40 protein-coding genes are annotated in these 57,189 nt (G+C 64.3%); 17 read left to right on the top strand and 23 right to left on the bottom strand.

All coding sequences use genetic code 11. The annotated features are described in order from the left end of the window. From ABDB81_RS13950 to ABDB81_RS13920, 7 genes are all read right to left on the bottom strand, one after another. A partial coding sequence (locus tag ABDB81_RS13950; protein WP_346811671.1) for a condensation domain-containing protein occupies window positions 1-1,320 on the bottom strand: 1,320 nt, incomplete at its 3' end. 18 nt (window positions 1,321-1,338) lie between these two features. Then, a complete protein-coding gene (locus tag ABDB81_RS13945) occupies window positions 1,339-5,898 on the bottom strand; it encodes an SDR family NAD(P)-dependent oxidoreductase (RefSeq protein WP_346811669.1) in 4,560 nt (1,519 codons plus the stop codon). After that, window positions 5,898-11,168, bottom strand: a complete 5,271-nt coding sequence (locus ABDB81_RS13940) for an amino acid adenylation domain-containing protein (protein ID WP_346811667.1) — start codon at window positions 11,166-11,168, stop codon at window positions 5,898-5,900. The genes ABDB81_RS13945 and ABDB81_RS13940 overlap by 1 nt, the downstream gene beginning before the upstream one ends. Window positions 11,169-11,226: 58 nt before the next feature. Continuing rightward, the gene (locus ABDB81_RS13935) at window positions 11,227-12,210 is read right to left on the bottom strand and encodes a TauD/TfdA family dioxygenase (protein WP_346811665.1); all 984 of its coding nucleotides are present in this window, start codon (window positions 12,208-12,210) and stop codon (window positions 11,227-11,229) included. 83 nt (window positions 12,211-12,293) lie between these two features. Next, window positions 12,294-13,061, bottom strand: coding sequence for an alpha/beta fold hydrolase (locus ABDB81_RS13930; RefSeq protein WP_346811663.1), 768 nt, complete (start codon window positions 13,059-13,061; stop codon window positions 12,294-12,296). Between the two features lie 5 nt (window positions 13,062-13,066). Continuing rightward, complete coding sequence (locus ABDB81_RS13925; protein WP_137925670.1) at window positions 13,067-13,303, bottom strand: MbtH family NRPS accessory protein; 237 nt, start codon at window positions 13,301-13,303, stop codon at window positions 13,067-13,069. Between the two features lie 146 nt (window positions 13,304-13,449). Continuing rightward, the gene (locus ABDB81_RS13920; RefSeq protein ID WP_346811661.1) at window positions 13,450-15,846 is read right to left on the bottom strand and encodes a penicillin acylase family protein; all 2,397 of its coding nucleotides are present in this window, start codon (window positions 15,844-15,846) and stop codon (window positions 13,450-13,452) included. A gap of 221 nt (window positions 15,847-16,067) precedes the next feature. On the opposite strand from ABDB81_RS13920, the gene ABDB81_RS13915 reads away from it, so the two are divergent. Further along, complete coding sequence (locus tag ABDB81_RS13915; protein ID WP_137925672.1) at window positions 16,068-17,033, top strand: alpha/beta hydrolase; 966 nt, start codon at window positions 16,068-16,070, stop codon at window positions 17,031-17,033. 173 nt (window positions 17,034-17,206) lie between these two features. After that, window positions 17,207-19,369 (top strand): TonB-dependent siderophore receptor, encoded by a 2,163-nt coding sequence (locus tag ABDB81_RS13910; protein WP_137925673.1) that lies wholly within the window; start codon window positions 17,207-17,209, stop codon window positions 19,367-19,369. Between the two features lie 124 nt (window positions 19,370-19,493). Here the strand turns inward: ABDB81_RS13910 and ABDB81_RS13905 are convergent, their stop codons facing one another. The 8 genes from ABDB81_RS13905 to ABDB81_RS13870 all read right to left on the bottom strand — a co-directional run bounded on the left by ABDB81_RS13905 (window position 19,494) and on the right by ABDB81_RS13870 (window position 28,269). Further along, window positions 19,494-20,225 (bottom strand): amino acid ABC transporter ATP-binding protein, encoded by a 732-nt coding sequence (locus ABDB81_RS13905; protein WP_346811658.1) that lies wholly within the window; start codon window positions 20,223-20,225, stop codon window positions 19,494-19,496. Beyond that, window positions 20,206-20,862, bottom strand: coding sequence for an amino acid ABC transporter permease (locus ABDB81_RS13900; protein ID WP_137925675.1), 657 nt, complete (start codon window positions 20,860-20,862; stop codon window positions 20,206-20,208). The genes ABDB81_RS13905 and ABDB81_RS13900 overlap by 20 nt, the downstream gene beginning before the upstream one ends. After that, window positions 20,859-21,527: an amino acid ABC transporter permease gene (locus ABDB81_RS13895; protein ID WP_137925676.1), complete on the bottom strand. Its 669-nt coding sequence runs from the start codon at window positions 21,525-21,527 to the stop codon at window positions 20,859-20,861. The genes ABDB81_RS13900 and ABDB81_RS13895 overlap by 4 nt, the downstream gene beginning before the upstream one ends. A gap of 24 nt (window positions 21,528-21,551) precedes the next feature. After that, window positions 21,552-22,319: a transporter substrate-binding domain-containing protein gene (locus ABDB81_RS13890; protein WP_171020421.1), complete on the bottom strand. Its 768-nt coding sequence runs from the start codon at window positions 22,317-22,319 to the stop codon at window positions 21,552-21,554. 56 nt (window positions 22,320-22,375) lie between these two features. Beyond that, window positions 22,376-23,140, bottom strand: a complete 765-nt coding sequence (locus ABDB81_RS13885) for a GntR family transcriptional regulator (protein ID WP_346811656.1) — start codon at window positions 23,138-23,140, stop codon at window positions 22,376-22,378. A gap of 185 nt (window positions 23,141-23,325) precedes the next feature. Next, window positions 23,326-26,025, bottom strand: a complete 2,700-nt coding sequence (mdeB, locus tag ABDB81_RS13880) for an alpha-ketoglutarate dehydrogenase (RefSeq protein WP_346811654.1) — start codon at window positions 26,023-26,025, stop codon at window positions 23,326-23,328. A gap of 113 nt (window positions 26,026-26,138) precedes the next feature. Then, window positions 26,139-27,113, bottom strand: coding sequence for a tripartite tricarboxylate transporter substrate binding protein (locus ABDB81_RS13875; protein ID WP_137925680.1), 975 nt, complete (start codon window positions 27,111-27,113; stop codon window positions 26,139-26,141). Between the two features lie 139 nt (window positions 27,114-27,252). Further along, on the bottom strand, window positions 27,253-28,269 hold the full coding sequence (locus ABDB81_RS13870; protein WP_160471946.1) for a 1-aminocyclopropane-1-carboxylate deaminase: 1,017 nt from the start codon (window positions 28,267-28,269) through the stop codon (window positions 27,253-27,255). A 197-nt stretch (window positions 28,270-28,466) separates the two neighbouring features. On the opposite strand from ABDB81_RS13870, the gene ABDB81_RS13865 reads away from it, so the two are divergent. The 5 genes from ABDB81_RS13865 to ABDB81_RS13845 all read left to right on the top strand — a co-directional run bounded on the left by ABDB81_RS13865 (window position 28,467) and on the right by ABDB81_RS13845 (window position 34,554). Beyond that, a complete protein-coding gene (locus ABDB81_RS13865; protein ID WP_237380065.1) occupies window positions 28,467-29,021 on the top strand; it encodes an Lrp/AsnC family transcriptional regulator in 555 nt (184 codons plus the stop codon). Window positions 29,022-29,429: 408 nt separating this feature from the next. Further along, window positions 29,430-30,008, top strand: coding sequence for a hypothetical protein (locus ABDB81_RS13860; RefSeq protein ID WP_346811652.1), 579 nt, complete (start codon window positions 29,430-29,432; stop codon window positions 30,006-30,008). Then, window positions 30,005-33,202, top strand: a complete 3,198-nt coding sequence (locus tag ABDB81_RS13855; protein ID WP_346811650.1) for an autotransporter outer membrane beta-barrel domain-containing protein — start codon at window positions 30,005-30,007, stop codon at window positions 33,200-33,202. The genes ABDB81_RS13860 and ABDB81_RS13855 overlap by 4 nt, the downstream gene beginning before the upstream one ends. Before the next feature lie 177 nt (window positions 33,203-33,379). Then, window positions 33,380-34,126 (top strand): YoaK family protein, encoded by a 747-nt coding sequence (locus ABDB81_RS13850; protein WP_137925684.1) that lies wholly within the window; start codon window positions 33,380-33,382, stop codon window positions 34,124-34,126. A gap of 257 nt (window positions 34,127-34,383) precedes the next feature. Then, the gene (locus ABDB81_RS13845) at window positions 34,384-34,554 is read left to right on the top strand and encodes a DUF1214 domain-containing protein (RefSeq protein ID WP_346811648.1); all 171 of its coding nucleotides are present in this window, start codon (window positions 34,384-34,386) and stop codon (window positions 34,552-34,554) included. Here the strand turns inward: ABDB81_RS13845 and ABDB81_RS13840 are convergent. Further along, complete coding sequence (locus ABDB81_RS13840; protein ID WP_346811646.1) at window positions 34,535-35,206, bottom strand: cupin domain-containing protein; 672 nt, start codon at window positions 35,204-35,206, stop codon at window positions 34,535-34,537. The genes ABDB81_RS13845 and ABDB81_RS13840 overlap by 20 nt on opposite strands. A 238-nt stretch (window positions 35,207-35,444) precedes the next feature. On the opposite strand from ABDB81_RS13840, the gene gabT reads away from it, so the two are divergent. The 8 genes from gabT (at window position 35,445) to ABDB81_RS13800 (ending at window position 46,056) form a co-directional block, all read left to right on the top strand. Continuing rightward, window positions 35,445-36,734, top strand: coding sequence for a 4-aminobutyrate--2-oxoglutarate transaminase (gene gabT, locus ABDB81_RS13835; protein WP_346811675.1), 1,290 nt, complete (start codon window positions 35,445-35,447; stop codon window positions 36,732-36,734). A 26-nt stretch (window positions 36,735-36,760) separates the two neighbouring features. Further along, the gene (locus ABDB81_RS13830; protein ID WP_346811673.1) at window positions 36,761-38,302 is read left to right on the top strand and encodes an acetolactate synthase large subunit; all 1,542 of its coding nucleotides are present in this window, start codon (window positions 36,761-36,763) and stop codon (window positions 38,300-38,302) included. Window positions 38,303-38,897: 595 nt separating this feature from the next. Then, complete coding sequence (locus tag ABDB81_RS13825; protein ID WP_160471940.1) at window positions 38,898-40,343, top strand: amidase; 1,446 nt, start codon at window positions 38,898-38,900, stop codon at window positions 40,341-40,343. Window positions 40,344-40,413: 70 nt separating this feature from the next. Beyond that, window positions 40,414-42,033, top strand: coding sequence for an ABC transporter substrate-binding protein (locus tag ABDB81_RS13820; protein WP_346811644.1), 1,620 nt, complete (start codon window positions 40,414-40,416; stop codon window positions 42,031-42,033). 48 nt (window positions 42,034-42,081) lie between these two features. Next, entirely contained in the window at window positions 42,082-43,023 is a 942-nt protein-coding gene (locus ABDB81_RS13815; protein ID WP_160471936.1) for an ABC transporter permease, read from the top strand. A gap of 25 nt (window positions 43,024-43,048) precedes the next feature. After that, entirely contained in the window at window positions 43,049-43,939 is an 891-nt protein-coding gene (locus tag ABDB81_RS13810; RefSeq protein ID WP_346811642.1) for an ABC transporter permease, read from the top strand. 31 nt (window positions 43,940-43,970) lie between these two features. Beyond that, window positions 43,971-45,632, top strand: coding sequence for an ABC transporter ATP-binding protein (locus ABDB81_RS13805; protein WP_346811640.1), 1,662 nt, complete (start codon window positions 43,971-43,973; stop codon window positions 45,630-45,632). A gap of 13 nt (window positions 45,633-45,645) precedes the next feature. Continuing rightward, the gene (locus tag ABDB81_RS13800) at window positions 45,646-46,056 is read left to right on the top strand and encodes a hypothetical protein (RefSeq protein ID WP_346811638.1); all 411 of its coding nucleotides are present in this window, start codon (window positions 45,646-45,648) and stop codon (window positions 46,054-46,056) included. Window positions 46,057-46,381: 325 nt separating this feature from the next. On the opposite strand, the gene ABDB81_RS13795 is transcribed toward ABDB81_RS13800, so the two are convergent. After that, a complete protein-coding gene (locus tag ABDB81_RS13795) occupies window positions 46,382-46,669 on the bottom strand; it encodes a barstar family protein (protein WP_346811636.1) in 288 nt (95 codons plus the stop codon). A gap of 267 nt (window positions 46,670-46,936) precedes the next feature. On the opposite strand from ABDB81_RS13795, the gene ABDB81_RS13790 reads away from it, so the two are divergent. Continuing rightward, on the top strand, window positions 46,937-47,377 hold the full coding sequence (locus tag ABDB81_RS13790; protein ID WP_346811634.1) for a DUF2750 domain-containing protein: 441 nt from the start codon (window positions 46,937-46,939) through the stop codon (window positions 47,375-47,377). Window positions 47,378-47,568: 191 nt separating this feature from the next. Here ABDB81_RS13790 and ABDB81_RS13785 read toward each other — a convergent pair whose 3' ends face one another. The 6 genes from ABDB81_RS13785 to ABDB81_RS13760 form a co-directional block, all read right to left on the bottom strand. Continuing rightward, complete coding sequence (locus ABDB81_RS13785) at window positions 47,569-48,927, bottom strand: MFS transporter (RefSeq protein ID WP_346811632.1); 1,359 nt, start codon at window positions 48,925-48,927, stop codon at window positions 47,569-47,571. 126 nt (window positions 48,928-49,053) lie between these two features. Beyond that, a complete protein-coding gene (locus tag ABDB81_RS13780; protein ID WP_346811630.1) occupies window positions 49,054-49,869 on the bottom strand; it encodes an enoyl-CoA hydratase/isomerase family protein in 816 nt (271 codons plus the stop codon). Window positions 49,870-49,873: 4 nt separating this feature from the next. Further along, window positions 49,874-51,427, bottom strand: coding sequence for an AMP-binding protein (locus ABDB81_RS13775; RefSeq protein ID WP_346811628.1), 1,554 nt, complete (start codon window positions 51,425-51,427; stop codon window positions 49,874-49,876). Further along, window positions 51,420-51,998 (bottom strand): (2Fe-2S)-binding protein, encoded by a 579-nt coding sequence (locus ABDB81_RS13770; protein WP_346811626.1) that lies wholly within the window; start codon window positions 51,996-51,998, stop codon window positions 51,420-51,422. The genes ABDB81_RS13775 and ABDB81_RS13770 overlap by 8 nt, the downstream gene beginning before the upstream one ends. Beyond that, window positions 51,995-52,810, bottom strand: coding sequence for an FAD binding domain-containing protein (locus ABDB81_RS13765; RefSeq protein WP_137928488.1), 816 nt, complete (start codon window positions 52,808-52,810; stop codon window positions 51,995-51,997). Before ABDB81_RS13765 ends, ABDB81_RS13770 begins: the two co-directional genes overlap by 4 nt. Beyond that, a complete protein-coding gene (locus tag ABDB81_RS13760; protein WP_346811624.1) occupies window positions 52,807-55,839 on the bottom strand; it encodes a molybdopterin cofactor-binding domain-containing protein in 3,033 nt (1,010 codons plus the stop codon). Before ABDB81_RS13760 ends, ABDB81_RS13765 begins: the two co-directional genes overlap by 4 nt. A 274-nt stretch (window positions 55,840-56,113) precedes the next feature. Here ABDB81_RS13760 and ABDB81_RS13755 point away from each other — a divergent pair, with 274 nt between their 5' ends. Further along, window positions 56,114-57,025 carry a LysR family transcriptional regulator gene (locus ABDB81_RS13755; protein ID WP_137928490.1) on the top strand — a complete coding sequence of 304 codons (912 nt, stop codon included), beginning with the start codon at window positions 56,114-56,116 and terminating at the stop codon, window positions 57,023-57,025. Window positions 57,026-57,189: the final 164 nt, after the last annotated feature.

Raw genomic sequence — 57,189 nt, 5'->3', positions numbered from 1 at the left:
GTAGCGCAGCGTCAGTTGCAGCGTGCCGTCGTCGTGTTCGATGGACTCCAGCATCAGTTCGAACTGGGCATTGCCATGCGGCAGGTCGATGCGCGAAACGGCCAGGCGGGGCCAGCCGGACAACGCGCTGTCATCGCGCCGCACGTGGTTGAACATCGCCTGAAACAGCGGATGGTGGCCGGGCGTGCGTTCCGGCTGCAACGCCTCCACCAGTTGCTCGAACGGCAGGTCCTGGTTTGCCTGGGCGTCGAGCGCTGCGGCGTGGATGTGGTGCAGCACCTGCCCCAGCGTCACGCGCGCGGCCATGCGCGATTGCAGCACCACCGTGTTGATGAAGAAGCCCACGACACCAGCGGTTTCCGCGCGATTGCGGTTGGCAAACGGCACGCCGGTCCGGATCACCGGCAGATCGGCGTAACGGTGCAGCAGCGCGTGAAAGGCAGCGAGCAGCACCGAGAACAACGTGCTGTCGGCCGCCTGCGCGCGCTGGCGCAACTGGGCCAGCAGCGCGGGCGGCACAGCAAAGACATGCGCCGCAGCGTGATAGCCCGCCGATGCCAGACGGGGCCGGTCCGTCTGCAGCGACAGCACCGGATGCGCATCGCCAAGCTGCGTGCGCCAGTAACCGAGTTGACGCGCCTGTTCGCCGTCCTTGAGCCAGTCACGCTGCCACGCGGCGAAATCGGCATAGTCGATGCCGGGCGGCGGCAGTGCCTCGACACGCCCGGCCACGTGAGCGCGATAGGCGCGCGACAGATCCGCCAGGATCACCTGCGTCGAGACGGCGTCCGACACGATGTGGTGCATCACCACCACCAGCTCGGCATCGTTGGCCGCGCGCTGGCACAGCGCCACACGCATGAGCGGGCCACGCTCCAGATCGAACGGCGTATCGCACAGGCGACGGATGGCGCCGTGCGATGCCGCATGGTCCACCACTTCCAGCACGATGTCAGCGGTGGGCTGCACGCATTGTTCGGCCTCGCCAGCTTCATTGGTGCGAAACACCGTGCGCAGTGCCGCGTGCCGCCCCACGAGCACCGCCAGGGCATGCCGCAGGGCAGACACGTCGAGCGTGCCCTGCAGCCGCAAGCCGCCGCAGAGATGATAGGCGGTGCTGGCGGGATCGATCTTCGACAGCACCCACAGCCGTTGCTGCGCAAACGACAACCGTGCCGGGCCATCGGACGCGCGCCGCACGATACGGTCGGTGGCCGCCTGCGTAGCGGCGCCAGCGGCAGCCCCCCCGCGCAGGCGCTGGCGCAGCAGGGCCAGTTGCGCCGGATTGAGGCTGGCGCGGCGAGCAGAAATATCTTGCATCGAACGATTTCGCTAGGGTCAGACGGGGAGCGTGGCGGCGGTGTCCGGGGTGTCGTCCTGCGCGATCTGTTCGATCAGCAGCAGTTCCACCAGCACCGCAAGCGCCTCCACCGTGGGGGTCTTGAAGAAGTCGACGGGTCGCACGGAGACGCCCCAGGCCGCACGCACGCGGGCCAGCAACTGGATGGCCAGCAGGGAATCGCCGCCCAGTTCGAACAGGTTGTCGTGGATACCTACGGGCGCCACACCCACCAGTTCGCCGAACAGCGCCGCCAGCCCCTGCGACAGATCGTCCTCCGCCGCCACGTATGGCACGCCGAGTGCCGGGCGCGGATGCTGCGGCCGGCTGGAGCGGCTGGCGCCGAGGGTGTCGAGCGTGTCGAACATCGCGAGATCGACGCCGCGCAGACGCTGCGTCAGATCGGTGGTGACGACAAGCACCTGCGCACGAGGCGGACCGGACAGCACGCGTTCCAGCGCGGCACCGCCCTGTACTGCCGGGATGCCGACGCCTTCGGGAAGCGCCATGGCCGCCGCCATGCCCACATCGCGCCAGCCGTCCCAGTTGACGGCGATGACAGGAAACGACGCGTCGCGCAGTGCCGCCGTGGCGCGCGCATCGAGCCAGGCATTGGCCGCGGCATAGTCGGCGCGGCCAATGCCACCGGCGATGCTCGCCAGCGACGAACACAGCAATACGAAGTCGGGCTGCTGGCCTTGCAGCGCGGCCAGCAGGTGACGCGCGCCGTCAACCTTTGGCGCCAGCACCCGCGCGGACTGTTCCGCGTTCCACTGCGAAAGGTACGCGTCGGCGGACGCGCCAGCGGCGTGGATCACGCCATGCAGCGTGCCGAACATCTGCCGTGCTTCGGACACCGCGACTCGCATGGCCGTGGCGTCCGTCACATCGGCGGTCAGCGTCATGACCTCGGCGCCGAGCGATGCGAGGGACTGCAGTGCGGCCAGCCGCTCGCGCAGCGCCTGTGGCTGGGAGGCATCGGCGATGCGCGCGGCCCAGTCCGTACGCGGCGGCAATGCCGAGCGCTGCAGCAACACAAGGCGCGCCTGCCAGTGCTCGGCAAGATAACGCGCAAGCGTCAGGCCCACACCGCCAAGCCCACCCGTGATCAGGTACGTCCCGCCCTTCCGCAGACACACCGGGGAATCCGGCGCATGGCGCAGCGCTTCGTAGCCGCGCACCCAACGATGCGGCCCGCGATAGGCGCTCATCGGCAACGGCTCGGCATCGTGCAGCGCGTCGCAAAGCTGCGTGACGAGGCGCGTTTCGGCGAAGCTGCCGGACGCGGGCACCTCGATATCGACGACGCCGCACACCACGTCCTGCAGTTCCTGCGGCATCACCAACGCGGGGCCGAGCAGCAGCGCACGGTCCGGATCGAGGGGCTCGGTGCCCGTGACATCGGCCAGTCCCTGCGTGACGATCTGCAGGACGAGCCGGCCCGGTGCACGGGATGCCGGCGCTGCCTCGATGGCACGCGCAAGGGCGACGAGGCTCGTCATGCCATGGGCGCTATCGAGCGTCCACAAACAGCAAATCCGCGCAATTGCGCCCACCTCGCGGCCAATCGCGCGCAACGCATCGGCCAGTGCCTCGGCATCGGCGGGCGGCGCGACGTGGTGGTGAGCGTCCAGTCGGGCGTAGGTGGCACCCGCCGCGATGCTCGCCACGGTGCCCATACCGGCCAGCCGCTGCAGCACACGATCATCGACACTGCCTGACCCGCCCAGCACCACTGTGCAGCCTTCCTGTGCCGAGGATGCAGCGGGCAACGTCACGCGCTGCCAGGTGGGCACGTGGAACCAGTCATCGATTCCGCACGGACCGGACGCGATCCCGGGCGCCTTGTCCGCCACGGCGGGGGCGTCGACCCAGAACGATCGATGCTCGAACGGATAGCCGGGCAGCGGAATACGGCGGCGTGCCGGACCGATCCGCTCGGCAAGTGCCACATCGATATCGACGCCGGCAGTCCACAGTTGCCCAAGGCAGCGCAGGTGCTGCAGCGCCTGCAGGTCTTCGCGCCGGGCATGGGGCAGCGTGGAGAGCGCCATGCGCCCTTCTGCCAGCGGATGACGCTTGACCAGCGACGTCAGCGTATCGCCAGGACCCACTTCGAGCGCAATGCAATCGGCCCGTTCCAGCAGACGCCCCAGCCCCGCCGCGAAGCGCACCGTGCCGCGCAGATGCTCTGCCCAGTAGCGCGGATCGCATGCCTGCGCGGCGGTGATCCAGTCGCCGGTCACGTTGGACACATAGGGAATCGACGGCGCGCGCAACGTCAGGCGGCCCACGACGGCCTCGAATTCCGCGATCACCGGATCGAGCAGCGCAGAGTGAAACGCGTGCGAGACATGCAGGCGCCGGACTACCGCACCCTGCGCCAGCAATGCCTGTTCAGCCTTGCCGATAGCGTCCACGGTGCCGGCCAGCACACACAGTTCCGGCGCATTGACCGCTGCCAGATCGCAGCCGGCCTCGATCCACGGTGTCAATGCGCTTTCCGGGAGACCCACGGCCAGCATCGCGCCGGGTGGCGTCGACTGCATCAGGCGGCCACGTGCGGCCACCAGCGCCAGTGCGTCGTCGAGCGTGAAGACGCCCGCCAGGCACGCGGCAACGTACTCGCCAATGCTATGCCCGATCATTGCGGCGGGCTGGACGCCCCACGACATCCACAGTTTCGCCAGGGCGTACTCGATGACGAACAGCGCGGGCTGCGTCAGCGCGGTACGCGACAGTTCCGCGCCTGCCTTTGCGCTGGCGTCGGGGCTGGCGCTCGTGTCTTCCGGCCAGATCCATTGCCGCAGATCGGTGCCGAGCGGCTCGCGCAGGCGCTCGCAGCATGCATCCACCGTCGAACGGAATAGCGGCGCTGTGTCGTACAGCGCGCGAGCCATGCCCACGTGTTGCGCCCCTTGCCCCGGGAACAGGAAGGCGACCGAAGGCGGTTCATCGGCAGCCGCGCCGCTGACGAGGTGTGTCGCGCTGCGCGCGTGCAGCGCCTGCGCCGCCTGCGCCAGATCGCTGGCGATCACCACGGCGCGATGGGCAAACGGCTTGCGGCCCATCGCGAGCGTGTGGGCTACATCGGCAAGCTGCAGGTCCGGCTGGTGGTCAAGGTGATGCGCCAGCGCGTGGGTGGCATTCGCCAGTGCGGATTCGCTGCGCGCCGACAGCAGCAGCAGTTGGGCGCCTTCACTCGGCGTGCCGGCAGGACGCAGTGCCGGTGCTTCCTCCAGCACGGCGTGCGCGTTCGTGCCGCCCATGCCGAACGAACTCACGCCCGCGCGGCGCGGCACCGGGCCGGCGCTCCAGTGCGTGGCGCGCGTGTTGACGAAGAAAGGACCGGACGCGAAATCGATGCCCGGATTCGGTGTCTCGAAATGCAGGCTCGGCGGCAAGGTGCGATGGCGCAGCGCCATCACGGCCTTGATAAGGCCCGCCACGCCAGCCGCCGCATCGAGATGGCCGATATTGGTCTTGACCGAGCCAATGGCACAGAAGCCGCGCCGCTGCGTGCCTTCGCGGAACGCCTGGGTCAGTGCCGCGATTTCGATGGGATCGCCAAGCGTGGTGCCCGTGCCATGCGCTTCGACGTAGCCAATGGAGTCAGGCGAGACATCGGCCAGCATCTGGGCCAGCCCGATGGCATCGGCCTGCCCCGCGACGCTCGGCGCGGTATAGCCCACCTTGTTGGCGCCATCGTTGTTGAGCGCCGTGGCCTTGATGATGGCGTGGATCGTGTCGCCATCGTCCAGCGCCTGTTCCAGCCGCTTCAATGCCACGACACCGGCACCGCTGCCCAGTACCGTGCCATCGGCGCGTGCATCGAACGCCCGGCAATGCCCGTCCGAGGACAGGATCGCGCCTGCCTGATAAGCATAGCCCTGCGCTTGCAGCAGGTTCAGCCAGACCCCTCCGGCCAGTGCCATATCGCATTCGCGCGCCAGCAGCGCCTGGCATGCCTGATGCACGGCCACAAGCGACGTCGAGCACGCCGTCTGCACCGTCAGCGCCGGACCGCGCAGATTCAGCTTGTACGCCACGCGCGTGCTCAGGGCATCGCTGGCGTTGCCATTCATGAGTCCGATCAGTTCGGCAATGCCGGCATCCGTACCAAGCGCGCGCTGCGGCAGCAGATGCTTCATGAGATACAGGTTCGCGCCGGCGCCGGCATAGACGCCCACGGCCGCCTGCAACCGCGCCACGTCATAGCCCGCGTGCTCCATCGCATGCCATGCGCACTCCAGGAAAATGCGCTGCTGCGGATCGAGATACTGGGCCTCGCGCGGCGCGTAGCCGAAGAACGCCGCGTCGAAGCGGTCGAACCCTTCGAAGCGGACACCAGCCTTGACGTAGGCGGGGTCGGCGATTCGCTCGGGTGGCACACCGGCTGCCGCAAGTTCCGCGTCGGAAAGCGTCGACACCGACTCGACACCGTTGCAGATATTGCGCCAGAACGCGTCCACGTCCGGCGCATCGGGGAACCGGCCCGCCATGCCCACGATGGCAATCTCGATCCCGGTCAGATGGGTGGGCGTTTCGTACACCGGCATCAGTTCACTCCCGCCTCGGTACGGCCCCGGCGTAGGCGCGCGGCCCGCTGGTCCTGCGCCCGTTGGCGCGTGTCCACCACGGGCGCTGTCGTGCCGGCTTCCAGGTGGCGCCGCAAGGCGTCGATGGTTGGATACTGGAAGAGATCCACCAGCGGCACCCTGGTCGTCAGCCGTTCTTCCATCAGCCGGTGTACGCGGATCAGCAGCAGCGAGTGACCGCCGATATCGAAGAAGTTGTCTTGCTGGCCGACGCGCTCCAGGTGCAGCACCTCGGCCCAGATTGCGGCCAGCGCCTGCGCCAGTTCCCCAACCGGCGCTTCGAACGCGCGCGGACTTGCGGCTTCGGGCGCGGGCAGCGCCTTGCGGTCGATCTTGCCGTTGGCGTTGAGCGGCATACGCGCCAGCATCATCACGAGCGACGGCACCATGTAGTCCGGCAGCGTCTGCGCCAGGGCGGACTTGATGGCAGCCGCATCACCGGTATCCGATGCATCGGCCTGGACGTATGCCACCAGGCGGTGCCCGGCGCCGGTATCCTGCGCCACCACCACGGCCTCGCGCACGGTGGGCAGCGCCAGCAGTGCCGCTTCCACCTCGCCCAGTTCGATGCGGAAGCCACGGATCTTGACCTGATGGTCGATGCGGCCCAGGTATTCGATCTGGCCATCGGCACGCCAGCGCACGAGGTCACCCGTGCGATACAGGCGCCCACCGCTGTCATCCAGCGGATCGGCAACAAATCGCTCGGCCGTCAGGCCCGGCCGGTTCCAGTAGCCACGCGCCAGACTCAAGCCACCGAGGTGAAGCTCGCCGGCCACGCCCTGCGGCACGGGACGCAGCGCGGCATCGAGCACCCACGCCTGCGTGTTGCCAACGGGCTTGCCGATGGGCACGGTCAACGCGCCATCGTCGTGGCAGTCCCAGTACGTGACCTCGATGGCCGCTTCGGTCGGACCATACAGGTTCAGGAGCGTGGCCTGCGGAAATGCCTGCAGCACGCGCGCCTGGAGATCGGCCGGCAGCGCTTCGCCGCTGCACACGATGCGGCGGATGCGCTGGCACGCGGCGGTGGCACCGTGCGCCATGAACGCCTGCAGCATCGACGGCACGAAGTGGATCGTCGTCACGCGATGCAGGTCGATCAGCGCCACGAGCCGGGCCGGATCGCGATGCTCGCCCGGTCCCGCCAAGGCCAGCGTGGCGCCAGCCGTCAGCGGCCAGAAGAACTCCCAGAACGAGATATCGAAGCTGTACGGGGTCTTCTGCAGCACGGTGTCCGTGCCATCCAGCGGTTGATGCTGCTGGCCCCAGGCCAGCCGGTTGCATAGCGCGCGATGCCGGTTGCCGGCACCCTTCGGACGCCCCGTCGAGCCCGATGTGTAGATCAGGTAGACGAGGTTTTCGCCATGCACCGCGATGTCGGGATTGTGTGCAGGCTCGGCGGACAGCGCCGCTGACAAGCCATCCACGTCAATGACCTGCAGGCCATCGACCACCGGCAGACGCTCCCGCAAATGCGCCTGCGTCAGCACCAGTGCCACGGCACTGTCGTCCAGCATATAGGCCACGCGGTCGGCGGGATGGTCGGGATCGATGGGCACATAGGCGCCGCCCGCTTTCATCACGGCCAGCAGGCTGACCACGAGTTCGACGGAGCGCTCCATGGCGATGCCGACGCGGGTCTCGACACCCACACCGTGGCGGCGCAGGTGGTGCGCAAGCTGGTTGGCACGGGCGTTCAGTTCGGCGTAGCTCAACACGGCATCGCCGAAGCGCAGCGCCACGGCCTGCGGCAATCGCTGCACCTGCAGTTCGAACCAGCGATGCACGGTGTCGGGCGACAGGCGCGCGGCGGCGTCGCCGTGGCTCCATTGGGCCAGCGTTTCCTGCTCCACGGCACCGAGCAATGCGGTATCGCCAACGGTGGTGTCCGGCTGGCGGGCCAGCGTGTCGAGCACGCGCAGATAGTGTTCGGCAAAGCGCGCCATGGTGGCGGCTTCGAACACTTCGCGCGCATAGACCAGGCGCAGCGCCGCCGAGCCGTCGCGGTTCTCGCGAATCTCGACGGACAGTTCGAACTGCGCCGCAGTCCCCGGCAGCGCGGCACCGCTCGCCACCAGTCCCGTGATTGCCGAGAAGCGGCTGAAATCCTCGTGCTGGTGGTTGAACAGCACCTGGAACAGCGGCGCGTGGCTGAGGCTGCGTTCCGGCTGCAATGCCTCCACCAGTTGCTCGAAAGGCAAGTCCTGATTGGCCTGCGCGCCGAGTGCAGCCTGCCGTGCGGTGGCCAGCACTGTACCCAGCGGCGTACGGTCATCGAGCACGTTGCGCAGCACCACCGTATTCACGAACAGGCCGATCACCCCCTGCGCAGCGGCGTGATGGCGATTGGCGACGGGCACGCCGACGCGGATATCGGTCTGGCCGGTGTGCCGATGCAACAGTGCCTGCAATGCGGCAAGCATCGCCATGAATGGCGTGGCCTCGCGGGCGGCTGCCGTGGCACGCAGCGCGGTCAGCAGCGACGATGGCAGCGCCATGTCGTAGGTGGCAGCGCGGTATCGCGCCACGGCATCGCGCGGATGATCGACGGGCAGCGCCAGCACGGGATGCGTATCGCCAAGCTGTTCGCGCCAGTAGGCCAGTTGCCGATCCCGCTCGCCGCCCGCGAGCCACTGCGTCTGCCATGCCGCGAAATCGGCGTACTGGCGCGGCGCGGGCAGGTTGTTGTCATTGGTAAGTGCCGCGCGATAGTGCTGCGCGAGTTCGTCGATCCAGATACCCATCGACGTGCCATCGGACACGATGTGGTGCATCACCACCACCAGTTGATGGCGGTCCTCGGCCAGCCGGATCAGCGCGACACGCCACAGCGGACCGGTGGCGAGATCGAACGGCTGGTCGGCCAGATCGCGGGCTGCGGCAGATGCGCTAGTGGCCTGCTGTGCGGCAGACAGACCGGAGACATCGTTGATGGCCAACGGCACCGGCTGATGGGGGCGCACCGTGGCAATGGGTTCGCCCTGCGCATTGGCGACGAAGACGGTTCGCAACACCGCATGACGCCCGACCAGTGCGTCGACCCCGCGCCGCAGGGCGTCGGCATCGAGCGCGCCTTGCAGCGTCAGCACGCCGGCCACGTGGTACGCCGTGCTCGTCGGTTCAAGATGCCAGAGGAACCATTGCCGCTGCTGCGCATACGAGAGCGATGCCACACCGCTATCGGGCAACGGTGCAATGGCCGCAACCGCAGCGTTGCCCGCCGCGATCACGCGTTTCAGCGCCGCGACGGCATCGCGCAGACGCGGATGCTCGAACAGCACGGACACCGGGAACGTCACGTTCCAGCGTGCCGTCACGGCAGCCGCAACCCGCGCCGCCGCCAGCGAATTGCCGCCCTGCAGGAAGAAATGCGCGTCAGCCGGCAGCGGTTCGCCGGACTTGCGATCCAGCACGTCGTCCCAGATGGCGGCGAGTTCCGCCACCAAGGGGTCCGACGTGTCGAGCGGCACCGCCTGCGGCACCACGGAAGCCGCCGCCTCGCCAATGAGTTCGATCCGGCCCTGCTCGACGATCGCATAGGCATCGAGCGTGCGCGTCTGCCAGCCCTGCCGGCACGCGCTGCGCTGCAGCTTGCCGCTCGACGTCTTGGGCAGCGCGCCCGGATTGAGCAATACCACCACGGACAGCGGTTCGCCGCAGGCTTCGCTGACGGCTGCGCTCAGCGCTTCCACCAGCGATTGCGGCGGCACGAGCTTGCGCGTGCTGCGCGAGACCTCCGCAGCCAGGCCAATGCCCTCCCGCCCGTCGACCTGCACCGCGAAGGCTGCCACGCGCCCCTTGCGCACCACATCGACCTCGGCTTCGACTGCCCGCTCCAGATCCTGCGGATAGAGGTTGTGGCCGCGCACGATGATGAGATCCTTGACGCGCCCGCTCACATACAGGTGCCCTTCGTGCACGAAGCCCAGATCGCCGGTGCGCAGCCAGCGTGCGCCATCGTGTTCTACAAACGCCTCGGCCGTGGCAGCCGGATTGCCCCAGTACCCTGCCCCGATGCTCGGGCCGCTGGCCCAGATCTCGCCGATCACGCCATCGGCGGCAGGCTGCAGCGTGGCAGGCGCGACGATGCGAACCGTGTGATCGGCCGTGACCGTGCCGCAGCCAACAAGCGCGGTGCCAGCCTCGCTCGATCGCGCGGTGCCGCTGGCAAGTGCCTGTGCGTCGAACGTCTGCACCGGCATGCCCGCGCCGCGCTGGACGCCCGTCACAAACAGCGTGGCTTCGGCAAGTCCGTAGCACGGGTAGATGCTGTCGGCGCGGAATCCCACCGGGCCGAAGCGCTCGGCAAATGCCTGCATGGTGTCCGCGCGCACCGGCTCCGCGCCCGTATAGGCCACGCGCCAGCACGACAGGTCGAGCCTGGCGAGCTGCGCATCCTTGACCCGGTCCAGGCACAGTCGATAGGCAAAGTCCGGACCGCCGCTCAGCGTGGCACGGTGGTGCGAGATCATCTCCAGCCAGCGGATCGGCCGCTCCAGGAAGAACTGCGGCGACGTCAGCACGCATGGAATCCCGCTATAGAACGGCTGCAGCAGGCCGCCAATCAGGCCCATGTCGTGATACAGCGGCGCCCAGACCGCGAACTTGTCTGCCGGTCCGATGCCGAGTCCTGCGCGAATCGCACGCTCGTTGGCGATCAGGTTGCCATGCGTCACCATCACGCCCTTGGGCGCCGAGGTGGAACCCGAGGTGTACTGCAGGAAGGCCACATCGGTGAGCGCGGGGGTGCATGGTGCCCAGTGGCCGGCTTGCGCTGCATCGATGTCGTCGACCTCGATCACCGCGACCGCAGCGCCGATGGCAGCCCCCACGTCGGCGCCGAGCCCGGCCGTGGTCAGCACGAAGCGGGCTTCGGCATCGGCCGCGATGCCGGTCAGGCGCTCCAGTTGCTGCTGGCGTGCCGCGTCCGGCGCGAACACGGGCACGGCCACGGTGCCGGCGTAGAAGCACGCAAACATCGCCACGGCATAGTGGTCGTCGTTGTCGAGCATGACCAGCGCGCGTTCGCCGCGCGCGCCACGCTGCTGCAGGACGGCGGCCAGCGCCCGCACGCGTGCGGCAAAGGCGTGATACGTCCAGGACGATTCCGCCAGCCCCGTGCCATCGTCGCCGACGGTCACTAGTGCAATGTCATCGGGGCGATGCGTGGCGAGTGCCTCAAGATGGCTGACAAAGTCCACCGGTTCCTGCCAAGTCTGTGTGTTCATCTCTGCTTCCATCGTCCGCTGTGCGGTGGTCACGGGGTTGGCGCGCGGCCGGGGGTCATCACTTGCCGAGGTTGCCGTGCGGCTCGGCCATGGCCACCACCACCTTGCGCGGTCCCTTGAACGGCGCACGGGCGTGAGCCGCCAGCATGTTGTCGAGCATCAGCACATCGCCGGATTCCCAGCGGAACGACACGGTTTCCGCGTCGAGCACGGCGCGCACCTCGTCAAAGATCGCATCGGAGATCGGTGAGCCATCCGCGAAATACGTGTTGCGCGGCAGGTTGTCCTCGCCGAGCAGTTCTTCCAGCGATTCGCGCACTTCGGGTTGCAGGTTCGACACGTGAAACAGGTGCGCCTGGTTGAACCAGACCATTTCGCCGGTCACGGGATGCCGCTCCACGGCCTGGCAAAGCTGCGTGGTACGCAGGTCGCCATCGTCCTTCCATTCCCACCGGATATCGGCCCGCTTGCAGAACGCTTCCACTTCGGCGCGGTTTTCGGTGTTGAACACCTTCTGCCATGGCACATCGAACTCGCCGTAGTTGCGCACGTAGAGCACGCCAGGCGCGAAGCGTTCGCGCAGCGCATCGGGCATGCGGCGGTAAATGGCGCGGCTGTCGGCAATCGGTGTCTCGCCGCCTTCGGGCGACGCCGTGACGCAGTGAAACCAGATCTTCATCGGCCATTCGCGCGTGTACGCCTGCTCGTTGTGCAGGGGGATGTGCTGGTGCGCGGGGTATTCCGTGGACGTGTAGATGCCGGCGCCGGCTGCGTCCACGGCGCTGCGCGGCGTCGACGCGAACTCGTACTTGAGCAGCGGATGGCCAAACGATGCGGCGAACTTCTGGAACACATCGACGGATGGCACATCGAATCCACGCAGCAGCACGCCGCCTGCGCGCTGCACGGCTTCATCGATGGCGGCACGGTGCTGGGCGAGTCCATCGAGCAGCGGCTGGCCCGGCGCATCGGGCACGATCAGCACGGGCAGTTCGGAGCCAACGGGCGCCCGGCGTTCCAGGCGGTTCATGGTTTCGTTCATGCAGACTCCTTGATGGCAGTCCCGCGCGGCGGCATGATCGCCGGGCACGGGCGGCGCGAATGCATTGGAAGTGACGCCTGGGATCAGGCGGCAACGTGCGCGCTATCGTTGGTATCGTCGGCATCGGCGGCATCGGCGGCGCCTGCGCGCAGGCTCTGTGCGAGCCGCCGCTGCACCGTGTCCAGTACCTCGGCCTCCTGATGGCGCACGAAGAAATGATTGCCGTCGAACCAGTCGAGCGTGAAGGTGCCCTGGCCTTCCTCCTGCCAGGCGCCGATGCGTTCCGCCGTGATCGGGTCCTGGCGGCCAGCCAGCACATGCAACGGCATCGGCAGCGCGGCAGGCGTGGTGTGACGGAAGCTCTCGCAGATCCGGTAGTCCGCGCCCAGCACATCGAGCGTGATGCGCAGCAGTTCGGGGCTGTCGAAGACCTCATCGGGCGTGCCGCCCTGCCGCCGCAGATCCTCGATCAGACCGGCATCGTCGTCCTTGCAGGCAAAGCGCTCGGCGTCGCGCTGCGAGGGGGCCGGACTGCCCGACAGCAGCAATGCCAGCGGCAAGGGCTTGCCCTGCGCCTGCAACCGGCGTGTGATGCCATACGCGAGCAGCGCGCCCATGCTGTGGCCGAACAGCGCGTACTTTCCTTGCAGATGCGGCGCCTGCTCGTCACATAGCTGCGCCGCGAGCGAATCGAAGTCCTGGCAGAAGTCCTCGGCAAGCCGTCCGCCGCGCCCGGGCAATTCGACGGGCAGCACGTGTACCCACGCGGGCAGCGTGCGGCGCCAGCGCAGGTACATCGTTGCACTGGCCCCGGCGCAGGGCAGACACAGCAGTGTGACCGGATCGTGCATACCGCTCAACCGGCCTGATCGCTGGTCTGCTGCGCCATCCACTCCTTGAGCGAGCGGGGACGCATGTCGGTCCACGTCTTCTCGACGTATTCGAGCACCGTCTTCTTGTCGCCCTTCACACCGTCGACGGCAGTCCAGCCGCCGGGCACCGTCTTCCAGTGCGGCCAGATGGAGTATTGCTCTTCCTGGTTGACCAGAACGATGAAGGTTTCGTCCTCGCGGTCGAAGCAGCTCGTAGACATGTGGAATCCTGTAGCGATGAGGGAAGTTGAAACCACTGCGCGCCGGTTCGTGGTGCCAGCAGTGGCTCTCCGCATCTATGACGAATCAGCCCGCGATCTGTTCAGCGGCCTGCTGCGTCACATGTGCGATGCCCTCGCACAGGATGTCAGCGCTGCAGCACCGTGCGGCGCAATTGCGGATCGCGCCGGATGTCGGCATCGCGAAACGGAAAGACCAGCCAGTCCTTGCGCGCGTAGCGATTGACCGGTGCATCGCCGGCACCGCTGTCGATGGCGGTATCGCGCTGCCCATGCGCGAGCAGCGTGTGTGCCGTCACGCCGTCACGTGCAAAGCGCACCACCTGCAGATAGCTGTTGCCCTGAGACTGCGGACCCATGCGCAAACTGTCATCGGCATTGCACTGCACGGCGAAATAGCCCATCTCCTGGCAGCCGCCGAAGATCGGCACGTCCTTGCCCGCGCTACGCACGAACTGCGCGGCGCCCAGCACGGCGTCGGGCGCCAGCCCCTGTGCGGCCAGATCGCGCACGGCCGCTTTCAACGCGTCGGCGGCCTGCTGGCCGGACGTGGCAGCCACCGGATCGCGCGGCGTATGCAGCGGATCGGTGAGCGAGAACGGCACTTGATAGAAACCCTGCATCGGCGGCTTGGCAAGACGGCGCCAGAACGCGTTCCACAACAGCGCGCCCCGCTGCGCGCTATCGGCGGTATTGGGCCAGTGCCGCAGCACCTCGCACGGTTGCACGAGGCTGGCATCGACGCAGGCGCGCGCCAGCAGCGCTTGCTTGAACAGATCCGCCGACAGTGCGCGCGGTGCCAGGGCACGATCCATCAACGCACGCGCGACGTCGCGCGATGAGTGCGGCGGCTGCCCGCCGATGTCGGCGGCGATCCGATACCCTTCGCGGCTGCGCAGCGACAGCGCCTGACGCTCGCCACCCATCGACAGCGGAAAGCCTTCGAGCGGCTGCGCGGGATTGGTCAGCCAGTAGCTGTCGTTCATATTGGCGACATAGTCATCGCGAATCAGCGACGGCATGGCGGAGGCCGGCATGGCGCCCGCCTGCACAGCGCCCGCATCGGCCTTCCAGTCGCAGGCGGACTGGCTGCCGTCGAGCACTGGCGTCAGCGGGTCTACCGCCGCGAAGCCCTTCGACAAGGCGGTGCCGCAGCGCGCGCGCAGATCGTCCGGCGTATTCGGCATGGCGCCCATGTCGGCATACCAGACGCGGTTGTCGCGGCGACCGATGGCGATGGTATTGACCCACGGCGCCGCCACCATCCTGCGCTGGATCTGCATGAATGCATCGAGCGACCGTGCACGGTTCCACGCGAAGAACTGGGAGAAGATCCGATAGTTGTCCGCGTTGACGTCGCGGATTGCCAGCGCATGGGCGCGGCCCCAGCCAAACGCGGGATGATGCGCGCCAAGATCGAGCACCGGGCCGAAACGGGTGCGATACGACATCCGGTGCACGGGGCGCACCACGCCATCGTTGCCGCGTACGTCGATGGTGACATTGCGGGCTTCCATCGCAACCGGAACGTTGTCCACGAGATAGCGCGTCGGGTCCTGCGGGTCCAGCTTCAGATCGAACACGCCGAAGCGGCGCGCGGCGGAAACGGTGTGGCTCCACGCGATATCGGCATTGAAGCCGATCATCACGACGGGAATGCCGAGAAAGGCCACGCCGGCCACATCGAGCTTGCCCGGCAAGGTCAGGTGCATCTGATAGAAACGGTCCGGGCCACCCCAGTACCAGTGCGGATTGCCGAGCAGCACGCCGCCCTGCCCGCCCGTCACCGCGCCGCCGAACGCCACGGCGTTGCTGCCGAGTCCGGCCTGATCGCCAATCGGGATCGCCAGCCGATCCTGCAGCGCCTGCAGGGCCTGCGGTGGCGTGCCGTCGCCCTCACGCCGGCCCACGGCCTCCTGCACAGGTGGCGCGGCCTTTGCCATATCGGGGATGAAGCGCGCATAGCCCGCCGCAATCTGCGTGGCGTACATGCGGCGATAGATGTCCTGCGCGCTGATATGGCGCACCCATGGCGCTGCCACGCAGGCAGGCGTGTTCGCGTCCGCCCGGGCCTTGCGCGCCTGATCGAGATAGCGGTTATAGCCCTCGGCAAAGCCGTCGATCATCGCGTTGAGTTCAGGCGGATGTTCGCGGCGGTAGCGCGCCACCACGGCGTCATCGGCATTGGCCAGAAAGAACGTGTCGAGGTCGAGATTGCGGGAGCGGCCGAACGTCGAGTTCGTCAAAGGCTTGGCCTCCGCCCCGAAGTACTGCGACCGCTGCCCCGAGAACGTCACGAAGCCGTCCGCCATCGTGCACAGCGCGTCTTCCGCCTGCGCGTACCCCACCCCGAGGCCAAGGTCACGCCAACGGGTGGCGCGGATATGGGGAATGCCATCGGCGGTACGGCGAATCTCCACGGCAGGCGCCACCGTCTGCGGTTTGGCCTGGGCGCCCGGCGCGATGAGCCATGCCACGGCCACTGCCGCCGAAATCCGTCCCCACACCGTGTATGCCCGCCGCATCGCGCCTCCGCCCGTCCGTTGATCGATCAACCCGGCATGCGTGACGCGGGCAATGACAAGACGATTGCGGGACCGGCATGTTCATCGATGGGGCGCAGGACCGGTCGGGTGTCCATGGATCTGAACAAATTTCACCACTGTTCGTCCTGCTAGCGGATGTCATCGCGTCACGGGCCACGCCCGGCGATGAAACGACCGTTTGAATACGTACCGCAACCATCATGCCCCTGCACCCCGACCTCGACGCCTTCCTGGAAATGGCGAACCTCGCCAGCCAGTCACGTCGCCCGATGAGCGAGATGACGCCCGACGAGGCGCGCGCCACTTATGACGCGTCGACGCTGGCGCTCGACGCGCCGGGCGCCGAGATTCCGGTCGAGGCGCTGCACATCCCCGCGCGCGATGGTCACGCGCTGCCGGCACGGCTGTATCGCGGATCGGATACAGCCACCCCCGCACCCGTGCTGCTGTACTTCCACGGCGGCGGCTACGTGGTGGGCGGACTGGACTCGCACGACTCGCTGTGCCGCGATCTCGCGGACGCCGCGCAGTGTGCCGTGCTCTCGATCGACTACCGGCTGGCCCCCGAGCACAAGTTCCCCACCGCCTTCCACGATGCCGAGGATGCCTGCGCCTGGCTCCGCGCCAATGCCGCCAGCCTGGGGCTCGACCCCGAGCGGATCGCCATCGGCGGCGACAGCGCAGGCGGCACGCTGGCGACGGCGCTGTGCATTGCCGCGCGCCACGCTGGCACGCCGCAGCCGCGGCTTCAGGTGCTGCTGTACCCATGCACCAGCGCGCATCAGGACACCGCTTCGCATGCCCGCCTGGCCGTTGGCTATCTGCTGGAGCAGCGCACGCTGCAATGGATGTTCGGCCACTACCTGCGGCATGCGGATGACCGGGCGGACTGGCGCTTCGCTCCGCTGGAGGCCACGGACCTCGGCGGCCTCGCGCCGGCGCTGATCGTACTGGCCGAGTTCGATCCCCTCGTCGATGAAGGCCACGCCTACGCCCGCAGGCTGCAGGCCGCAGGCGTGACCACCCAGACGGTGGTCTGGCCCGGCGTGGTGCACGACTTTGCGCGGCTCGGCAACGTTGTGGAAGAAGCCGCCCGCATGCGCGCACAAGTGGGACGCGCCATTGCCGAAGCCTTCCATCACCGGGAGCCATCCACCCCTTCGTAACCAACACTTCGGCCTGCGTTTTCAAGGGAGATGGCTGCGTCGTGCGGCCAGGGGAACGCAGATCGATGAATGCCAGCGCATGCGTCTTGCGCTGGATAGTGCAACCGGCAGCAGCGGCCTAGACGGGACACCGAAGCCAGCCGGCATCTCAACCCTGCTCGATAACTAGACTGATGGAAACCACCTCGCATTTCACCCCTGCCGTTGTGCCATTCCGGCGCAAGCGCCTGGATCAGGCGCTGCACGGCGCCCTGCTCACCCTTGCCCTGTCCGCCAGCGTCGCGCACGCCCAGGAAACGCCCGCTCCGGCCGGTGACAACGCCCCCACGCTGCCCACGGTCACCGTCAGCAGCAAGGCCGACACGCTGGACGAATACCGCGCCGACAAGGCCAGCATGGGCGCGTTCGGCAACACGCCGCTGCAGGACACGCCATTCAGCGTGGACGTGGTGACGCGCGACCTCATGGACAACCAGCAGGCCACGTCCATCGTGCAGGCGCTGAAGAACGACGCCTCGGTTTCGATGACCAGCAACAACATCGGCGGCCTGTCGTCGCAGATCGCCGTGCGCGGCATCACGCTGGACCTGCTGAACGGCCGCAAGGTTGACGGCCAGAACATCTTCGGCTGGAGCGGCGACCTGCCGCTGGATCACTTCGAACAGGTGCAACTGCTCAAGGGTGCGGGCGGTTTCCTCTATGGCTTTGCCGCGCCGGGCGGCATCATCAACTTCATCAGCAAGCGTCCGACCGATGTGCCGCTGCGCAGCGTGACCACCTCCTTCACGAGCCGTGGCACGTTCATGCTGGGCGGTGACCTGGGCGGCCGCTTCGGCCCCGACGACCGCTTCGGCTATCGCGCCAACGTGGTCGGCGAAGAAGGCGATACCTACGTGAAGGACGGCGGCCACATCAAGCGCGGTTCGGCATCGCTGGCCCTGGATTGGCGCATCATGCCGAACCTGGTCTGGAGCGCGGACGGTCTGGCGCTGGATCGCGTGGTCAAGGGTTCCACGAGCTGGGGCCTGTTCCCGAATGCCAGCGGCGAAGCCGGTGACACCGCCATCGCCCCGCCGCCCGGCGCCATCAGCGGCAGCAAGCGCATCTACTCGCCGTTCACGAGCTACGAGACGCGCGCCAAGATCTGGGGCACGTCGGTGGACTGGGGCTTTGCGGAGAACTGGAACGCGCGGATCGCGTATCGCGGCTCGACCATGGATCGTGTCTACCTGAACGGCACGATCTACGCCAACGCCGCCGGCGACTATACCGAGGAACAGTACGGCGGCATGGACCGCTTCAAGACCGATGACGTCATCGGCATGGTGACGGGCAAGGTCAAGACCGGCTTCATCACACACGACCTGACCTTCGGCCTGCAGTACAGCCGCAATCGCTCGTACTATTCGAACGTCTTCAACTACGCGGTACTGGGCAGCGGCAACCTGGCGAATCCCGGCAACTTCGACAATCCCCACCTGTCCGCCGAATCGCCCGATACGCTGGGCAGCTACACGGCGCAGCGCGCGGTGTTCGTGTCCGACACGATGCACCTTGGCGAGAAGTGGGACCTGGTGGTCGGTGTGCGCCGCAACAGCATCAAGGACTCCGTCAACGACTACGACAAGGCCGCGACGACGCCCACCGGCGCCATCATCTTCAAGCCGCTGCCGGGCGTGTCCACGTACGGTAGCTACGTGGAATCGCTCGAACAGGGCGCCACCGCACCGCTGACCGCCGCCAATTCGCGCCAGGTCTTCAGCCCGCTCAAGAGCAAGCAGGTGGAACTGGGCGTGAAGGCACAGCGCGAGAACTGGTCGGCCAACGCGGCCCTGTTCCGCATCAATCGCGGCCTGACCTACACGAACAACAGCAACGTGTTCACGCAGGACGGCGAGGAACGCTATGACGGCCTGGAACTGGGCGGCAGCGTCCGCGTGACGCCCCAGTGGCTGGTCAACGCCAGCGTGATGTTCCTGAACGCCAAGAGCGAAACCGCTGCGGAAGGCATCTCGGGCAAACGCGCCAACGGCACGCCGAAGCAACAGGCATCGCTCTACACCGAGTACCGTCTCTGGGATACAGGCTTCACCCTGACGGCAGGCATGCAGTACTACGGCGCCCGCCCGATCGACGCAGCCAACACGGTGTCGCTGCCGTCGTACACGCTGTTCGATGCGGGCGTGCGCTACACCACGCGCGTGGCCGGCAAGCGCACGACGGTACGCTTCAACATCGACAACCTCACGAACAAGGCCTACTGGATTACCAGTGCGTCCTACCTGACGCAGGGCGCGCCACGGGTCTTCAAGCTGGGGGCACAAATCGACTTCTGACCGCACGAACCGCCCGGGCCCGAAACCCGCCCGGGCGGGAGCGAGCTGACGACCGTGGCCATCGGCCAAATGGCGCACGGCGGATCGGCGCTCCGCCTGGCAAGCCGTGCGCATCGGGATGCGCTCAGGCCTCCACCATCCCCAGGAATTGCTGCAACTCCGGCGTCTGCGGCCGTGCGAATACCGCATCGGGCGCGCCCATCTCATGCACCTTGCCCTGGTGCATGAAGACCACGCGGTCGCACACCTCACGTGCGAAGCGCATTTCGTGCGTCACCATCAGCAAGGTCATGCCATCGGCAGCCAGGCCGCGCACGACCTGCAGCACTTCGTTCACGAGTTCGGGATCGAGCGCCGAGGTAATCTCGTCGCACAGCAAGGCAATCGGTTGCATGGCCAGCGCACGCGCAATCGCCACGCGCTGCTGTTGTCCACCGGACAACTGATCCGGATACGCGTCGAACCTGGCAGACAAACCCACCCGTGCCAGGTTTTCCTCGGCCAGTTCACGGGCGCGCGCCTCCGGCACGCCCTTCACCACCATCGGCGACAGCATCACGTTGCGCCCCGCACTCAAGTGCGGAAACAGGTTGAACTGCTGGAAGATCATGCCCACTTTCAGGCGAAGCGCACGCAGTTGCAGTTCGCTGTCAGCCAGGTGCGCGCCGGCCACGGTGATCGCACCCGAGTCGATGGTTTCCAGTCCGTTGATGCAACGTAGCAACGTGCTCTTGCCCGAACCGCTCTTGCCGATGATGGCAATGACCTCGCCCGGTTCCACCGAAAGGGATACACCCTTCAGGACCTGATTGCTGCCGAACGACTTGCGGACCTGGTCAATGGCGATGAGCGGCATGGAATTTCCTCTCCAGCATCTTGCTGTATTGCGAAAGCGGCCAGCACAGCGCGAAGTACATCAGCGCCACGGCCGCATACACGGTGAACGGTTGGAACGTGGCGTTGACGATCATGGTCCCCGCCTTGGAAAGCTCGGTGAAGCCGATGATCGACGCCAGTGCCGTGCCCTTGACGACCTGCACGCCAAAGCCTACGGTCGGCGCCACCGCGATGCGCAGCGCCTGCGGCAGAATCACGTGGCGCATCTGCTGGACATAGTTCATGGCCAGGCTGCCCGACGCCTCCCACTGACCGCGTGGAATGGCCTCGACGCAGCCGCGCCAGATTTCTGCCAGGAACGCCGCGGTCCACAATGTCAGCGCCAATCCGGCGGCAAGCCACGCAGGTACTTCGATGCCCATTAATGCCAGCCCGAAGAACGCCAGGAACAACTGCATCAGCAGTGGCGTGCCCTGGAAAATCTCGATATAGGCCCACGTTGCGCGACGTAGCATCGGGCGCTTGCTGGTCCGCATCAGCAGGACCAGCAACCCCACGATGCCTCCGCCCACAAAGGCCACCAGCGACAGCAGCACGGTCCAGCGTGCCGCCAGCAGCAGGTTGCGGACGATATCCCACGTTGAGAACTCGATCATCGGACGCCCCGTGCAAAAAGCTGCCGGCCGATGCCGCGCAGCAGTTGCCGCAACACCAGCGCCAGTAGCAGGTAGATCAGGGTACTGACCAGGTACACCTCGAAAGCCCGGAAATTGCGCCCCTGGATAAAGTTGGCCGCATAAGTCAGGTCTTGCGCCGCAATCTGCGAGCAGACCGCCGACCCCAGCATCACGATCACGATCTGGCTCGACAGCGCCGGCCAGATCTTCTGCAACGCGGGGCGCAGCACCACGTGACGGAATACCTGGAACGGCGACATGGCCAGACTCGCGCCAGCCTCGAACTGCCCGCGCGGGGTGGCGGCCAGCCCGGCGCGAACGATCTCGGTGCCATATGCCCCCAGGTTGATGACCATGGCCAGCGACGCCGCCAGCATCTCGGGCAGATGCACGCCCAGGCTTGGCAACCCGAAGAAGATGAAGAACAACTGGATCAGGAACGGCGTGTTCCTGATCAGCTCCACATAGGCGCTGACCACGGTGCGCAGCCACGCCGGCCCCTGGGTCTTGGCCCAGGCACCGGCAACGGCCACCGCCACGCCCAGCACGCCGCCCGTCAGCGTCAGTTGCGCGGTGACGGCAATGCCCTTGAGCAGCACATCGGTGTAGTCAAGCACCGACAGGAAATCGAACTGGTAAGCCATGCTTCAACCCGGTGGCGGCGCGAATCAGAGTTGTGCCGGCAGCGGACGCAGCAGCCACTTGATTGACAGCGAGTTCAGCGAACCGTCCTTCTTCGACTCTGCGAGTATCGCATTGACCTTGTCCTGCAGCGCCTTCTCGCCCTTGTTCATGCCGATAAAGCATGGCGAGTTCTTGATCAGGAACTTGGTTTCCGGTGCCTTGGGCGGATGCTTGGCGATCAGCGTCGATGCCACGACATTGCCGGTGGCAATCAGTTGCACCTGGCCAGACAGGAACGCCGAGATCGTCGCGTTGTTGTCTTCGTAGCGCTTGATCGTGGCGCCGGCCGGCGCAATCTTGCTCAGTTCCAGGTCTTCCACGGCACCGCGTGTCACACCCACGGTCTTGCCGGCGAGGTCGGCCGCGTTCTTGACCGGCAGGTCGGCCGGACCGAACACGCCGTTGAAGAACGGTGCGTAGGCTTCGGAGAAATCGAGCACCTTCTCGCGCTCGGGGTTCTTGCCCATGCTCGAAATCACCAGGTCGACCTTGCGCGTCTGCAGGTATGGCACGCGGTTGGTACTGGTCACCGGCACCAGTTGGAGCTTGACGCCCATCTTCTTCGCCACCAGCGCGGCCACGTCGATATCGAGGCCTTGCGGTGCCATGTCGGCGCCAATCGAGCCAAACGGCGGGAAGTCCTGCGGCACGGCCACGCGCAATACGCCAGCCTTGGTGACGTCCGCAAGTGTGTCGGCATGGCCCAGCGTCGGCAAGGCCGTTGCGCACAGACCGGCCAGCATGGCAACCATCAGGCCACGACGGGAAAACTTCTTGAGGGCGTTGACGTGGAACATCGCGAGTTTCCTTAGCTTCGAGAGGGAGTGGATGGGTTCGGGGACAGATTCCCGGACGGTAAAACGGAAGTTGATACGCGTTGCGGGTCCACTGGCGCCAGTGCGTGGCGCAGGTGCGCGAGCGGATCGAGGGGCGGCACGGCGTCAAGGCTCGTGTGGACTTCGCCCAGATGTTCGGCCATCAGGCGTGCGGCCAGCGCGCCATCGCCATCGGCCAGTGCGTTGACGATGTCTTCATGCTGGCTGCATGAGCGCCCGGCATCCTCGGCCGACTGATTGCGGCTGGCCACCAGCGTGGTACGCGCGGTCAGGTCACGCAATGTATCGGTGAGCAGGCCATAGCCAAGCGAGGCACACAGGCATACGTGGAAATCGCCAAGCAGGAAGCTGCGTACGCTGGCGTCGTCACCATCGAGCGCGGCTTTTTCGCGGGCGATATGCACCTTGAGCGAATGAATCGCCTGAACGCCTGGCGGCCGTTCCGCACTGACTTCGCGCAGCAGCCCGGTTTCGATGATGCGGCGCGCGTCGAACGCAGCGCGAATGTCGTCGGCGCTCGGTTCCACCAGGAACCAGCCGCGCCGCGAGCTGACAGTCACCATGCCACGCGCGGCCAGGCGCATCAGCGCTTCACGCACCAGCGTGCGGCTCACGCCAAATAGCGCAGCAAGTTCCTGCTCGCCCAGGCGCGATCCAGGAAGCAGCTTCTGGCCAAGCATCGCCTCGGTGATGCGGTTGGCGATGTCAGCGGGAGATTTGTCGGTGGTTTCGGTCACGGCAATCACTTGAGCAAGTGGTATGCCATGCTTGTATGCAAGATTTGTCGGCAAACAGCCGCATTCCACGCGCAAGAATCGGGCATGCGCCGTGCCATGACTCCCCAGCGCGGTGCGCGACGCGCGGCCTTGGTGCCGAACCGGGCCGCGCGTCAGGTAGGAAACAACGGTGGATCAGGCGCGGGTCATATCGATGCCAACGCAATCACGTCGGCCAGGTGCCGCCGCTCCGCGACCGTTTCCTCGGCCACGATTTCCTCCACGGCACGCAGGCTGGCCTGCACGATCGCCGCCGCATCCACCTCGAAATGGCGCCGCAACGCCGCGCGCGAATCGCTGCGGCCGAAGCCGTCGGTACCCAGCGTCACGTAGCGTCGGCCGGCCGGCAGGAAGGCACGCACCAGTTCCGGCAGTGCGCGTACATAGTCGGTGGCGGCAATGATCGGCCCAACACTGGGCTGCAACTGCCGGCCCAGCCAGCTTTGGTCGGCGGGCCCCTTGCCATGGCGCCACTGCTGTTCGCAGTCCGCGCCCTCGCGCGCAAGTTCGATATAGCTGGTGACACTCCATACATCGGCCGCCACCCCGTGCTCCTGCTCAAGCTGCCGCGCGGCCTTGAGGACTTCGCCCATGATGGCGCCGCTGCCAAACAGCTGCACCCGGTGCGCAAAGTCGCCGCCGGGGCGGTGCAGATAGATGCCGCGCACCACGCCTTCATGCGCTTCGGGCCGCAGGCTCGGGTTCTCTACAGCCTCATTGGTCACGGTCAGGTAATAGAACTCGTCGGCCTGCTGTTCGAGCATGCGGCGCATGCCGTGGTCGACAATGACCGCCAGTTCGCCCGCGAACGCGGGATCATAGGCGCGGCAGTTCGGGATCGTGGCCGCCGCAAGATGGCTGCTGCCGTCCTGATGCTGGAGCCCTTCTCCACCGAGCGTGGTGCGTCCCGACGTGGCGCCTACCAGGAAGCCGCGGGCGCGCTGGTCAGCCGCAGCCCAGATCAGGTCGCCCACGCGCTGGAAGCCGAACATGCTGTAGTAGATATAGAACGGCAGCATCGGCAGGCCATGCGTGGCATAGCTGGTGGCCGCCGCCGTCCACGACGACAGCGCACCCGCCTCGGTAATCCCCTCCTCCAGGATCTGGCCGTCGCGCGTTTCGCGGTACGACAGCATCGACGCCGAGTCTTCCGGCTGGTAAAGCTGGCCGAATGGCGCATAGATGCCAACCTGCCGGAACAAGCCAGCCATGCCGAACGTGCGCGCCTCGTCGGCCACGATCGGGACGATACGCGGACCCAGCACCGCATCCTTGAGCAGTGCGCCAAGCTGCCGCACCAGTGCCATGGTCGAGCTCATCGCCTTGCCGTCGGCATGGAGTGCGAAGGCGGCGGTCGCCTCCAGACCGGGCACCGCCAGGGTGGCGCCACTGGTACTGCGTACCGGCAGATAGCCGCCCAGTTCGGCGCGGCGCGCCTGCAGGTATTGCATTTCGGGACTGTCTTCGTGTGGCCGGTAGAACGCCGCATCCATGACCTGCTGGTCAGACAGCGGCAGACTGAAACGGTCGCGGAACGCCATCAGGTCGGCCTGGCTCAGCTTCTTCTGCTGATGGGTGGTCATGCGGCCCTGCGCGATGGTGCCCATGCCGTACCCCTTCATCGTCATGGCCAGCACGACGGCGGGCCGGCCCTTGCAGCCCGCGGCCTCGGCAAATGCCGCATGAATCTTGACGGGATCATGGCCGCCCCGGCGCAACTGGTCGATCTGCGCATCGGAAAGATGCGCCACCAACGCGCGCAACTCCGGAGTCTTGCTGAAGAAGTGGGCGCGGTTGAACGTTCCGTCATTGGCGGACAAGGTCTGGAACTCGCCATCGAGCGTCTGCGCAAATGCACGGCTGATCGCATGATTGTGGTCGCGCGCCAGCAATGCATCCCACTCCGAACCCCACAGGCACTTGACCACATGCCACCCTGCGCCGGCGAACAGCGCCTCCAGTTCGTCGACGATGCGCCCATTGCCGCGCACCGGACCATCGAGCCGCTGCAGATTGCAGTTGATCACGAAGGTGCAGTTGTCGAGCTGTTCGCGTGCGGCAAGCGTCAGTGCGGCGACCGATTCGGGCTCGTCCATCTCGCCATCGCCAAAGAAGCCCCATACGCGACGTCCACCGGTCTCGCAAAGACCCCGGTTCTGCAGGTAGCGCATGAAGCGCGCCTGATAAATCGCGTTGAGCGGGCCAATGCCCATCGAGCCGGTGGGAAATTGCCAGAAATCCGGCATCAGGTATGGATGTGGATACGAACTCAGTCCACGCAGCCCCTGCGCTTCGGCCACCAGTTCCTGTCGATAGTGGCACAGCGCCGATTCATCGAGCCGTCCTTCCAGAAACGCGCGCGCATAGACGCCAGGCGCCGAGTGCGGCTGGAAGAAAACCAGATCGGCACCGTGAGGTGCGGCATTGCCACGGAAGAAATGCTGGTAGCCCACCTCGAACAGATCCGCGGCCGATGCATAACTGGCGATATGACCGCCGAGTTCGCCATGCGCGCGATTGGCACGTACCACCATGGCCAGCGCATTCCAGCGCAGGATGGCCGACAGGCGCTGCTCGATTGCCAGGTCGCCCGGATACGCCGGCTGGTCCTCCACCGGCACCGTGTTCAGGTACGGCGTGACCTGCGCCGGACGCCATGGCAAGCGCCGTTCGCGCGCATGGGCCAACAGTGCATCCAGGATTTCGCAGGCACGCTCGCGGCCCCGCTCCGCGCCCCACGCCGATAGCACGCCATCGAGCGCCTCGCACCACTCCTGAAGCTCCTGCGGATCTGCCTGGGCGTGTAGCGCGTTCGCGGCTGCACTGACGCGGTCATGCTGTTCCATCGAGTGTCTCCTGCGAGGTTCAGGCTGGGTCCACCCCAACCAGCTTTCGGGCTGGCCGTGGTGTTGCAGCAAATTCAGCGAACAAAGTCAGCGAACAAAGTCAGCGAACAAGGTCAGTTGGCCTGGATACCTGACTTCTGTGCAACCGTACGCATGCGCGGCAATTCGCGGTCGATCATGACACTGACCTGCTCCGCCGGCGCGTATTTGGGTTCCAGTCCATTGGCCAGCAGCTTCTGCCGCACCTCGGGGTCCTTCATCGCTTGTGCCAGCGCACTGTCCAGCCTGGCCCGTACATCGGCGGGCAAGCCACGTGGCGCCGCAATGGCCACCCATGAATCGGCATCAAAGCCGGGATAGCCGGCTTCCGCCACCGTGGGCACCTCGGGCAACAATGAAGCGCGTGTGGCGCCAGTCACCGCAATCGGCTTGATCTTTCCGCTACGGATATGCGGCAGCGACGCGGCCACGGTGTCGATCGAGAACGGAATCTGCCCACCAATCAGGTCGGCGATGGCCGGTGCGCTGCCCTTGTACGGAATGTGTTGCATCTTCATGCCCGTGGCACTCAGCAGCAGCTCGCCGGCAAAGTGCCCGGTGGTGCCGCTACCAAACGACCCATAGACATACTTGCCCGGCGCCGCACTGACCGCACTGACCATCTGCGGCAGGTTGTCGACGGGCACCGACCGATTGGCGACCACGATCAACGGTACACGGGCCACCAGCCCCACCGGTTCGAAGCTCTTCACCGGATCGTACGGCAGGCTGGCATTGATGGCCGGATTGACGGTGAATGTCGATCCCGAACTGATCAGCAGTGTGTAGCCGTCGGCCGTGGCCTTGGCCACGTATCCTGCCCCGACAATCGTGCCGGCTCCGGCGCGGTTCTCGATCACGACCGGCTGGCCCAGCGCATCGCCGAGCGATTTGCCGACCAGCCTTCCGATGATGTCTACCGCACCGCCGGCCGGAAACGGCACCACCAGCACCACGGGCCGCGTCGGATAGCTCGCGGCGTGGCTATTGGCCGCATGGGCAGCAAGCATGGCCATGGCCGGCAGCGCGCACACGCTGGCCGTCGCCATGATCCTCCGTAGAAACTCCTTCCGTAGCGAGGCAATCATTTGCGTTCCCCTGCGTGAAACGAACATGAAGCGAAGCGAGACCTCCGCACCGGTGGTCAGTGCCGGCGCGGATACGTGCACGACGACAGCGCTGGTGCGTTCAGCCGTTGCGGAACAGGAAGCTGTAGGCGCTCAATGCAGGGGCACCGCCCAGATGGGCGTACAGCACGCGCGAACCGGCCGGGAATTCACCGCGCTGCACCATATCGATCATGCCGTGCATCGATTTACCTTCGTAGACGGGGTCGGTCATCATGCCTTCGAACTTCGCGCACATCCGGATCGCTTCCATCGTGCCGGCGGACGGCAGGCCATACTCGGGACCACCGTAGCGGGTATCGAGCACCACGTCGGCATCGACGATATCGCGGTCGAGTTCGACCAGGCCGGCCGTATGCTTGGCGATACGCAGGATCTGTGCGCGCGTTTGCTCTGGCTTGGCCGATGCGTCGATACCGATCACGCGATCGGCGCGGCCATCTTCCGCAAACCCCACCACCATGCCCGCCTGTGTACTGCCGGTTACCGAGCACACCACGATGTAGTCGAACTTGAAGCCGAGTTCGGCTTCCTGCGCGCGGACTTCCTCGGCAAACCCGACAAACCCCAGGCCGCCCAGCGGATGCTCGGAGCAACCGGCCGGGATCGGATACGGCTTGCCGCCCTCCTTGCGCACGCTTTCCATGGCGTCTTCCCAGCTCTTGCGGATACCGATATCGAAACCATCGGCCACCAGTCGCACGTCGGCACCCATCATGCGCGAGAGCTGGATATTGCCCACGCGGTCATATACGGCATCGGCATAGTTGACCCAGTTCTCCTGCACCAGTACGCACTTCAGGCCAAGGTGCGCCGCCACGGCCGCCACCTGGCGTGTCTGGTTCGACTGGATGCCGCCGATCGACACCAGCGTGTCGCATCCCTGCGCCAGCGCGTCGGGAATCAGGTATTCGAGCTTGCGGGTCTTGTTGCCGCCGAACGCCAGGCCGCTATTGCAGTCTTCGCGCTTGGCAAACAACTCCACCTTGCCGCCCAGGTGCGCGGACAAGCGTTTCAGAGGCTGGATCGGGGTGGGTCCGAACGTCAGGGGATGGCGAGCGAAACGCTTGAGATTCATGGTGGCAACTCCAGGGTTGAGGGGCTATCCCGTCATCGACGTGCCGCGCAGCAGCGCTTGCGAGCGGCAGATCAATGTTGCGATGGGTTCCATCCTAAGAAAAAACTCACGAAACGTGCTTGCAAAAAACTCGCTTTTTGAACACGATTAAAAGGAACAACAAGCCTTGTAACTTCAAAAATTCTTTCTCGAAGCCCATGAAAGAAACAAAATTTCGCACCAAATCCGGCCCGGATGCACCGCCCCATGCACCATCTTCGGCACCGTCGAATACGGCAGCTTCGCCGCACATCGAGGCCCTGGATCGTGCGGACAAAGCCATCCTGCGCACGCTGCAACAGGACGCTTCGATATCCAATGTGGCGCTGGCGGCCAAGGTCAACCTGAGTCCGCCCGCGTGCCTGCGGCGCGTGGAACGTCTGAAGGAAATGGGATTGATCCGCGGCATCGTGGCGCTCTTGAATCCCAGTGCGCTCGATGCGGGAATGCTGGTGATGATCGGCGTGGTGCTGGACCGCTCCACGCCGGAGTCTTTCGCGCAGTTCGAGACCGCTGCCCAGCAGGTATCGGGCTGCATGGAATGCCACGTGGTGACTGGCGAGTTCGACTACTTCATGCTGGTGCGCACCAAGGACAGCGACAGCTTCAACCGGCTCCATGCAGAGCAACTGCTCTATCTGCCGGGTGTGCGGCAGATCCGCTCGTTCATGGTGCTCAAGCAGGTGTTGTCGACCACGCAGTTCCCGATCTGAATTTAGGACGTTGTGCCCGAACGGTCGCCTACCTGCTGAACAAGGGACCCGGGAAGGTCAATGTCAGCGCGCTGCAGGCATTCAACACACAGGATGCATCGGGCAATGTCGCGCTATTCAACACGGGCGATGCAGGCGTGATGGTGAAGAACGGGCCGATCTATGCTCTCATCATGAACCCGAACAAGTACTATCCGTTCGTTCAGTTCGGCATGGCCAGGTAGCCAATCGCCGCGCATTCCCGCGTTGCGGGCGGCGCCACCTTGGCAACTCAACCAAAAAACTTAATGATCCTGTAAAAAACGCTCACTATGACAAAGTGATTCCGTTTGCTGTAATCGACTCATCAGGAATTTTGCACTCTGGTTTCCCCACGGCGGGTACGGCCGCACCGCGAGGACAGTCGATATGCAATGGCGCTCATCGATTCTCAGAGTTTCGGCGTACCTGACGTGGTGCGTGCCTCTTCTGGGGAATGCCGCCTCCACAGACGCCCCCTCCAATGATGTGCCGCGTGGTGCATATATGGCCAGCCAATGTACGCGCGCCTCCCAATGTCCACGTTTCGACGACGCGTATGCAACCACGCCTGCGTTCCGACATGCCCTCTCCCTGGCATTGCGTCATGCCAATCAGGACGTCCCTGTCTGGGTAAAGGACAAGCTTCCTGGCGCCAGCACGCACCGTGACTCGCCGTCGGGTAGCGCGTCTCCCATGCTACCTCTACGGATCGATGACCAGCCGTACGTGCTTGGCACAATGGCCGATCCAGAGAATCCTGATCACAACATCGCCGCTCTTTACGACACGCAGCGAGGTTTTATCACGGTGCACTATGTCAATCCGAGTGGCGAAGAATTACTGATCGGGGATTTAACAGAGATTCTCCGCAAGGTAATGGTCGACTACCTGAATCCGGCCTCTGCATTTTCTCGGTCGCTGGTCCGGCCCGACGTTGCCCTGCCCATTCCCGTGAGCAGTAAATGACACGCTTTCTCGGCATCGCGGCGTTCCTGACCACCGGGGCTGTGTCCGCACAAACCATCGGACCCGGGCCCGTAACCGCGCCCGTGACGAACAATGGCGCGACAGGCGACCGTACCGTCGTCGGCAACACACAGATCTCGACCACCGTCGCGGGTTCGGGCACTAGCGTGACTGCCGGCACCCTGACGTTCGACCCCAATGCAGCAGGCTTCCCGGCGGGTCCGATCTCCATACAGACCACCACCGGCCACGGCCTGTTTGTCAATTCCGACATCACGCCAGCGGCGATCATCGCACGGCCCGGTGTCTCGGTTTCTACGACTTCCCTCGGCTCTGGTGCGGTGGCGCTGGGCCAGGCCGCTAGTATCACCGCCAGCGGACTCACCATCAACAACGCGACCGCTGGCACAGGCGGCGGATATGGCGCCGTCGCGCAGAACGGTGGACGTGTGTCGCTGACCGACACATCGATCACCACATCGCGTCAGGGCGCGATCGTGTTGGGAACTGGCGGCGTGGGTAGCAGCATGACACTGCAAGGCAACAACAGCTTGACGAGCAACGGCGCGCAGAGCGTAGGCGTCTATGTGCAGAATGGTGGCACGTTGTCGCTGCCAGCGAGCACCGTCCTGAATCTGAACGGCCAGGGGAGCACGGGCCTGGTGCTGGAGGCGGTGACGCAGGGAACCGCGACCGTTGGAAATGGCCTGACCATTCACCTGACAGGGTCGGGCGAAAGCTATATCAACGGCGGCACGGGGATTGCAGCTTTTGGCGGTACGACGGTCAGCTTCCAAGGTCTGGTCATAGACGGCGCAAATGCCAGTTCCGGTGTGATTGCAGTGGCGGGAGACCCGCGCGCGACGGCTGCGGTCAATGCGCCACGCAGTACGCAAATAGATCTGTCGGATGCCACGATTACGATAAATCGCGCTGGAACGTCGACATACTCGGTGGCTGCAACACCCCTTACACAACTGGTTACGAACGCCGGCGAATTGACTCCCGCACTGAACACCGTGAACAGCAGCGCGCCAGCGGGTCTTCGCGCGACACCCGGTGCACAAGCCACCGCAGCCGCAACTTCCACAATCAATGCCACCAACACGACCATCAACATGAACGCGGCCAATGGCTTTGGCGTCTATGCGGGTGCACGTGCGGTGTCGGGCTTGAATACCGTCAACCTGACCCAGAGCACCGTGAACGGGAATGGCACGGGCGTGTACGGCCTGGGCGCCGATCAGAACGGCCTGGTCACGGCCACGGGATCTGCCATTAACACGTCCGGCACCGGCGGCGCGCTTTACCTGATTACGGGTACCGATGTGGCAGGAGGTGTCGGACCGACCATCCAGCTCGGCAACACGAACGTCACCACCAGCGGCGACTCGACCGGCATTGTCTCTCGGAATTTTTCCAACACGCTCACCAATCGCGTCACGATGTCGGGTGGCACGATGAACGTCCCAGATTCGGTGGCCATCGTAGCCACCGGGGGGCCAAGCAGCATTACGACTGACAATGCCGCCATCAGTGGAGGCAACCTGTTGCTGCAGGCAATCGGCTCGGGTTCCGCGCCTCAGCCGACCACAGTGGAGTTGATCGCGCGCAATGGCAGCAGGCTCAACGGCAACGCCTTGGCAGATGCCACCGCAGTCGCCAACATCTCATTGCAGACATCCTCCACATGGCGCGGCGCGGCATTGGATGTCACCAACGTGACAGTAGATTCCACGAGCACATGGTCGATCACGGGCGACTCGCGGGTGACGGAGCAAGTGAACAACGCCGGAACGGTGTCATTTACCCCGCCTGTGGCTGGCGCGTTCAAAACCCTGACCACCCGCAACTACGTCGGCAACGGTGGCGTTCTTGGCGTCAACACCTTTCTCGGCGCCGATGGTTCCGCATCAGACCGACTTGTCATCGATGGCGGCACGGCCTCCGGCACGTCGGGAATTCGCGTAACCAATGCAGGTGGCCAGGGCACGCTGACCACGCAGAACGGGATTCTGATCGTCGATGTTGCCAATGGTGGGACGACCAGTGCGAGTTCCTTCACCCAGTCGGGCCGCGCAGTGGCCGGCGTCTATGAGTATCGCCTCTTCCGAGGCGCCGCCGACGGGTCCAATCCCAACGCCTGGTATCTGCGCTCCGAACGGGATGTGCCTCCAACCCCTCCGGTTCCACCGGTACCGCCTCCCCCCAACCCAGACATTGTGGTTCCGCTGCTGCGCCCGGAGGTTGGCGCCTATCTTGCCAATCAACGCTTGGCCGCCGGCTTCCTGGTACATAGCTTGCACGACCGTCTCGGTGAACCGCAGTGGACAGAACAGCAGACCTTCGAGAACGATGACAAGCGTCGGGGTGCGGGCTGGGTGCGCCTGGTGGGCAAGGACATCGGCTCACGCACGAGTAACGGTACCTTCGACGTGCAAAGCACAGCATGGATGCTCCAGATGGGCGGCGACGTAGCGCAGTGGTCCATCCTCCGCGGCGACGACAGAATGCACGTTGGCGGGATGCTTGGCTACAACTGGGGCTCGAGTACGGGGCGCGCCGACGGCAACCGCTTTACCGCCGATAGCGACGTCCAAGGCGTCAACGTTGGCATATATGGCACGTGGTTTCAGAACAATCAGTCTCGTTTGGGCTGGTACACGGACCTGTGGGCGCAATTCGGCTGGTTCACCAATCATGTCAACGGCGAATTTCTTCCTACAGTCAGCTACCACTCGAAAGTGCTCGCGCTGTCGGCGGAGACCGGATATGCGTGGTTGCCCAAGATGTCACGCGATTGGGTAATAGAACCGCAAGCGCAGGTGATTTATGTCCATAGCTACCAGGGCACCTTTAACGAGCCCACCGGCACCCAGGTCGGTGGCGCCGACGCCGACGGCGTGATCACGCGTCTTGGCGTCAGGTTCCACCGCACCTGGATAGACGGCAAGGGCTATCGATATCAGCCATACCTCACACTGAACTGGTGGCACGACTCCATGAATAACACCATAGCTCTGAATGGTGTAGGCATGAGCGACCTCTACCCCAGCAACCGCTATGAAGTGAAAATTGGCTTTGACGGGCAGGGACGTCGCGGTTGGACCGGTTGGAGCAACGTTGGATGGCAATGGGGGTCCCAGGCCTATCACGCATTCATCGGACGCCTTGGCGTCAAGTACACGTGGTAGCTGAACGTCTGTGGGCTCCGCTGCTCCCCAGGACGATCACCGAAGTACCAATGTTCACGACATACAAGCGAACTCGACCGACTCAAGGAGATCCGGACCGCGGCAAGGGCCCGCACACCTTGCGCCTGCCCTGGTAACGCAATATTCTGGTCAGGCCGACTGAAACACGCTGGAACCATGAGACGCCTTCGCTATCTGACCCACCGGCACCGCACCCCCTCCTCAAACCTTACTCTTGGCCTACTACTCGCGCTGAATGCCGGTGCGGTTAACGCGGGCGGCTATATCGTGCTGCAACGCTATACCTCGCATATGACCGGCTTTGCCTCGCAGGTCTCGGACGGCGTGATACTAAGGGATTTCACGATGGTGGTCGCGTCCGCAGCGGCAATCGTCTCATTCACCGTCGGGGCAGCCGCCACAGCAATTCTGGTGAATTTCTCCCGCCGAATCCGGGCGCGCAGCATCTACGCGCTGCCTTTGCTGCTGGAAGCAGCGCTGCTGTTCCCATTTGGCGTGCTCGGGACCGCAACGCTGAGCTGGCAAACGCCATTCGCCGCACCAGCCACCGTCTTGCTGCTCTGCTTCATGATGGGGTTGCAAAACGCGATCGGCTCCAAGACATCCGCCGGAAGTGTCCGCACCACGCATATGACCGGCAACATCACCGATTTTGGGATGGAGTTGGGCAAGATGCTCTACTGGAACCGACGCGCGTTGCCGGAACACGCCCGTATCTGCGCCGACCTCCCTCGCTTGAAGCGCGCGGGCGGCCTGCTGCTGTCTTTCGTGCTCGGCGGCATGGCCGGTGCTGCAGGCTTCCAAAGCATCGGCTTTATTTTCGTCACGCCGTTCGCCTGTTTGCTGTTCGCGCTGGCGTGGATGCCCGCCAGAGCCGACTTCTCCAGGCGCCGCGGCGCATAGACTTCGGATGCGCACCGCACTGTTCAAGAGCCGGCGCGGCAGACCCCAGCGGACGGCGATGCTGACGATCTGAAAGAGATCGCGCAAGAGGCCTATATATATCTGTACCCGCTGGTGCTGATGGACGTCACACGCAAGCAGTTCAGCAACCTGGATCCCGAGGTCAGCCCCTTCGGCGGTCCCGCCATGGTCGATGAATACCGACACGATGGGGGTATATGGCAACTACTACCTGAAGCGGGCCATCATCGCTCAGGTTGAAGTACAACCCTGATGGGTCGCTGGACCTCTACATTCAGACTGACGATCCAGGACCGGGCAAAACGTCGAACTGGTTGCCCGCCCCAAAGTCAGGGGCACTTGGACTGACACTACGTCTATATGCCTGTAGCGCACGCTTGCGTCGGGTCAGTACGAAGGCGGCGTAACGACCCACACCAATTCCGCATCCGATGCGCCGGGGTTCCGATATCGGTGGGGAGTTCCACTTGGAAAGCTGAAACTGTCACCTTCGCTGAGAACGAAGTGTTGTTCACCCACCCACAGTTCGAGTTCACCCTTCAGCAGCACGCCTGCTTCGTCCCCCGAATGTTGATAGGCAGATCCACTGTCGGCGCCAGGCTGCATGACCGACCACAACAGTTCCAGAGGTCCGTTCAGGTTTGGCGACAGCAGAAAGTCCGCGATCCCTGAGGCGAAGCTAAGCTGGCGCCTCTGTGACTTGCGCACAATCACTGACCGCTCGAGGGGATCCACAGCGTCGCCTGGAGGGAAAAACCACCCAATCTGGACGCCCAGGATCTGGGCAATCCCGTGCAGATCGCTGATCGATGGGACGCTGAGTCCTCGCTCCACCTGACTGAGAAACCCAATAGATTTCCCGCAGCCCGCGGAAAGCTGCTGGAGAGACATGCCCTTCGCTTTTCGCAGACTCTTGATTTCCTCGCCAATCCTGCCAAACGACGGTGCGTCAGGAGACACGGTTACGCCGGCTTCTTGCCCAGCCTTGGTTTTCCTGGCCAGAGGCGCCATGGGACTGGCCTTGCCCTGCTTTTCAACGCTCTTGCTCTTGCTCTTCATCGGACTGTTCGACCTCTCACGGGGCCTCGGAATGAAGCGCGATTCTAACGTACGACCGTATTGCAGAGCACCAGCCTCCTCTCACCGACTTCCGCGCACACCGCAAATTTGGCGCACTAAATTCACATTCGTGAAATTTACGTTGATTTTTTTCACATCGATAGTACAGTTGCGTGGCGCGTTGGCGTCAGAGTCCAAGGCGACCCTCCCAACTTTCTGGAAGATCATGCTGACTACATTGAACGCCACCGACCTCGAACGCCGTCGACAAGCCGCTTGTCCTCCAGGGGTGGCAGTGCAGACCGACCGCTTCGTCCAACACGCGCAGAACGCGGAGATATGGGATGTCGACGGACGACGCCTGATCGATTTCGCGGGTGGTATCGCCGTGCTGGCAACGGGCCATCGCCATCCACGCGTGATCGAAGCGGTCAAACAACAACTGGACCACTTCCATCACACGTGCTTCCAGGTCACTCCGTACGAGAGCTATGTCACGCTCTGCGAGCGGCTCAACGCGCTGACGCCCGGCGCATTTGAAAAACGGACCGCGTTGTTCACGACTGGCGCCGAGGCGGTTGAAAACGCGGTCAAGGTAGCGCGCGCCGCAACGGGTCGGTCGGCAATGATTGCGTTCTCTGGCGCGTTTCATGGCCGCACGATGATGGGGATGGCCCTGACCGGCAAGGTGAACCCCTACAAAGCGGGCTTCGGATCGATGCCGGGTGACGTGTGGCACGTACCGTTTCCCGCCGAGGCCCTGCGCGTGACGGAGGACGACAGCATCAAGGCACTGGAGCAACTCTTCAAGACCGACGTAGATCCGCGGCGCGTGGCGGGCATCATCATTGAACTGGTCCAGGGCGAGGGAGGGTTCTATGTCGCACCTCAGGATCTGCTGACGCGACTGCGCAGGATATGCGACGAGCATGGCATCCTGCTCATCATCGACGAAGTTCAAACGGGCTTCGCGCGCACCGGCCAGATGTTCGCGCTTGAGCACTACCCTGTGGAAGCGGACTTGATGACGATGGCCAAGAGCCTGGCAGGCGGCTTTCCCCTGTCCGCGCTCACTGGCCGCGCGACACTGATGAATGCAGCATCGCCGGGCGGTCTGGGCGGAACCTATGCGGGCAGTCCGGTTGCGGTGGCGGCGGCGTTGGCCGTCCTGGACGTTATCAAGGACGAACGCCTGATCGAGCGCGCCAATGCGCTCGGGCAAACGATGGTGGACCGCCTGAATAGCCTGCAGGAATCGATCGCCTCCATTCGGGAGGTTCGCGCTCTGGGCGCCATGGTGGCCGTCGAATTTTCCGATCCGGCGACAGGGCTTCCTGCCCCCGAGATCGCCAAAAGGATTCAGCAGTGCGCCCTTGAGAAGGGGTTGCTCCTGTTGACCTGCGGCGTCAATGGCAATGTCATTCGCTTCCTGTTCCCGCTGACTACGCCGGACGCCGTATTCGAGGAAGGTCTTGCCCTGCTGGAAGAGGCCGTTCGCGAATGCGGCCAGACGGATCGCCCGAGGTAAAAGTCCACATGACGACAAGCCACTCCATGAATGGCGCGAAAAGCCTTGTCAAGACGCTGCTCGCGTCGGGCGTCGACACGTGCTTTGCCAATCCCGGCACCAGCGAGATGCACTTTGTTGCCGCGCTAGACGAGACGCCGGGCATGCAATGCGTACTCGGACTTCAAGAGAACGTTGTGACAGGCATGGCGGATGGGTACTACCGCATCGCCAGAAAGCCGGCTTGCACCCTGCTCCACTGTGGCCCGGGGCTGGCGAACGGTCTGGCAAACCTTCACAATGCGCGCCGGGCACGCAGCGGCATCGTCAATCTCGTTGGCGACCAGGCCACCTATCATCGACAGTTCGATGCGCCCCTGACCAGCGACATCGATGCGCTCGCCAGATCGGTTTCCACTTGGGTGCACATGTCCGCGAGCGCGCACGACGTTGCGCGAGATGGCGCGGCTGCGGTACAGGCGGCAAGCACCTATCCCGGCAACATTGCCACGCTCATCCTGCCATCCGATACCTGCTGGGAAGCCGCCGCGACTGTCGCAGCGCCTCTCCCGGCGGTTGCACCGCCGCCAGTCGATCCCTTTGCGTTGGAGAACGCTGCGAGGGTGCTGCGAACGCATGGCAGCGTACTGATGCTGCTGGCCGGCAACGCGGTGCTGGGCGATGCGCAGACAATCGCCTGGAGAATCGGTCACGCCAGCGGCGCTACCATCCGGGCGGACTTCGTGACGTCGCATCTGCGCCGGGGACGAGGATGCATGCAACTCCAGCGCATCCCTTACAACACCGATCATGCGGTCGATTTCCTCAAGCAGTTCGACCACATCATCCTTGTTGGTGCGATTCCCCCGGTTGCCTTCTTTGCCTATCCCGGAAAGCCTTCGCGCCAATACTCGCCCGATACGCAACTCCACGTCCTCTGCCGTCCAGACCAGGACGCCATGGCGGCGCTCGCATTGCTGGCGCAAGCCATCGATGCCCCCGTCGTACCGGTACCGGACCCCGGAGAAAGACCTCCGGTGGCAACCGGTGCGCCCACGCCTGAAGGGCTGGCTCAAACGCTATCTGCACTGATGCCGCCCGAAGCCATCGTTTCAGACGAGAGCATTACCTGGGCAAGGAGCTTCTACCAATACACGCATTCGGCTCCGGCCCATGATTGGCTTCATCTCGCCGGCGGCGCCATCGGCGACGGCCTGCCGGTTGCCACCGGCGCGGCCATCGCTGCCCGCCGCCAGCGCCGGGTCATCAGCCTGCAGGCTGACGGCTCTGCGATGTACTCGCTCCAATCCCTGTGGACGCAAGCGCGGGAACGCCTTCCCTGCACGACCATTCTCCTGAACAACCGGAAGTACAACATCCTCATCAACGAGTACAAGAGCGTTGGGGCGAATCCCGGCGAGACGGCCATGCGCATGCTGGATCTTTCGGATCCGGACATTGACTGGGTGAAGCTCGCGGAAGGGATGGGCGTGGAGGCTGCCAGCGCGACATCCCTGGAGCAGGTGGGGGATCTTCTGAAGGAGAGTTTCGCCAGACCCACGCCTTTCCTGATCGACCTGCGTATCTAGGCGTTCGCCCTCGATTTTGTTCTGCAGGAAGGGAACGAGAATTACCGAAAGACCTGCCTTTCGGTAATTCTCCATAATCGCTGCCAATATTTTTTCGAGAATGCCGCGTGTGTGAATGACACACGCGGCATTTTTCCATTCATGGCGTGAGCACATTATCACTGGGCCTTCTCCAACATGCACGTTTTAAGCGCCAATCGGGCACCGCTTCGGCACCCCGCGCACTGACGCGGTGCCCTTGTTTGGCAGGCAAAAAGGACGTCGCATTTGGGATCATCCACCGTCGCGTTTTGGTTTGGCCCGCGCCACATCGGCCCCTAGACTCGGTTCCAGCTTCAATCAACCGCGCTACTTGCGGGTGGCAACAGACCTGTTGCAAGGGCGGAGATGGCACCTCCCGCGAGGACCACGCGATGAGAGGAAACCAGAGCAGCGGGGACCCGAGATAGTCAGATCCTGGCTTCGCGTCCACCACCCGGCGTATTGGTTAATGCCCTGTTGAAAGGCGGCATACAACGTGCCGTTGCAATGAGCGAAAAATCGTCTTGATGATTATCACGCCTGAATCAGACATAAAAGGCGAACTGGGGGAGAGATGCAGTCGAACGAATATGAGAATCTCGATGGCCTGGCCCTGGCCGATCTGATCGAGCGCGGCGAGGTGACTTCCGCCGAGTTGATGGACTGCGCCATCGACCTGGCCGAACAGCGTAATCCCACGCTCAACGCCATCACGTATCCGCGCTTCGAGGAGTCTCGCGGGATCGCCGCGGACTGGATACCACGTGGCCCCTTCCGCGGCATACCGTTCCTGCTCAAGGACTCGGGATTTGCCCACAAGCGGTTTGCGTCGAGCATCGGCTCGAATCTGTTTAACGACACCACGTTCCAGTACAACGCCACCGTTGCCGATCGATTCGAGGCGGCCGGCCTGATACCGTTCGCGCGCACCACGGTGCCCGAGCTGTGCATGGCAGGCACGACCGAAGCCGTCCGCAATGGCGGACCGACCTTGAATCCGTGGGACGCAACGCGCTCGGTGGGCGGCTCGAGCGGCGGCGCGGCGGCGGCGGTGGCCGCGCGCATCGTGCCCGTCGCCCATGGCAGCGACGGCGGCGGCTCCATTCGCATTCCGGCCGCCTGCTGCGGTGTCTTTGGGCTGAAGCCATCGCGCGGGCGTGTGCCAATGGGTCCGGTGCGCGGCGAGGGCTGGGCCGGCATGGCAACGGACGGCGTGCTGAGCATGACGGTGCGCGACACCGCCGCAGCGCTGGACATGATTTGCGGCTACGAGGCTGGCGCGCCCTATGCCGCCCCGCCCCAGCCGAGATCCTTCCTCGACGCCGTGCGCGAGACAACGGTGCGACCACTCAGGATTGGCATCCTGCGTACTGGCTGGGAAGACATCGGCATTGCGCCCGAGTGCGATGCCGCCGTCAGCTTCACGGCGTCCCTGCTCGAGCAATTGGGGCACGACGTGTTCGAAGCCCAACTCCCCGCCATCGACTACAGCGGCTTTGTGCACGCCCACGGCAGCATCCTTGCCAGCAACATCGTGGTCGCCGTGGAGGCGCGCCTGAAGGTCCTGGGTCGCACCCTGCAAGACGGCGACCTGGAGCCGGTGCTCGTGGACGGCTACCAGGTGGGGAAAGGACTGGACGCAGCATCGTACGTGGACGCGGTAGCGCGACTGCATGGCGTGGGCCGAGCATTCGCCACAGCCATGGCGCAACTCGATGTGCTACTGACGCCAACCCTTGCCCAGCTCCCATGCAAGCTGGATTACCTCTCGCTGAGTCCGTCCGACAACCTCGGCTTCCGCGCCTACCGCACGCGTGCATCGACGTATTCGACGTTCCTTCCCGTGATCAACGGTGCAGGTCTGCCAGCGGCAAGCCTGCCGCTCTCGTGGACCCGCGAGGGGCTTCCGGTGGCTACCCAGTTGATCGGCCACTTCGGGTGCGAGGATACGCTGCTCGAACTCTCGGCACAGCTCGAACGCGTGGCGCCATGGGCAGCCCGTAAGCCGGTCTTCGCTTGATGGTCGTGCGCCACAACGATCCCCCCACGCTGTTCGCGTTTCGCCGTTCTCTCATCTTGAAGGTCCTGCCATGAACAAGAATTTGTTTGGGCTCGCGCGCATTCCCGCGCCGGCCGTCCTCGTCCCCGCCGTCCTGTCCGCCGCGGTCACGTTCGCAGGGATGCACGCCGCGCCCGCCCGCGCCCAGAACGAGACGATTGCGAAAGTCGTCATGCAGGCACCGCTGCGTGTTGTCGATCCCATCCTGACGAACGCCTATGTGACGCGTAACCACGGCTACATGGTCTTCGATACGTTGTTCGCACTGGATGCCAACGGCAAGCCGCAACCTGAAATGGTGGAAAGCTGGAAGGAAACACCTGACAAGCTCACCATGACGCTGACCCTGCGCAAGGACCTGAAGTTTCACGACGGTGCGCCGGTCACGGGCGAGGATGTCATCGCTTCGCTCAAGCGCTGGGCCGAGCGCGATGCATTGGGCCAACGCCTGATGGCAGCCACGGCAAAGCTCGAAAGCCCCGACCCCCGAACCGTCGTCTTCCGACTGAAGAAGCCATTCGGACTCCTGCTGGAGGCGCTGGCAAAGCCCGGCTCCCCCGTGCCGTTCATCATGCCCAAGCGCATTGCCGCTACGCCAGCTTCGCAACCCATCAGCGAGGTCATCGGATCGGGCCCCTACAAATTTGTCGCCGCGACGTTCCAGCCCGGGGTCAGGGCCTCGTACGTGAAGTTCGCCGACTATGTGCCACGCAAGGAGCCAGCAAGCGGGTTCGCGGGCGGCAAGGTCGCGGTGGTCGACCGGATCGAGATGGTCAACATCTCCGATGCGCAGACCGCCGTCAACGCGCTGCGTCGTGGAGAGATCGACTTCGTGGAGGACGTCCCTCCCGACCTGGTGTCGCAGTTGGAAGGGGTAAAGACGGTCGCGCTCAAGTCCTACGGCAAGAGCACGAACATGTTCACCCTCCGCATGAACTGGCTGCAACCGCCGTTCAACAACGTCAAGGTACGCCGCGCTGCGCTGGCCGCCTTGTACCAGGCCGACTATCTCGACGCCCAGATTGGCGACGGAAAGATGTATCAGGTATGCGGCGCGGTTCTGAGTTGCATGTCGCCTTACGCATCGGAGGATGGCGCCACGCAGACGAAGAAGCCAGATCTGGCACGCGCCAAGGCGTTGCTCAAGGAGAGCGGTTACGACGGCAGCAAGGTGGTGATCCTGCATCCGACGGACCTGCCTATCCTCGCCAGCCTGGCCTCCGTGACGGCGCAGGCGCTGAAGTCGATCGGGATGAACGTCGAGATCCAGTCGATGGACTGGGCCACCCTGCTGTCACGCTACTCGAAGAAGGACGGCGTGGCCCAGGGCGGCTGGAGCATCTTTCAGACCGGCTTCAGCAGCCTCGACCTGATGAACCCGATCACGAATCCGAACCTGGACGGTCGCGGTGAAGCCGGCTACGTCGGTTGGTCCAGGAGCGAGGAGATGGAAAAGCTCCGCGACCGGTTCGCCGACGAATCCGACCCCGCCACGAAGAAGCAGATCGCACTCGCCATCCAGAAGCTCAACTACGACCAGGTCTTCTTCATTCCCCTGGGCGCCTATTCCAAGGTCAAGGGCTATAACGCCGTAAAACTGGGAAGCATGACGGATGCCCAGATTCCCCTGTTCTGGTCTGGGAAGAAGTAAAGCACCTGCCGGGCGCGCGAAAGCTTCAACCAAAGGAGAGGCGAAGCAATGTTGGAAATTATTCTCAAACGACTACTGGCAGCGGTTCCCGTCATGCTCATCGTCGCCACGGTGGTGTTTCTGCTGCTTCGGCTCGCGCCAGGCGATCCGGCGCGCGTCATCGCCGGTGATATGGCAAGCGAGGAAGCCATCGCGCAAATCCGGACGGACATGGGCCTCGATCAGTCCATCGGTACGCAGTACGTGCGCTGGATGGCCGCCCTCTTGCAAGGCGATCTTGGCCAATCGGTCCAGACCCGGCAAAGCGTGGCTTCGCTGATCAAGGCGCGGCTCGGCCCGACCTTCTCGCTGGCTGCCTGGGCCATCCTGCTAACCATCGCGGCGGCGGTTCCGCTCGGGGTGCTGGCAGCCTGGCGGCATCGCAGCATCACCGATCGCGGCATCATGGCCGGGGCGGTACTGGCGTTCTCCGTGCCTGCATTCGTCGTGGGGTATCTGCTGATTCTCGTGTTCGCCGTGAAGCTGGACTGGTTGCCGGTGCAAGGGTATTCGCCGCTGGCGGACGGCGTGGGCGAGTATGCCGCCCACCTGGTGCTACCCACGGTGACGCTGGCGATGGTCTTTGTTGCCCTGATCACGCGAATCACGCGGGCCAGCATGCTGGATGTACTCGGCGAAGACTTCGTGCGTACCGCACGTGCCAAGGGCGTGACCGAACGCATCGTGCTGTTCCGCCACGCGCTGCGTAACGCCGCCATTCCGATCGTCACGATTGTGGGCGTTGCGCTCACCACGCTGATCAGCGGAGTGGTCGTGACGGAGACCATCTTCAACATCGCAGGTGTCGGCCGCCTGATTGTCGATTCGGTTCTCGCCCGCGATTACCCGGTCGTACAGGGAACCATCCTTTTCTTCTCGTTCATCTATGTCTTCATCAACCTGATGATCGACCTGGCCTACGTCGCCCTCGATCCGCGAATTCGGTATTGATCGCCGCCCGCCCCGGAGCTACCTGATGTCATCGTCCTCCCTGCCCTCACATTCGCTGGCCGCGCCGCCCTCCCAGCTTCGCGTGGCTGCCACTGCCGTGCTCAAAGATCCGGTGATGCTCGGGTCCCTGCTACTGCTCCTGCTGCTGGTCGCCGTCACGGTAGGGGCTCCTCTGCTGGCGCAACACGATCCCGGCGCCCTGACGCCACGCGCCCGGCTGAAGCCATCGTCCGAGGTCTACTGGCTGGGTACGGACTCGCTTGGCCGCGACCTGCTGTCACGCGTGCTATACGGCGGACGTCTCTCCATCACGCTCGCCGCACTCGTCAGCGCGATCTCCGTCGCCGCAGGTCTGTTCATCGGACTGGCAGCCGGCTATGTCCGCCAACTCGATGCGCCCATCATGCGCCTCATGGACGGCATCATGGCGATCCCAGGCCTGTTGCTGGCGGTGGCGATGGTTGCACTGGGCGGCGCGAATATCGTGACCATGGTCGCTGCCATTTCCGTCCCGGAGATTCCGCGCATCGCCCGCCTTGTGCGCAGCGTCGTACTGTCAGTCCGCGAGGAGCCCTACGTGGAGGCGTCTATCGGCGCTGGCACGCCGGCATTGAAAGTGCTGTGGCGACACATCATGCCAAGCACCATCAACCCCCTTGTCGTGCAAGCCACCTTTGTCTGCGCGGCGGCCATCCTGACCGAAGCCGTGCTGGGCTTTCTCGGTCTCGGGTTTCCACCGGAGATTCCCAGCCTGGGCAGCATCATCGCGGAAGGCCGCCCGTTCTTCCAGCGCGCGCCGTGGATCGTGCTCTACCCCGGTGTGTTCCTCGCCCTGCTGATCCTGGCCGTCAACATGTTTGGCGACGCCCTGCGCGATCGCCTCGACCCGCGTCTTTCCCGTCAATCCAAGGGCTGAAGCCATGAGCGACTCTTATTCCGGACCTGTCATGGCAAACAATCAGGACGACCTTCCGCGTACGCCGATCCTTGCTATCCGCAACCTCAAGGTCCGTCTGCCCGGCGGTGGCGATCGCCGTTATGCAGTGGATGACATTTCGCTCACCGTGCATGCCCGCGAGATCGTCTGCATCGTCGGTGAATCCGGCTCGGGCAAGTCCGTGACGTCCAGTGCCGTCATGGGCCTGCTTCCAAAGGGGATTCTCACGCTGGAGAGTGGCCAGATCCTGTTGGCCGGGCGCGATGTCACCCATGCAGGACTCGACGAACTGCAGAAGCTGCGCGGAAATCGCATGGCCATGATCTTCCAGGAGCCGATGACCGCGCTCAATCCCCTCATGCGGGTGGGCGACCAGATTGCAGAAGTATTCGAGTTCCACGGAAAAGCGCTAAGCCGTGACGCGGTCGCCGATCGCGTGCTGGCTTTGCTTACGGACGTCCGGCTACCCTCGCCCGAGACGTTGCGGCATGCCCACCCGCATCAGCTTTCGGGCGGCCAGCGTCAGCGCGTGATGATTGCGATGGCCCTTGCCATGGAGCCCGGCCTGATCATCGCCGACGAACCTACTACGGCACTTGACGTTACGTCGCAGGCCCAGGTGCTACGCTTGCTCAACGAACTGCGCGGCCGCCACGACAACGGGGTTCTGTTCATCACCCATGACTTCGATGTCGTGGCGGAGATTGCGGACCGGGTCGTGGTCATGCAATCGGGCCGTATCGTCGAACAGGGTACGGCGGCGGAAGTGCTCGAACACCCGCGTCATCCTTATACCCAGCGTCTGCTCGCTGCACGCCCGCGTGGCGACTTCCGCGCCGTGGCACGCCCACCTGCAGCGGCGCCTGTCCTGGAGGTACGGGATCTCACCTTGCGCTTTGAAACGAAATCGATTTTCAAGTCGAAGCGCCGAAGCGTGGACGCCCTCGGCGGCGTGTCATTGAAACTGGAGCGCGGAGAGACCCTCGGCATTGTTGGCGAATCGGGTTCGGGAAAGACCACGCTGGGACGTTGCCTGGCGCGTTTCGCAACCCCCACCTCCGGCGCGATCCTGCTCGATAACCAGCCGATCTCCGCACTCCGGGCGGGAGATGCGCGCAGTTACTGCAAACGCGTGCAGATGGTGTTCCAGGACCCGTTCCGCTCCTTCAATCCGCGCAGGACTGTTGGACGCACACTCGCCGAAGGTCCCATGAACTTTGGCGCGGACCGTCGGCAGGTCCATGCGCGCATGCTGGAGCTACTCGATCTGGTCAGCATGGACCCAAGCGCGCTCGACCGTTTTCCGCACGAATTCTCCGGCGGTCAGCGGCAACGCCTGTCGATTGCACGAGCGCTGATGATGGAACCGGAAATCCTGATTGCGGATGAAGCCGTTTCCGCGCTCGATGTGTCCGTCCAGGCGCAGATCCTGGACCTGTTCGAATCGATCCGCGAGCGCCTCGGCGTCAGCATGATCTTCATCACGCATGACCTTCGCGTCGCCGCACGCCTATGCCATCGCATTGCAGTCATGCAGCGCGGCAAGGTGGTGGAGATCGGAACCGCGCGTGACGTTTTCCTACGGCCCTCTACCCAGTACACGCGTGAACTTATAGCCTCCATTCCAGGCGAATCGGCAGCCGGGCAAACGACAAAAATAACAAATCACTAACATTGCATCGCCCATGCAAGATGGCCGCGGTCAGAGCCGAAAGCAGTCTCAGCCGGCACCACGCTACGGCCGCCTGAATGTCAACTCGTCGGATGCCGGCCCTGGCATCGACGAAGTCATGACGGTCGTATCCGGCGGACCTTTCACATGGATGTTCGTACTGCCAGACGCAACGGTTGCGCGTTTGACGGTGGATCGCATCGGCGAGAGCGGTCCCGCTGTGCGGCTAACTTATCCGGGTATGGGCACTCACGCAGGCTATATGGATCCGAAAGATGGGCTGATCGTAGCCTACGCTCATGGACCGGAAAGCTTTGTCATCCGCTTCGACGAAACGACGGCTCCCAACGCCAAACTGCTCAATACCAATCCATGGGTTGACTTCACAGGTCCTGTGCCGACACTTCGCACTAAAGTAAATTAAGGCAACGCCGGGCGTGGCTCGGCAGCAGCACATCATCAAGCGCGGAGTCAGGCTCGTCTCCGCACTTGATGACGACGACCTCACTAGTAAAGCTCTCGCTGGCCGAATTCGGAGGACAGCGATGACGGCTTGGATGTTCGGTGCGGTCATTCGTCCACGGCTCATGCAATGACTCCGTTGGGTCGACTACCGAAGTCCGGCCGGGCAGCGGGACCTGGAGGAAGGGGGACTTCCGCCTTCGGCCAGAAGCGGCCTTCGGGTTGTCCGAGGAGAGTCGGCTGACGCACCCGGATTCTCCGCACTTGATGACTATGTGCCAGGCCTTTCAAACGCACTCAATCCGCGATGCGAAGCATGGATATTGACGAGCAGCATTTGCCAGGCAATTGACCATCAGCTTCGCGTCGCTCGGAAAACGTCGCTCGAATTCCATCCAGTTCTTTAGCCGGAGAACAAGGGGCATTTCGACAAGCGCAGTGATGGCATCCCAAAACGCGTCCCAGTTCCTTCCGTACCAATCAGGGAACTCCAACTGCGTCATCAATCTCGTGTGCAACTGCGCGACGGACTCAATGTCACCAAGTTCGATCTCCACAATTTCGTGACGTGCCATGATCCCCCTTGAATAGGGTCTTCAGTGTATGCCGAGTGGCGGGCTCATTATATTGCCCGTCCAAGTGAGTGACTGTTGTTGAGAGTCTTGAAGGTCCGCTCAGGGTCGACTACGGAAGTCTGGCCCGGCAGCCAGGCCTGGTGGTCGGCTGACTTCCGGATTCGGCCACTAGCGGCCCTTGAGGTATCCTCTCGCCGAGTTTCGCCCCCCTCTTCAGCCCAAAGTTGGGTATCACTAGAATGCGCATGCGACCCGAACTGCTCGACGATGTCGACGGGAGCAGATCCAACAACCGCTGCTGACCGATCTGGCAATATTCTAGGCACAGCAGATGACCGTAAAGCCGAAATGAGTACTGCCGCGTCCCAAGCTTCCGCCTTCTATCGCGAGATCGCTGAGTCGGGAGTGATTTGGTCTATCCGCGACGACAATGGTTTCCCAGCACCGCTCACCTTCACCGGCAGGCGGGCCATGCCGTTTTGGTCGAGCGAATCAAGAGCGCTGGTGGTGATTGGAGGCGTCGCTGCGTATCACGGCTTCCGCCCGGTGGCCATCTCGTGGAACGATTTTCGGGAACGTTGGATTCCGGGACTCACTCGCGACGAACTGCTCACGGGCATCAATTGGTCTGGCCCCCGGGCAATCGGCTTTGACATCCTGCCCAGTGATCTTGCGAGAAACGTGGAAGCACTGCGCAACTCAGGCTAACTTGAACATTCGCTAAGGGGTCGGCTCTTGCCGTCTGGCCCGGGCTTGTCAGCGGGCGGCGTCGATCACGCGCGTGCCGGCCAATCTGGGACATTCATCGTTCCGCGTATGGACGGCTCATCAGCGAAGTACATGGATCATCGCGCCGTCCCATACATCGCGGAACGATTCCCGGAAACGACGGACCGTACCTATTTCTCGCCAAGGCGACCCAGTGTCTCCGGCACGATGACGGCGCCCGCCAAATAAATCAGCGTGACGACCCCGAGGAAAATGCTGAGGGTCAGCGGAAGATCTGCTGGCGTGCGGGCAGAAAGCGAGGCAAGCGTGGGCATCATCCCACCAATGGCGAAGCCGATGTTCCAGGACAGACCGGTACCGGACGCACGGATGCTGGTGGGAAACCGCTCGTTCAGGAAGATCAGGATGGGCGCGAAACCCGCGCACCCCAGCATCGAAAGCGCCACGGCATAGACGCCGCGCATCGTCGAGGTTGGCGCGGCAGCCATCCACTGATAGAGCATCGGCATCAGAATCAGGCTGGCGAAGCCGATCACCAGGAACGCTTTCTTGCGCCCCACCAGCGTGCTGAAATGCCCCGCCGCTACCGACGCCACGATCACACCGAGGCTACTCGCCATCAGAATGGCTGACGATTCGCCAGGCGATGCCTTGACCACCACCTTGAGGAAGGTGGGAAGGTAACCGGATGTCAGGTAGTACGCACTGCCACCGCCCACGGTCAACAGGATGTTGGCGAGCAGAATGCCACGGTACTCACGTGAGAACAGGGTCCGCAGCGGATGCGCCTGCTTTGGCTGCCCACTGGATTTTTTCGCGGCCTGCAGTTGCTTCCACAGCGGCGATTCCTCCAGCGAGTTGAAGATCACAAGACCCAGCACGGAGCTGAGAATGCCGGCGAAGAACATGCAACGCCATCCCCATGCGTCAAAGGCGTCGCCAGGAAAGAGCGCCGTCATTGCCATGTACGTGACGGAAGCCAGCAACGCACCAATGCCCGCGCCGCCGCCGCCCACCAGGCCGGACACCGCGCCGCGCCACGACGGTGGCACCGATTCCGTGCCGATTGTATGGGTGGAAGCCACCACGCCCCCAACGAAGACACCCTGTATGAGCCGCAGCAGAATGAACAAGACCGGCGCGAACATGCCAATCTGGTTGACGGTGGGCAGCAATCCGAACGCAGCCGTGGACAGGCCCACACCCGTCACGGCCACGACCATCGCACCCTTGCGGCCATTGCGATCCGCGTAGGCGCCGAAGATCGCCGAGCCGAGCGGCCGCATCAGCAGCGTGACGGCAAACGACGCATACACGGCAGCGAGCGAGAGCATCGCCTGTTCAGACGGAAAGAACAGCTTGCCGATCACCGGGGCCACGAACAAGAGAATGAACAGGTCGAACAGGTCAAGCGCCCAACCCATGCAGGATGCCGTCACTGCACCCAGCACCTGCCTGTTACTTGCGGCCACTGGCGCCGCACTTTGCGCGCCGTCCGACGGCACCGCCTGGTTTGCCAGCACTTTCATCTTTGTCTCCTGGTGTTTCTAGTTTTCTTTGACGAGTGCGGGCGACACTCGCGTGGAGCGTCGCCTTCCCTCGTTATCGATCGATGTGCGCCCCGAAGGGGGCCTAAGGGGGCCGACGGCGTACGATCAGCGTCCGCGGAACTCGGCCTTGCGCTTGGCGTGGAACGCCTCGACGCCTTCGCGGAAATCCTCCGAACTGCGCAACCGGCTGTAGCAATGCCCTTCCAGTTCGATGGCGATGGACAGCGGCGCGTCCTCGGTATCGTTCAGGAGCTTCTTGGCGGTTCGTTGCGCCAGCGGCGAGAAGGCGCGCAGTTCGTCGACCAGCGCATCCGTAGCGGCCTCCAACTCGGCATCTGCCACGCAGTCCACTGCAATGCCCCATTCGTATGCCTGCTGGCCGCGGATGCGGCGCGAGCGCATGACGATGTCTTTCGTGCGGCCCACCCCCACCATTTTCTGAAGCCGTGCGGAGCCTCCCGATCCCGGAATCTGTCCGAGCTTCTGCTCCGGCAGTGCGTATTCCGTGGTGTTGGTGGCGATGCGGAAATCGCAAGCCAGCGACAACTCGAAGCCCACGCCGAAACAGTAGCCACGGTTGGCTGCAATCACCGGCTTGCCGCATCGCGTGGGCGCCGCCACATTCCACGCGAGCTTCGATACATGCTCGGGCGAGGCTTCGAGGAAGCCGCGGATGTCGCCACCGCTGGAGAAGTGCCGGCCCTCCCCCCGCAGCACGATGACTCGCACCCGGTCATCGGCATCCAGCGCCTCGAATGCGGCCCGCAACTGGTCGCGTGCAGCCATCGAGATCACGTTGTAAGGGGGACGGTGCAGGACGATGTCCGCGCGTTCGCGCGCGGGATCGATCGTGACGGAGAAGCCATCGAGTTCCTGCAGGCGCTGCTGGTCGGGATGAATCAATCGGAATTCCTGGGTCATGTCGTTACTCCGTGATGGGATCGCTATAGGGAAGGGATGAAATGGCGTGGTACTCGCCCGCCGACAGCTTGCGGCGCAGGATCTTGCCGACGGGCGATTTCGGGATGTCATAGACAAACACGTAGCCGCGCGGACGCTTGAAGTTGACGAGATCGGAACCGCGGCAGTAGTCGTCCAGTGCCTGGGCATCCACCGCGCCCCGTGGCTTGACGAATGCCACCACCTTCTGTCCCCAGCGCGCATCGGGCACGCCAGCCACGGCTACCTCATCGACGCCTGGGTGCAGCGACAGCACCGATTCGATGTCGGCGGGCGAGATGTTCTCGCCGCCGCTGATGATCATGTCGTCCACGCGACCGGTAACGTACAGGTCGCCATCGGCATCGAAGTAGCCAATGTCGCCAGTGAAATACCAGCCGTCGCGCAGGGATTTCGCATTGGCGTCGTCGCGGTTCCAGTAACCCTCGAACGCTTCGTCGCCGCGCAGGTCGGCAATGATCTGGCCTTCCTCGCCGGTTGCCACAACATCTTCTGGCGAGTCAGCGTCGAGCCGGGCAATGCGCAGCCGCGTGTTCAGGCCAGCACGGCCGGCACTGCCGGGCTTGCGCGGTGCGTCCTGGTGGATGCTGCAGGTATAGACCTCGGAGGATCCATAGTGATTGACGAAGAGTTCTGGCCGGAACGCGTCTTCCAGCCGGTTCAGGAGCCCATCGTTCATGGCGGCGCCAGCGAAACCGAGCTTCGTGACGGTGCGCACGTCCGTGCCCGCGAAGGCCGGGTCCGCCAGCAGGTCGTGGTAGAGCGTAGGCACCAGATAGAGACAACTCACCCGATGCGTGGTAATTGCCTGCAGCGCCTGCGACGCATTCCATCGCCGCACGCAGACAAACAGCCCGTCGACCAACGCCATGGCCAGCAGCGAGCGCACACCCATCGTGTGATACAGCGGCATGACGCCGAGGGTCCGTTCGCCATGCCGGTACAGGTTCTGCGCGACGTGCGCCAACGCTGCTGCACGTTCCTGCCGGTGGCGGCGCGGCACGCCCTTGGGTCTGCCGGTGGTGCCGGAGGTGTACAGCATGAGCGATACATCGCCGGCTTCGGCCAGCGCGCCCTCGCCATGGGGCGTCGCGCCCAGAAGCAGGTCGAATGAGAGCGAGCCGCCGGGTGCATCGTCCAGACCAATGCAGGGAATATCGCCCGCGCCATCGCAGTCCAGCACGGCATCGGCGCTCACCGGTTCGTACACCAGCGCCTTCACGGCGGCATCACGCAGGCAGTAGTCCAGTTCATCCGGCTTGGCGCGCCAGTTCAACGGCACGATGACGATGCCCGCAAACTGGCATGCCCAATGCAGCGTCGCCATCTCCCAACGGTTCTGCAACAGCGTGACGATGCGATCGCCGGGGTGCAGGCCCATATCCAGCAGGCCGGCGGCCACGCAGCGGATGCGCGGCAGCCACTGCTCGTAGGTCAGCATCAACTCGCCGTCGACGATGGCAAGTGCGCGAGGACTCCGCTCCACGCTTTGCAGAAAGGTCCGACCGAGATCAAGCATGGCAAGGCTCCCCGGCGGCGGATCGGGCGCTCTCGCTCTGGCGCGCTTGCGCACGGCTGGCCGCCACGTCGAGCACGGCGGCGACAATCGGCGTGTATCCGGTGCAGCGGCACAGGTGGCCGGACAGCATGTCGCGAACCTGTGCCTCGGTTGGCTGCGGCACGCGTTCCAGGTAGTCCGCGCATGACATCAGGATGCCCGCGGTGCAGAAGCCGCACTGCAGCGCGTGATGGCGCCGGAATGCTGCCTGCAAATCGCCCAGACCTGCGTCGGACCCGAGTCCTTCGACAGTCTCGATGTCACGGCCATCGGCCTGAACGGCCAGCATCAGACACGAACGCGCGGCCACACCATCGACGCGAACCGTGCAGGCACCGCAGACGCCGTGCTCGCAGCCCACATGGGTGCCGGTGGCACCGAGTCCGTGACGCAGGAAATCGGACAACAGTTCGCGCGATTCGCACTGGCCTGTCCTGTTCGCGCCATTCAGGGTCAAGGTGATGTTGTGGCGCTCGTCACGCCGCATCACCGGGAACGCACTCACCGGTGCGGCCTTGGGGGTCTTGCTCATCTTGCCTCCTCGATTACGCGCATGCCCAACTGCCGCACCAGATGCCGGCGGTACTGCGCGCTGATATGGGCGTCGTCCTGCGCGCCCAGCTTCCAGCTAAAGTCGTTGATCGCATCCAGCAGCGCCTTGCCATGCAGGCGCGGCCATGTCTCCAGCACGGGCCGGTCCGATACGCCACCCACTGCGAGCGCGATGGCGTCGTCAGTGACCACGGCAGCGCAAGCGACCAAGGCAAAATCACCATGCCGCGCCGAGAACTCGGAGAAGCCATATCGCGCGCCCGGCTTCCGCAGCGGAAAGCGGACCGCCTCGACCAGTTCGTCCGGCTCACGGCATGTCATCAGCATCCCTTGGAAGAAATCGGACGCGGGCAGCACGCGGCGGCGGCGCTGCGAACGCAGTACAACCTCGCCACCCAGCGCGGTCAGCACGAGCGGCAGTTCGGCGCTCGGATCGGCGTGCGCGATGGAGCCGCACACCGTGCCGCGATTGCGAATCTGGAAATGAGAAATGTGCGGAAAGGCCATGGCGAGCAACGGAACCTCGTCCATCAAGGACGGCCGCCATTCCACGCGGCCCTGCGTGGCGGCTGCACCCACCACGAGCTTTCCGTCCTCGACACGCACGGTGTCCAGCTCCGTGGTACGCGAGATATCCACGAGCAGTTGCGGCTGCGACAAACGCATGTTCAGCACGGCCATCAGCGACTGTCCGCCTGCCATCACGCGCACTCCGTCGTCGCCCGAGGCCAGTGCTTGCAGCGCATGCTCCGTCGTTTCGGCACGCAGGTAATCGAATGCTGCGGGCTTCATTTGCGCACTCCCAGTCGCACCAGCAGGCGCGTGATCCAGCCTGGCCTGGAGGTCGGCTTGCCACTGGCTTGCCGGCCGAGCGATTCGAACAACTGGCGCAGCACCACCTTGGCGGCACCTTCAAGCATGCGGCCGCCGACTGCGGCGACTTTCCCGGATACCTCGGCCTCGTAGTCGTACGTCAGCCGCGTGCCAGAGCCATGTGGTGCCAACTCGACCAGCCCTGCTCCGCGCGCACTTCCCAGCGACGACAGACCCGCCCCTTCGAGACGCAGCCGATGGGGTGGCTGCAGGTCCGACAGCGCGATCTCGGCTTCATAGCGCGCCTTGATCATGCCGATCCCTACGGTTACGTCAGCGCGATAGCGGTTGTCGCCGATGCGTGTAAGGGCGTGGCACCCCGGCACGACGTTGGCGAGGGCGACCGGGTCCAGCAGGACGGCAAAGATGGCCTCCGGCGTTGCATCCAGATCTACCGAGCCGCGCGCGGTCAGTGCCTTGCCACGCTCTCCGCCTTTGCCATTTGCCGGGGCGTCTCCAGATGCTTCGGCCAGCGCGGGCGTCGACGGCGGCGGATCGTCGAAGCCGATCATCGACATCACCTTGGCAGGTACGAGCGGCAGGCGTATATCGCTCACGCCGAGCGCATCCGCCACCGCGTTGGCGATGCACGGCGGCGTGCTCATGTTGTTGCCTTCGCCCAGGCCCTTTGCACCGAGAGGTGTGAAAGGGCTCGGTGTTTCCAGATGGACGATCAGCGGGTCAGGCACCTCGCAGGTGGTGGGCATCAGATAGTCCGCCAGCGTGCCGGACTGGAAGCTGCCATCGGCGCCATACCGCAGCTCTTCCATCAGTGCCGCGCCAAGCCCCTGCGCGAACGCGCCGCGGATCTGCCCATCGGCCAGTGCCGGGTTGAGTAGCTTGCCGGCGTCGTGCGCGGTGACATAGCGGTCGATGCGAACGCGTCCAGTCGCCCGATCGATCTCCACACCGCAAAGGTCGAAAACAAAGCCATAGCAGGCGGAAGTATTGACGCGATCCTGTTCGTCCGGCGCATCGAGGTTGGGCGGAGACCAGAAGACCGTTTCGCGAAGACCTGGCTCCTCGCCTGCCGGCAACAACTGCGGCGACCAGTGCGGCGCATTGCTGGCTGCGCGTGCGAACGGCACGGCAGTATCGGGAGCACCGTTGCGCTGAATGCGGCCATCGGCAAAGTCGATATCGGCAGGCTCGCAACCCAGTTGGGAGGCGACGATGCGCGCCAGCTTCTCGCGTACCCGCATAGCCGCCAGATGCACGGTGCCGGCGACGGCACCGGCGAAACGGCTGGAGTAGTTGCCGGCCGCGACCGACCAAGCATCCTTGTGGGTATCGAATTCGACGTTGACGACAACATCGTTCGGGTCAACGCCCAGCACGTCGGCCACCACCTGCGCGCAGACCGTCATGTGTCCCTGGCCTGCCGGGGTGGATGCGATGGTCACCACCACGCCGCCAAGCAGGTCCACGCTGACCGTCGCGCTGGCAATGGCACCATTCTTCGGACCGGCCTTGCGACGGGCCTCCACCGGCGTGGCCGTGGTGATGTAGCCCATGTTGGACACCGAGGGCTCGACAATGGCTGCAAACCCGATGCCGTACAACCTGCCGTCCGCACGCGCGGCATCCCGTCGCGATTTCAGTTCGTCGTAGCCACCAGCTTCCAGCGCGCGAGACATCGCCAGTGGGTAGTTGCCGGAATCGAGCAGCGCGCCCGCTGCCGCGTGATAGGGAAACGCATCGGCCGGAACAAAGTTTCGACGATAGACATCGAGCGGGTCCAGACCGAGTTCCACGGCGATCCGCTGGATCAAACGTTCCAGTGCAAAGTACACCTGCGGCCCGCCGAAACCGCGCACGAGGCCGGTCGGCGTCTTGTTGGTCAAGACCACGCGGTTGCGCACCAACAGGTTTGGAATCGCATAGGCGCCCGTCAGCAGGCCGTGCATGCGATAGAACGTGGCGGGTTCCGGCGCACGCAGGTAACCGCCGCAATCTTCAAGCTGGTCATACGACAGCGCGACGATGCGGCCATCTGCCTCGACTGCTGCTTCCAACGTAGACAGCCGAGCCGTTGCAGAGGTGGCCGCCGTCAGATGTTCGAGACGATCTTCCACCCACTTCACCGGTGCCCCTGCCTTGCGCGAGGCCAGACACATCAGGACGACATAAGGAAACACCGCCTGCTTGACGCCGAAGCTGCCGCCTGAGTCGCGCGGCGCCACATGGCGCAGGCGATTGGCCTGCACGCCCAACGCCATCGCCATCACGGCGTGCAGGGAGAACGGCCCCATGAAGTTCGATGTCACCTGGTAGCCTTCGTTACCCGACAGATGTTCGGCAACAACCACCCCGCATTCGATCGGCGTGCAGGTGCTGCGTGGGTAGTGGGCCGTCAACGATACGCGGTGCGGCGCTGCCTGGAATGCGGCCTCCGGCTCCCCATAACGGAAATGACGATCGCTGACGATGTTGCTGTCGAGCTTGGGATGGAGCACCGGTGCGTCCTCGGACGCTGCGGCCTCGATAGAAACCAGCGGGGGCAGCACCCTGTACCCCACTCTTATCAGGTCAAGCGCGTCTTCTGCCAGCGCGCGACTTTCCGCCACGACAACTGCCACCGGCTCCCCGACGTATCGGACACGGTCCATGGCAAGCGCCCATTGCTCCATGGGCAACTTCACGCCGACCACGAAGGGCCGGGACCAGGCGGGAAGATCGGCGCCGGTCAGGATGGCGCGCACGCCCGGCGCCTTGAGCGCGGCAGCGGCGTCGATGACGCCCAGTTCGGCATGCGCATGAGGCGAGCGCAGTACCGCAGCGTGCAAGGTGCCGGGCCGAACGCCGAGGTCATCGGCAAACCGGCCCCTGCCACTCAGGATGGCGGGGTCTTCAAGGCGCTCCATCGGCCGGCCAACGTGCCGTGCCGGCGATAACGCCTGTGTCTCCTGTGCCGTGCCGGTCATGTCGCCAGCATCGAATCTCTTCATTTGCTACTCCAGTCTGCGGGTCAGCTCCGGGCCGATGGGCCACTGGAACCGTGCAACGTCAGACGGAGATTAGAGAGATTGCGATATAACGACTAATATTGTTTTTTGATTCGGTCCATCATTTCATATGATATGAAGAACATATGCTTTGAGACATCCTCAAAGCCTGGAAATAGGCGGCCACGGCGCATCGCCGCATGCGCGTCTATATTTTGCGCTAGCGCGCGTCATCATAAATATTGATGTATTGACCAAATAATGACTGATATCGGCAATGGACCTTAAACAGATTCAGTACTTCTTTGCCTTGTTCGAAGATGGGTCGGTGACCCGCGCGGCCAAGCGCCTGAATATCGTGCAGCCGGCACTGAGCATGCAGATTGCCCGACTCGAAGAAGAGTTCGATCAGAAGTTGTTCGAGCGCATTCCACATGGCATGGTCCCCACGCCAGCGGGCCGCATGATGTATCGCCTGTTCCTGCCGATCATGCGTGACATTGCCGGCGCCCGGCAGCAGATGATGCAGCGCGAAGAACAGATGGCGGGGCACATCACCATTGGCATGGTGGCCTCGGAGACCGAGAGCGTGCTGGTGGATTCGCTGGCACGTTTCAACCAGCGATATCCGAACGTGGAGGTGTCCGTTGCGGACGGCATGAGTGCGGCGCTGATGGATCTGGTTGCCGCAGGCCAACTCGATGCAGCCGTGCTTCATTTGCAGCGCGGCCGCCCGTCGCTCCAGGTGCTGCCCATGCACGACGAAGAAATGGTGCTGGTGGCAAGTGCCAGTCACGGCCCGGTGCTGCCGGAATCCGTGGAGATGGCAAGGCTCCCCGCCCTGGAACTCGTGCTACCCACCAAGCGGCACGGCCTGCGCGTGGTGCTCGACACCGCCACGCAGGCCCAGGACGTCACGCTTTCCCCCAAGTTCGAGATCGATATTCTCGGCACCATCGTGCGGTTCGTGGAAGCCACGCGTTTTGTCACAGTGCTTCCGCGCATTATCGTGCAACGTGCGGTGGATGACGGCAGGCTGCGCATGCACACCATCGTCGCACCGCGCATTGTCCGCCATCTCGTTTGCGTCAGCCATCCACTCAGGCCACTCAGTACTGCAACCGAAGCGTTGATTTCCATCGTCACAGAGGAAATCAAACGCGTATGCGGCGTGCCTGAGTCCAAATAGCGCCGCGCGCATGAGGCCAGGTGTTCCTTCGCGGGCCTGCCAAGAGGCGACGGCATGCTCTCGACGGGGATGGGTTCGGAGCTCCGCTCTGCCCGCGCCGAGCGGCGCGGGGCTTCTCACTGGTTGCCCAAGTCCACAGATACGCGTCGCGGAAACCCGCTCCA

Source organism: Cupriavidus sp. DL-D2 (genome assembly GCF_039710735.1).
Classification (GTDB): Bacteria; Pseudomonadota; Gammaproteobacteria; order Burkholderiales; family Burkholderiaceae; genus Cupriavidus.
This window is presented reverse-complemented; position numbering and strand designations above follow the sequence as displayed.

Bases quoted from the DNA above. Each gene is read 5' to 3' on its own strand.
- ABDB81_RS13945 (WP_346811669.1), bottom strand. From the start codon at position 5,898: ATGCCGGTGTACGAAACGCCCACCCATCTGACCGGGATCGAGATTGCC.
- ABDB81_RS13940 (WP_346811667.1), bottom strand. From the start codon at position 11,168: ATGAACACACAGACTTGGCAGGAACCGGTGGACTTTGTCAGCCATCTT.
- ABDB81_RS13935 (WP_346811665.1), bottom strand. From the start codon at position 12,210: ATGAACGAAACCATGAACCGCCTGGAACGCCGGGCGCCCGTTGGCTCC.
- ABDB81_RS13930 (WP_346811663.1), bottom strand. From the start codon at position 13,061: ATGCACGATCCGGTCACACTGCTGTGTCTGCCCTGCGCCGGGGCCAGT.
- ABDB81_RS13925 (WP_137925670.1), bottom strand. From the start codon at position 13,303: ATGTCTACGAGCTGCTTCGACCGCGAGGACGAAACCTTCATCGTTCTG.
- ABDB81_RS13920 (WP_346811661.1), bottom strand. From the start codon at position 15,846: ATGCGGCGGGCATACACGGTGTGGGGACGGATTTCGGCGGCAGTGGCC.
- ABDB81_RS13915 (WP_137925672.1), top strand. From the start codon at position 16,068: ATGCCCCTGCACCCCGACCTCGACGCCTTCCTGGAAATGGCGAACCTC.
- ABDB81_RS13910 (WP_137925673.1), top strand. From the start codon at position 17,207: ATGGAAACCACCTCGCATTTCACCCCTGCCGTTGTGCCATTCCGGCGC.
- ABDB81_RS13905 (WP_346811658.1), bottom strand. From the start codon at position 20,225: ATGCCGCTCATCGCCATTGACCAGGTCCGCAAGTCGTTCGGCAGCAAT.
- ABDB81_RS13900 (WP_137925675.1), bottom strand. From the start codon at position 20,862: ATGATCGAGTTCTCAACGTGGGATATCGTCCGCAACCTGCTGCTGGCG.
- ABDB81_RS13895 (WP_137925676.1), bottom strand. From the start codon at position 21,527: ATGGCTTACCAGTTCGATTTCCTGTCGGTGCTTGACTACACCGATGTG.
- ABDB81_RS13890 (WP_171020421.1), bottom strand. From the start codon at position 22,319: ATGGTTGCCATGCTGGCCGGTCTGTGCGCAACGGCCTTGCCGACGCTG.
- mdeB (WP_346811654.1), bottom strand. From the start codon at position 26,025: ATGGAACAGCATGACCGCGTCAGTGCAGCCGCGAACGCGCTACACGCC.
- ABDB81_RS13875 (WP_137925680.1), bottom strand. From the start codon at position 27,113: ATGGCGACGGCCAGCGTGTGCGCGCTGCCGGCCATGGCCATGCTTGCT.
- ABDB81_RS13870 (WP_160471946.1), bottom strand. From the start codon at position 28,269: ATGAATCTCAAGCGTTTCGCTCGCCATCCCCTGACGTTCGGACCCACC.
- ABDB81_RS13865 (WP_237380065.1), top strand. From the start codon at position 28,467: ATGAAAGAAACAAAATTTCGCACCAAATCCGGCCCGGATGCACCGCCC.
- ABDB81_RS13860 (WP_346811652.1), top strand. From the start codon at position 29,430: ATGCAATGGCGCTCATCGATTCTCAGAGTTTCGGCGTACCTGACGTGG.
- ABDB81_RS13855 (WP_346811650.1), top strand. From the start codon at position 30,005: ATGACACGCTTTCTCGGCATCGCGGCGTTCCTGACCACCGGGGCTGTG.
- ABDB81_RS13850 (WP_137925684.1), top strand. From the start codon at position 33,380: ATGAGACGCCTTCGCTATCTGACCCACCGGCACCGCACCCCCTCCTCA.
- ABDB81_RS13840 (WP_346811646.1), bottom strand. From the start codon at position 35,206: ATGAAGAGCAAGAGCAAGAGCGTTGAAAAGCAGGGCAAGGCCAGTCCC.
- ABDB81_RS13830 (WP_346811673.1), top strand. From the start codon at position 36,761: ATGAATGGCGCGAAAAGCCTTGTCAAGACGCTGCTCGCGTCGGGCGTC.
- ABDB81_RS13825 (WP_160471940.1), top strand. From the start codon at position 38,898: ATGCAGTCGAACGAATATGAGAATCTCGATGGCCTGGCCCTGGCCGAT.
- ABDB81_RS13820 (WP_346811644.1), top strand. From the start codon at position 40,414: ATGAACAAGAATTTGTTTGGGCTCGCGCGCATTCCCGCGCCGGCCGTC.
- ABDB81_RS13815 (WP_160471936.1), top strand. From the start codon at position 42,082: ATGTTGGAAATTATTCTCAAACGACTACTGGCAGCGGTTCCCGTCATG.
- ABDB81_RS13810 (WP_346811642.1), top strand. From the start codon at position 43,049: ATGTCATCGTCCTCCCTGCCCTCACATTCGCTGGCCGCGCCGCCCTCC.
- ABDB81_RS13805 (WP_346811640.1), top strand. From the start codon at position 43,971: ATGGCAAACAATCAGGACGACCTTCCGCGTACGCCGATCCTTGCTATC.
- ABDB81_RS13800 (WP_346811638.1), top strand. From the start codon at position 45,646: ATGCAAGATGGCCGCGGTCAGAGCCGAAAGCAGTCTCAGCCGGCACCA.
- ABDB81_RS13795 (WP_346811636.1), bottom strand. From the start codon at position 46,669: ATGGCACGTCACGAAATTGTGGAGATCGAACTTGGTGACATTGAGTCC.
- ABDB81_RS13790 (WP_346811634.1), top strand. From the start codon at position 46,937: ATGTCGACGGGAGCAGATCCAACAACCGCTGCTGACCGATCTGGCAAT.
- ABDB81_RS13785 (WP_346811632.1), bottom strand. From the start codon at position 48,927: ATGAAAGTGCTGGCAAACCAGGCGGTGCCGTCGGACGGCGCGCAAAGT.
- ABDB81_RS13780 (WP_346811630.1), bottom strand. From the start codon at position 49,869: ATGACCCAGGAATTCCGATTGATTCATCCCGACCAGCAGCGCCTGCAG.
- ABDB81_RS13775 (WP_346811628.1), bottom strand. From the start codon at position 51,427: ATGCTTGATCTCGGTCGGACCTTTCTGCAAAGCGTGGAGCGGAGTCCT.
- ABDB81_RS13770 (WP_346811626.1), bottom strand. From the start codon at position 51,998: ATGAGCAAGACCCCCAAGGCCGCACCGGTGAGTGCGTTCCCGGTGATG.
- ABDB81_RS13765 (WP_137928488.1), bottom strand. From the start codon at position 52,810: ATGAAGCCCGCAGCATTCGATTACCTGCGTGCCGAAACGACGGAGCAT.
- ABDB81_RS13760 (WP_346811624.1), bottom strand. From the start codon at position 55,839: ATGAAGAGATTCGATGCTGGCGACATGACCGGCACGGCACAGGAGACA.
- ABDB81_RS13755 (WP_137928490.1), top strand. From the start codon at position 56,114: ATGGACCTTAAACAGATTCAGTACTTCTTTGCCTTGTTCGAAGATGGG.